Annotated in this window: 58 protein-coding genes (2 of these 58 only partly in view); 32 read left to right on the forward strand and 26 right to left on the reverse strand. The window is 69.2% G+C overall.

Annotated elements, in window-relative coordinates:
* The 6 genes from BLV01_RS25610 to tssI form a co-directional block, all read right to left on the reverse strand.
* Positions 1-199, reverse strand: the 5' portion of a protein-coding gene (locus BLV01_RS25610) for a hypothetical protein (protein ID WP_139178811.1). The gene continues 44 nt to the left of window position 1, outside the view; 199 of the gene's 243 nt are visible here — the first part of the coding sequence; its start codon is at positions 197-199; its stop codon lies beyond the left edge, outside the window.
* Complete coding sequence (locus BLV01_RS16920; protein ID WP_217633527.1) at positions 174-899, reverse strand: SMI1/KNR4 family protein; 726 nt, start codon at positions 897-899, stop codon at positions 174-176. Before BLV01_RS16920 ends, BLV01_RS25610 begins: the two co-directional genes overlap by 26 nt.
* A 386-nt stretch (positions 900-1285) precedes the next feature.
* A complete protein-coding gene (locus BLV01_RS16925) occupies positions 1286-1765 on the reverse strand; it encodes a DUF6985 domain-containing protein (RefSeq protein ID WP_091802300.1) in 480 nt (159 codons plus the stop codon).
* A gap of 14 nt (positions 1766-1779) precedes the next feature.
* Entirely contained in the window at positions 1780-3129 is a 1350-nt protein-coding gene (locus BLV01_RS16930; RefSeq protein WP_139178813.1) for an HNH endonuclease, read from the reverse strand.
* Positions 3126-3959, reverse strand: a complete 834-nt coding sequence (locus tag BLV01_RS16935; protein WP_091802307.1) for a DcrB-related protein — start codon at positions 3957-3959, stop codon at positions 3126-3128. The genes BLV01_RS16930 and BLV01_RS16935 overlap by 4 nt, the downstream gene beginning before the upstream one ends.
* Before the next feature lie 12 nt (positions 3960-3971).
* Positions 3972-6521: a type VI secretion system tip protein TssI/VgrG gene (gene tssI, locus BLV01_RS16940; RefSeq protein WP_091802310.1), complete on the reverse strand. Its 2550-nt coding sequence runs from the start codon at positions 6519-6521 to the stop codon at positions 3972-3974.
* A 796-nt stretch (positions 6522-7317) separates the two neighbouring features.
* Here tssI and BLV01_RS16945 point away from each other — a divergent pair.
* Positions 7318-8040, forward strand: coding sequence for a hypothetical protein (locus BLV01_RS16945; protein ID WP_091802313.1), 723 nt, complete (start codon positions 7318-7320; stop codon positions 8038-8040).
* Entirely contained in the window at positions 8037-8447 is a 411-nt protein-coding gene (locus BLV01_RS16950) for a hypothetical protein (protein ID WP_091802316.1), read from the forward strand. Before BLV01_RS16945 ends, BLV01_RS16950 begins: the two co-directional genes overlap by 4 nt.
* A 159-nt stretch (positions 8448-8606) precedes the next feature.
* Here BLV01_RS16950 and BLV01_RS16955 read toward each other — a convergent pair whose 3' ends face one another.
* Together BLV01_RS16955 and BLV01_RS16960 are read right to left on the reverse strand one after the other, a co-directional pair.
* Positions 8607-9188, reverse strand: a complete 582-nt coding sequence (locus BLV01_RS16955) for a hypothetical protein (protein ID WP_091802319.1) — start codon at positions 9186-9188, stop codon at positions 8607-8609.
* Positions 9189-9403: 215 nt separating this feature from the next.
* On the reverse strand, positions 9404-11011 hold the full coding sequence (locus tag BLV01_RS16960; protein WP_217633528.1) for an alkaline phosphatase: 1608 nt from the start codon (positions 11009-11011) through the stop codon (positions 9404-9406).
* Positions 11012-11373: 362 nt separating this feature from the next.
* Between BLV01_RS16960 and BLV01_RS16965 the strand changes: the two genes are divergently transcribed.
* The 3 genes from BLV01_RS16965 (at position 11374) to BLV01_RS16975 (ending at position 13583) form a co-directional block, all read left to right on the forward strand.
* The gene (locus tag BLV01_RS16965; protein WP_091802326.1) at positions 11374-12366 is read left to right on the forward strand and encodes a hypothetical protein; all 993 of its coding nucleotides are present in this window, start codon (positions 11374-11376) and stop codon (positions 12364-12366) included.
* A 339-nt stretch (positions 12367-12705) separates the two neighbouring features.
* Entirely contained in the window at positions 12706-13200 is a 495-nt protein-coding gene (locus BLV01_RS16970; RefSeq protein WP_175486045.1) for a DUF3916 domain-containing protein, read from the forward strand.
* Positions 13197-13583, forward strand: coding sequence for a hypothetical protein (locus BLV01_RS16975; protein ID WP_091802332.1), 387 nt, complete (start codon positions 13197-13199; stop codon positions 13581-13583). The genes BLV01_RS16970 and BLV01_RS16975 overlap by 4 nt, the downstream gene beginning before the upstream one ends.
* A 168-nt stretch (positions 13584-13751) precedes the next feature.
* On the opposite strand, the gene BLV01_RS16980 is transcribed toward BLV01_RS16975, so the two are convergent.
* The 3 genes from BLV01_RS16980 to BLV01_RS16990 are packed head-to-tail and all read right to left on the reverse strand — an operon-like array spanning position 13752 to position 15278.
* Positions 13752-14225, reverse strand: coding sequence for an SRPBCC family protein (locus tag BLV01_RS16980; RefSeq protein WP_091802334.1), 474 nt, complete (start codon positions 14223-14225; stop codon positions 13752-13754).
* Positions 14222-14596 (reverse strand): ArsR/SmtB family transcription factor, encoded by a 375-nt coding sequence (locus tag BLV01_RS16985; protein WP_091802337.1) that lies wholly within the window; start codon positions 14594-14596, stop codon positions 14222-14224. The genes BLV01_RS16980 and BLV01_RS16985 overlap by 4 nt, the downstream gene beginning before the upstream one ends.
* Before the next feature lie 4 nt (positions 14597-14600).
* Positions 14601-15278, reverse strand: a complete 678-nt coding sequence (locus tag BLV01_RS16990) for a glutathione S-transferase family protein (protein WP_091802340.1) — start codon at positions 15276-15278, stop codon at positions 14601-14603.
* A gap of 175 nt (positions 15279-15453) precedes the next feature.
* On the opposite strand from BLV01_RS16990, the gene BLV01_RS16995 reads away from it, so the two are divergent.
* The 4 genes from BLV01_RS16995 (at position 15454) to BLV01_RS17010 (ending at position 17968) form a co-directional block, all read left to right on the forward strand.
* Complete coding sequence (locus BLV01_RS16995) at positions 15454-15963, forward strand: STM3941 family protein (protein WP_091802343.1); 510 nt, start codon at positions 15454-15456, stop codon at positions 15961-15963.
* Between the two features lie 150 nt (positions 15964-16113).
* Positions 16114-16950 (forward strand): ATP-grasp domain-containing protein, encoded by an 837-nt coding sequence (locus BLV01_RS17000; RefSeq protein WP_091802346.1) that lies wholly within the window; start codon positions 16114-16116, stop codon positions 16948-16950.
* A 23-nt stretch (positions 16951-16973) separates the two neighbouring features.
* A complete protein-coding gene (locus BLV01_RS17005) occupies positions 16974-17369 on the forward strand; it encodes a hypothetical protein (protein WP_091802349.1) in 396 nt (131 codons plus the stop codon).
* 98 nt (positions 17370-17467) lie between these two features.
* Positions 17468-17968, forward strand: a complete 501-nt coding sequence (locus tag BLV01_RS17010; protein ID WP_091802352.1) for a hypothetical protein — start codon at positions 17468-17470, stop codon at positions 17966-17968.
* 60 nt (positions 17969-18028) lie between these two features.
* On the opposite strand, the gene fabR is transcribed toward BLV01_RS17010, so the two are convergent.
* The gene (fabR, locus tag BLV01_RS17015; RefSeq protein WP_091802527.1) at positions 18029-18700 is read right to left on the reverse strand and encodes an HTH-type transcriptional repressor FabR; all 672 of its coding nucleotides are present in this window, start codon (positions 18698-18700) and stop codon (positions 18029-18031) included.
* 115 nt (positions 18701-18815) lie between these two features.
* Between fabR and BLV01_RS17020 the strand changes: the two genes are divergently transcribed.
* Both BLV01_RS17020 and BLV01_RS17025 read left to right on the forward strand, forming a co-directional pair.
* Positions 18816-19922, forward strand: a complete 1107-nt coding sequence (locus BLV01_RS17020; RefSeq protein WP_091802355.1) for a ferredoxin reductase — start codon at positions 18816-18818, stop codon at positions 19920-19922.
* 25 nt (positions 19923-19947) lie between these two features.
* Complete coding sequence (locus BLV01_RS17025; protein WP_091802358.1) at positions 19948-21093, forward strand: fatty acid desaturase family protein; 1146 nt, start codon at positions 19948-19950, stop codon at positions 21091-21093.
* Positions 21094-21186: 93 nt separating this feature from the next.
* On the opposite strand, the gene BLV01_RS17030 is transcribed toward BLV01_RS17025, so the two are convergent.
* Complete coding sequence (locus BLV01_RS17030; RefSeq protein WP_091802361.1) at positions 21187-21897, reverse strand: glutathione S-transferase family protein; 711 nt, start codon at positions 21895-21897, stop codon at positions 21187-21189.
* 126 nt (positions 21898-22023) lie between these two features.
* Between BLV01_RS17030 and BLV01_RS17035 the strand changes: the two genes are divergently transcribed.
* Positions 22024-22911, forward strand: a complete 888-nt coding sequence (locus BLV01_RS17035; protein WP_091802364.1) for a LysR substrate-binding domain-containing protein — start codon at positions 22024-22026, stop codon at positions 22909-22911.
* Between the two features lie 170 nt (positions 22912-23081).
* Here the strand turns inward: BLV01_RS17035 and BLV01_RS17040 are convergent, their stop codons facing one another.
* Entirely contained in the window at positions 23082-23558 is a 477-nt protein-coding gene (locus BLV01_RS17040) for an Lrp/AsnC family transcriptional regulator (RefSeq protein ID WP_091802530.1), read from the reverse strand.
* Positions 23559-23705: 147 nt separating this feature from the next.
* Between BLV01_RS17040 and BLV01_RS17045 the strand changes: the two genes are divergently transcribed.
* Positions 23706-24323, forward strand: coding sequence for a glutathione S-transferase (locus BLV01_RS17045; RefSeq protein WP_091802367.1), 618 nt, complete (start codon positions 23706-23708; stop codon positions 24321-24323).
* A 231-nt stretch (positions 24324-24554) separates the two neighbouring features.
* On the opposite strand, the gene BLV01_RS17050 is transcribed toward BLV01_RS17045, so the two are convergent.
* The 3 genes from BLV01_RS17050 to BLV01_RS17060 form a co-directional block, all read right to left on the reverse strand.
* Positions 24555-25400 (reverse strand): sterol desaturase family protein, encoded by an 846-nt coding sequence (locus BLV01_RS17050; RefSeq protein ID WP_091802369.1) that lies wholly within the window; start codon positions 25398-25400, stop codon positions 24555-24557.
* Positions 25400-25897 carry an SRPBCC family protein gene (locus BLV01_RS17055; RefSeq protein ID WP_091802372.1) on the reverse strand — a complete coding sequence of 166 codons (498 nt, stop codon included), beginning with the start codon at positions 25895-25897 and terminating at the stop codon, positions 25400-25402. The genes BLV01_RS17050 and BLV01_RS17055 overlap by 1 nt, the downstream gene beginning before the upstream one ends.
* 163 nt (positions 25898-26060) lie before the next feature.
* A complete protein-coding gene (locus BLV01_RS17060; protein WP_091802373.1) occupies positions 26061-26747 on the reverse strand; it encodes an SIR2 family NAD-dependent protein deacylase in 687 nt (228 codons plus the stop codon).
* A gap of 153 nt (positions 26748-26900) precedes the next feature.
* On the opposite strand from BLV01_RS17060, the gene BLV01_RS17065 reads away from it, so the two are divergent.
* Positions 26901-28421 carry an amidohydrolase family protein gene (locus BLV01_RS17065; protein ID WP_175486047.1) on the forward strand — a complete coding sequence of 507 codons (1521 nt, stop codon included), beginning with the start codon at positions 26901-26903 and terminating at the stop codon, positions 28419-28421.
* A 52-nt stretch (positions 28422-28473) separates the two neighbouring features.
* On the opposite strand, the gene BLV01_RS17070 is transcribed toward BLV01_RS17065, so the two are convergent.
* On the reverse strand, positions 28474-29400 hold the full coding sequence (locus tag BLV01_RS17070) for a hypothetical protein (protein ID WP_139178815.1): 927 nt from the start codon (positions 29398-29400) through the stop codon (positions 28474-28476).
* A gap of 208 nt (positions 29401-29608) precedes the next feature.
* Between BLV01_RS17070 and BLV01_RS17075 the strand changes: the two genes are divergently transcribed.
* Entirely contained in the window at positions 29609-30154 is a 546-nt protein-coding gene (locus tag BLV01_RS17075) for an HD domain-containing protein (RefSeq protein WP_091802382.1), read from the forward strand.
* 245 nt (positions 30155-30399) lie between these two features.
* A complete protein-coding gene (locus tag BLV01_RS17080) occupies positions 30400-31287 on the forward strand; it encodes an aldo/keto reductase (RefSeq protein WP_091802385.1) in 888 nt (295 codons plus the stop codon).
* 113 nt (positions 31288-31400) lie between these two features.
* Here BLV01_RS17080 and BLV01_RS17085 read toward each other — a convergent pair whose 3' ends face one another.
* A complete protein-coding gene (locus BLV01_RS17085) occupies positions 31401-31808 on the reverse strand; it encodes a YciI family protein (protein WP_091802388.1) in 408 nt (135 codons plus the stop codon).
* A gap of 312 nt (positions 31809-32120) precedes the next feature.
* On the opposite strand from BLV01_RS17085, the gene BLV01_RS17090 reads away from it, so the two are divergent.
* The 4 genes from BLV01_RS17090 (at position 32121) to BLV01_RS17105 (ending at position 36907) form a co-directional block, all read left to right on the forward strand.
* On the forward strand, positions 32121-33125 hold the full coding sequence (locus BLV01_RS17090) for an alpha/beta fold hydrolase (protein ID WP_254782675.1): 1005 nt from the start codon (positions 32121-32123) through the stop codon (positions 33123-33125).
* Between the two features lie 312 nt (positions 33126-33437).
* The gene (gene gnd, locus BLV01_RS17095) at positions 33438-34340 is read left to right on the forward strand and encodes a phosphogluconate dehydrogenase (NAD(+)-dependent, decarboxylating) (protein WP_091802395.1); all 903 of its coding nucleotides are present in this window, start codon (positions 33438-33440) and stop codon (positions 34338-34340) included.
* A gap of 502 nt (positions 34341-34842) precedes the next feature.
* Positions 34843-36087, forward strand: a complete 1245-nt coding sequence (locus BLV01_RS17100; RefSeq protein ID WP_091802400.1) for a glycosyl hydrolase family 8 — start codon at positions 34843-34845, stop codon at positions 36085-36087.
* Between the two features lie 286 nt (positions 36088-36373).
* Complete coding sequence (locus BLV01_RS17105) at positions 36374-36907, forward strand: hypothetical protein (protein WP_091802403.1); 534 nt, start codon at positions 36374-36376, stop codon at positions 36905-36907.
* Positions 36908-37018: 111 nt separating this feature from the next.
* Here BLV01_RS17105 and BLV01_RS17110 read toward each other — a convergent pair whose 3' ends face one another.
* Entirely contained in the window at positions 37019-37225 is a 207-nt protein-coding gene (locus BLV01_RS17110) for a hypothetical protein (protein WP_091802406.1), read from the reverse strand.
* A gap of 238 nt (positions 37226-37463) precedes the next feature.
* Between BLV01_RS17110 and BLV01_RS17115 the strand changes: the two genes are divergently transcribed.
* Positions 37464-38252, forward strand: coding sequence for an N-acetylmuramoyl-L-alanine amidase (locus tag BLV01_RS17115; RefSeq protein WP_091802409.1), 789 nt, complete (start codon positions 37464-37466; stop codon positions 38250-38252).
* Positions 38253-38403: 151 nt separating this feature from the next.
* On the opposite strand, the gene BLV01_RS17120 is transcribed toward BLV01_RS17115, so the two are convergent.
* The 3 genes from BLV01_RS17120 to BLV01_RS17130 all read right to left on the reverse strand — a co-directional run bounded on the left by BLV01_RS17120 (position 38404) and on the right by BLV01_RS17130 (position 40928).
* Positions 38404-38901: a RidA family protein gene (locus tag BLV01_RS17120; RefSeq protein ID WP_091802412.1), complete on the reverse strand. Its 498-nt coding sequence runs from the start codon at positions 38899-38901 to the stop codon at positions 38404-38406.
* Positions 38898-39485, reverse strand: coding sequence for an NADPH-dependent FMN reductase (locus BLV01_RS17125; RefSeq protein WP_091802415.1), 588 nt, complete (start codon positions 39483-39485; stop codon positions 38898-38900). Before BLV01_RS17125 ends, BLV01_RS17120 begins: the two co-directional genes overlap by 4 nt.
* Positions 39486-39662: 177 nt before the next feature.
* Entirely contained in the window at positions 39663-40928 is a 1266-nt protein-coding gene (locus tag BLV01_RS17130; protein ID WP_254782671.1) for an APC family permease, read from the reverse strand.
* Positions 40929-41535: 607 nt separating this feature from the next.
* Between BLV01_RS17130 and BLV01_RS17135 the strand changes: the two genes are divergently transcribed.
* Entirely contained in the window at positions 41536-41718 is a 183-nt protein-coding gene (locus BLV01_RS17135) for a hypothetical protein (protein WP_057948996.1), read from the forward strand.
* Between the two features lie 481 nt (positions 41719-42199).
* The gene (locus tag BLV01_RS17140) at positions 42200-43003 is read left to right on the forward strand and encodes a lytic transglycosylase domain-containing protein (RefSeq protein ID WP_091802425.1); all 804 of its coding nucleotides are present in this window, start codon (positions 42200-42202) and stop codon (positions 43001-43003) included.
* A gap of 502 nt (positions 43004-43505) precedes the next feature.
* Here BLV01_RS17140 and BLV01_RS17145 read toward each other — a convergent pair.
* Both BLV01_RS17145 and BLV01_RS17150 read right to left on the reverse strand, forming a co-directional pair.
* Positions 43506-44651, reverse strand: coding sequence for a PQQ-dependent sugar dehydrogenase (locus BLV01_RS17145; protein WP_091802428.1), 1146 nt, complete (start codon positions 44649-44651; stop codon positions 43506-43508).
* Positions 44652-45018: 367 nt separating this feature from the next.
* On the reverse strand, positions 45019-45522 hold the full coding sequence (locus BLV01_RS17150; RefSeq protein ID WP_091802431.1) for a hypothetical protein: 504 nt from the start codon (positions 45520-45522) through the stop codon (positions 45019-45021).
* 324 nt (positions 45523-45846) lie between these two features.
* On the opposite strand from BLV01_RS17150, the gene BLV01_RS17155 reads away from it, so the two are divergent.
* The 9 genes from BLV01_RS17155 (at position 45847) to BLV01_RS17195 (ending at position 52658) form a co-directional block, all read left to right on the forward strand.
* On the forward strand, positions 45847-46035 hold the full coding sequence (locus BLV01_RS17155; protein WP_091802434.1) for a CPXCG motif-containing cysteine-rich protein: 189 nt from the start codon (positions 45847-45849) through the stop codon (positions 46033-46035).
* On the forward strand, positions 46032-46958 hold the full coding sequence (locus tag BLV01_RS17160) for a TolB family protein (RefSeq protein WP_217633529.1): 927 nt from the start codon (positions 46032-46034) through the stop codon (positions 46956-46958). Before BLV01_RS17155 ends, BLV01_RS17160 begins: the two co-directional genes overlap by 4 nt.
* Complete coding sequence (locus BLV01_RS17165) at positions 46955-48082, forward strand: winged helix DNA-binding domain-containing protein (protein ID WP_217633530.1); 1128 nt, start codon at positions 46955-46957, stop codon at positions 48080-48082. The genes BLV01_RS17160 and BLV01_RS17165 overlap by 4 nt, the downstream gene beginning before the upstream one ends.
* A gap of 463 nt (positions 48083-48545) precedes the next feature.
* Positions 48546-48926, forward strand: a complete 381-nt coding sequence (locus tag BLV01_RS17170) for an EF-hand domain-containing protein (RefSeq protein WP_091802437.1) — start codon at positions 48546-48548, stop codon at positions 48924-48926.
* 199 nt (positions 48927-49125) lie between these two features.
* Positions 49126-49854 (forward strand): HAD family hydrolase, encoded by a 729-nt coding sequence (locus BLV01_RS17175; protein WP_254782672.1) that lies wholly within the window; start codon positions 49126-49128, stop codon positions 49852-49854.
* A gap of 151 nt (positions 49855-50005) precedes the next feature.
* The gene (locus BLV01_RS17180; protein ID WP_091802443.1) at positions 50006-50464 is read left to right on the forward strand and encodes a hypothetical protein; all 459 of its coding nucleotides are present in this window, start codon (positions 50006-50008) and stop codon (positions 50462-50464) included.
* 207 nt (positions 50465-50671) lie between these two features.
* Positions 50672-51139, forward strand: coding sequence for a hypothetical protein (locus tag BLV01_RS17185; RefSeq protein WP_091802446.1), 468 nt, complete (start codon positions 50672-50674; stop codon positions 51137-51139).
* Positions 51140-51388: 249 nt separating this feature from the next.
* Positions 51389-52030 (forward strand): hypothetical protein, encoded by a 642-nt coding sequence (locus tag BLV01_RS17190; RefSeq protein WP_091802449.1) that lies wholly within the window; start codon positions 51389-51391, stop codon positions 52028-52030.
* 115 nt (positions 52031-52145) lie between these two features.
* The gene (locus BLV01_RS17195) at positions 52146-52658 is read left to right on the forward strand and encodes a GNAT family N-acetyltransferase (RefSeq protein ID WP_091802454.1); all 513 of its coding nucleotides are present in this window, start codon (positions 52146-52148) and stop codon (positions 52656-52658) included.
* Positions 52659-52832: 174 nt separating this feature from the next.
* Here BLV01_RS17195 and BLV01_RS17200 read toward each other — a convergent pair whose 3' ends face one another.
* On the reverse strand, positions 52833-54154 hold the 3' portion of the coding sequence (locus BLV01_RS17200; RefSeq protein ID WP_091802457.1) for an ABCB family ABC transporter ATP-binding protein/permease. It continues 520 nt past the right edge of the window; only the last 1322 of its 1842 coding nucleotides appear in the window; its start codon lies off the right edge, out of view; its stop codon occupies positions 52833-52835.

The raw sequence follows: 54154 nt of genomic DNA on the forward strand, positions 1-54154 counted from the left end.
CAGCGGCCCACAGTCGATCTGCATCAGTGCGTGTGCTTCGCACGGACACTGTATCGAATTTTTTGGGCGAGGCATTCGCGCAAAGGGCGAGGTCGGCGGTATGGCGAGTCGGTACGTCCAGCCCGGCAAAACTGATTGGAACGCTTACATCGAATGTCTCAACCGGCGACGTATCAAGTCCGCCGATCAGCTTCTTCAAGAAATATTCCGATCCAGGCATCCATGACGCCCCAGAAATCTACAACTTCCAGCTCGACCGGGTTTTCATGCCACCAAATCAAACCGGCAGCGGCGCCGTCTCCCTGGCTCCTGGAAAGGTCGAGACACAAATAATCGCCCGCTCCATTATGAAAGACCGGCAACACTTGCTCCGGATCGATGGGCATTTGTCGAAGCTCATCTTCCTCAAAGTCCAGCTTTTTCGAAAGAAGCTCGAAATCTCCAATGGGCAAAGGCCCCATCGAGTTCGCCGGAAAGAAGGTCCAGCCGTTATGAATCCGCTGATAAAAGTACTGAAGATCGCCCGGAAGAATATTCCAAAGTGGCATGTCGCTCGGGATGATCGATCCTTCCAGTGGTAAATGTCCCCGAAAGAAACTGAGGTCGTCTCCATCGTCAATGGTGTAGGGATACAGCAGAAGAACGTCGCCGCCGTCCTCATTGAGAATGGCGGGTTGCTGCAAGTTCACGGTGAGGAAGCTTTCTACATTCGGAAGACGTTTGAGCAACGGCCCCCAAAGGTCGAGCAAGGCCTGGCCCCGGCCAGCATCGGCCACTGCATCACGCCACTCATTCGGGACATCGAAAGCGCTATCGATCTCGCTCTCGGTGATGGCGATGTTCCCAGTGGAGCGAAATCGAACAAGTTCCGACGCATACGCTTCTCTCGATAAATGCATTGTGCTTACCTCGACTTGCTGGGCTATCCCCATCCTCAAAGGGACCTGGTTTCATATCTAGCTAAAGCCTGGGCGCAAAGCCACGCAGAAGATCAAATCCCGCTTTTTCAGTGCATCCCCTTGGTGGCATGGGTTCGATCTCTGCGTGTCCGTAATGCCTCGGGTTATTAGCTTGGCCAAGCGTTCCTGCAGCGTCGTCAAGGTCACACTCGTTTGCACTGCGCAAAGGAAAAAGCGCAAGCGTTGCTTGGGCCCTCCTGCCGCGAATGACAATGCAAGGAGGTGGCTAGGAATATGGCTAGGGACATTTTCTTGTTGCAGACGCCGCTACGCGGTTGACAGAAATTGATCAGGCGAACGGTTCTTGCGATTGAGATGCTTTGCCGCTACAGAACTATATCTTGTGGGCCAACTTCATCGATCATCTCATTTACGAACTTGACAGCCAAGCCCAGGCTTGGATCCCATCTGCAATCATAGAGAAGCCCAATGATTCGGTCGTCCGAGGTCAGGGGCTGTTTTACGAGTATGGAAGTTGGTGTCACTAATTCAGCAATATTTGCTTTTTCGGAGATGGCGGGAGCGTACTCGTCGGCACTTTCCCCGAACTGCTCTCTCAGATCCGGCAAGAGTTCGCTGTAGTAATTAAAGATGGCTTCTTCGGCGTCAGCGAGAAGTTCATTCTTTCTTTCGTCAAATCGGATGAATGCAGTCCTTTGGATGGGATCGATTTCTTCGCCATCATAGCCGCCAAGCTCCATGGGGACCGTTACATTGCGCCCGCAGAAACGGTATGTGTAGGAGCCGACCCAGCCGCTTTCGTCGCTAAATGATACTTCCCCTAAAACAGGATCCCGGGTCATCATTGCTCTGCTCCAATTTATGGCTTGACTTTGCCGGCTTTGATTTCGCCAACGCCGCCAAGATGTCCGAGCTTTCCGTTTACCTTCGACGGCATTAGCTGCATCGTGACGAGATCTGGCTGTTCATGCCAAGTATAACTATTCTGATCGCGCCACTTCGCAACTTCCTTAGGGCTTACTCCCCATTCCTTCGCGAGAGCCTCATCTGCCGCGCGGAAGTTTTTAGATCGATTGGTTGTCATGTTGGGAATTTCAACTTGCCCTTTGGCGACGGGCGCAAAGTCAGGTTGTGCATTGCTGTAGTTGATCCCATCGACACCCGAATCTTTCAGGTAAGGGGTCACCTCCGGATCATTTGGCTTCCATTTCGATTCACCGCGCTTCCCAGACCATTGCCCATTCTTGACGGGAGTTTGGTCAAGTCTTGCTTTGTAAGTAGATCCACCTTGAGGTGAAACGCCTTCCGAGGCGCCGGGTTTGGGTGTGAGCTTGACACGGACATTCCCGCCGTTCATGCCCAAGGTGCCCGGCCGAACCTCTATTTTCGTGCGGTTAAGTACATCGATGGCATTTCGACCCGCAGGGGTTCTTGCCCCTCTAGCGCCTAGGCCGAGAAGGCCGAGCCCTGCGATTCCCGCGAAGATGTCGCCGTAGCCGGGGCCAAGCGACTCGCCCCATGTATGAAGCTCCCCTAGTGCAAGGTTGAGCCCTCCCGTTACCCCGAGGAACAGGATGGTCGCGCCGGCACCTGCCGCCAGTGCTCCAAGCAAACCAGCCCCAAGAGACACCCAGCCCAGTATCTCCAGTGCGTTCTCGAACATCTCCTCGTTATCGTTAACCGCCACTACCCTGATCGTAGGGCCGCCTACGGTTACGTCGTTGCTTCCATTTTTTATCTTCGCGCCACAGACCAGTTTCATGCTGGTCCTGGCCATGGGTCTTCCATTAATAGTTACCGTTTCGGAGCCTTCCGCGATGAGTAGCGGGCCCGGTATGGCGAAGTGATTGAATGGCGCTCCGCTACAACCAGAGGAGAAATCCAGGCCTGCCCGTAATGCGAGGCGGTTATTGACCGTTACCCGACTCGGTGGGGCTGCAGCGGCAAGGAAGCCTGTGGTCGGACCAGGTAGGTCTGCTACCTTGGAAATGCCTCGTACCAGCGCCCCCATTGCCAAGCCTCCGCCGGCGATGCAGCCGCCGACGATTGCGACGATGGCCAGGCCACCGGTGGCGATGCCAGCCGCCACAATCGCAACGCCGATTGCTGCACCCACGATTGCGCCGGCCACCATTCCCAGTAGACCGAATCCATGTACGGTCTCGTCGCCCAAGCGTGCTGCCCGCAGTCCCGCTTCGGCCCCGGTCACGACGCGGGCCCTCGTACTCCCTGACTCAGTCCTGCCGCGGCCAATTGAACTTCGACACTATTCATTGTTTCCAGCGGCGCTAGCGGTTTGACGAGCGTCGCACCGCGAAGCCGTTGCTGCAGCGGCAGTGCGACGCCCGCGATATCGGGCGACAGCATGTACTTCCCGCTCTCTTGGCTAAACATGCCCCGACGGTTCTTGGCGAGAAAGCTGACGGTTAACGGGCGCCCCGTAGATGAGAAAAATACCCAGCCACCGTCCTCGACCTCGAAAGCATCGACCTGCCGGCAGGCATCTGCTTCATCCTCATAGACGTGGAGGTGACGCTCTGCGGTTGATAGGGCGAACACGAACGGCAGTGAGAGCGCAGCTGAAGGCGGCGCCACGTCAGGCTCGTCATTACGGTCCAAGAGTTGAAACGAGGCCATCACCTGTTCCCATGCCGGTTCCAGGTTCTGGAATTCGGACACCACGCCCGACAAGGTCACCGTCAGCATCGCCCCCTGATGCCGGACATAGACTTGGCGCTGGCGCAACATGACGGTGCCGTTAGCGCGCCATTGATAGTCGACCACGGCGGCTGGCTGGCCTCCAAGGACCGCCTCGCTTCGGCCCAATGGCTTGAAGCCTGCAAACGCCTTCCTGGCCGCTTCCTGCTGCGCATCGGCATACTCCAGCGGAGATTCGAGCGCTGTCTCGTAGTCACGGGTGATGATGATGGCCGCCTCTTTGCCTCCATTCTTGCCCGGCAGGCGGAACACGTTCATCGTTTGATCGCGCCATCCGTCTGGAATGACAACGGTGCCCTCGTGAAGATGATAGGTCTTCATGCGCGACACTCCTTACGGATTCAGATCGATAGAGGTGCTTCCCACGATCTGGACGATCGTCCCGTTGAGGAGGACCGTACCGTCCTCGCGTAACTCCAGACTGGCTCCTCCCGCTTCCAATCTGACTGCAGTCTTACCCTTGATCAGGACGTGCTCAGTCTGCGACTGGACGTAGACCCGTTTCTTGGCCTGCGCCGCCAAGCCCTCCGTCTCGGCAGTCAGGCCGATGGCGGTCTTGGCGGTGGCCGAGAAGTATTGCGTTTCGGCGACGAGTTGCATGTAGGTGTGTGCAGTCGTTGCGACGTGCGCGGCCTCGGCCTTGGTGGCGATGTATTGCTTGACGGTGTTGGTCTGGAAGCCTTTCGTGACTGTATTGGTCTGTTTCGGGCCTCGAACGATTGTGTCCTGATTGCGGAGGGTCTCGACCGCCATGTCGCGTTGCGAAAACAGATCGATCAGTTCCTGGCCGGCGGCATCTTTGATCAACATGCGGCACTGACCGCCACCGCCCGGTGTGGAGTTGCTAATGAATCCCATCGTGTGGGCCGAGTCAGGCAGACCCCGTGGCGGCGTTTGTTCTGCGTTGAACAATCTGCCGATGCATACCGGCCGGTCCGGGTCGCCCTCGAGGAAGCTGATGATGACTTCTTGGCCAATACGGGGGATTGCGATGGTGCCCCACCCTCGACCCGCCCAGGGCTGGGATACCCTGATCCAGCACGAACTGGCGTCATCGAACTTACCGTATCGATCCCATGGGAACTGGACTTTGATCCGTCCGAACTTGTCGGTATGGATCTCTTCCCCTTTCGGGCCGACGACGCTCGCGGACTGCGGGCCGGGCATGATGGGCTTGGTGTGATGTCGGACGGGCCGATAAGGGATTTTGCGTCGGATAAGGGTCAGGGTGTTGCTGAAGACATCGCCCTGTTCCTGACCGAAGTTGTTCCGCGCATCGATTTGCGCGCCGACCAGCAGGAAATCGCTGCTTTGCTCGTCAGAAGGATCGAACCAATGGTGATCCGCGATCTTGAACGTATGCCCAACCACCATGCTGCGACAGTGGGATTGCCCCATGAACAGCTTGGATTGCCACTCGTAGGCTTCCATGCGCAGCTTCGCTTCGCGATTGCCGTCCTCGATGTCGCGGTACGCAAACGCAGGCATGCCGTCGTAATCCTGGAGAGTCGGAACCGCTCCTTGCTGGGTAACCGTCGTCTGCTCGACGGCGCGGCGCCCGATAGGGTCCTTGAAGTCGTAGGTGTTCATTGCGACCGAGCCGATCTGGACGGTACGCACGGCTGACAGTGCGGTCAGTTCATCCTGCTCGGAGGGATGGCCGCCGTCGTTGAAATGCACTAATGGCTGGTGTGTCTGCGCTGGGCAGGCTTGCGCATGCGTGGAGTCGTCGCAGATGATGAGTTTGTGACCATCGGGGCGATGCTCGAAGTAATAGAACAGGCCGAACTGCTCGAGCAGGCGGCTGACGAAATTTAGGTCGCTCTCGTTGTACTGAACGATGTAGTTCTGCGGCGGGGGCTTCTTGAAGACGCGAAGCTCGTAGTCGGGGAGGCTGCCATAGTCTCTAAAGATCTGCTCGGCAACATCGATGACGTTGACGTCCTGGAAGATTCGGCTATTGCGGCGCTTGCCGAGATACCACAACCAAGGAACCAATTCAGCGGAATAGACCGCTAGCCCCCCATCGGTACGAGAGAAACCGAAGCTGGCCACATAACCGTTGAGAGGATGCTCGGTCCCGTCATCCAGCTTGAACATAACGGTCAGATTCTGCGAAATGACGTCCTTCAGATCGATCGCAGCGTTCAGAGAGAGAAGCTGAAGCTGATAGCTGCTCAGGTCCGAGAGCGCGGCGCTGCCGCTGAGGGAGGAGATGTAAAGCCGCTTGTCGCCCGACAGCGGCGATACCAGACGCATGAGACGGGTAGCGTCCTCCAACTGGCCCGAGATCGCCTGGCCAGCTTCTTCCAACAACTGGCGGGCGACGGGTGGGGCGTAGTTGAGGCTCGGAGAGGTGGCATCGGCTAGCGTGCTGCCAGTCAATGGATGGTCGTCCACGAACCTAGGCATCTCCCCATTCGGATTGAACCCTGGTGTGGGTCCCAGGCCTGACGACGGCTGGAACTTCTCCAGCAATGCCGTGGCCTGCGGTAGCGATTTCGCCGCCTGGGCAAACTGTCCGATGCGAGGATCGGACATGCCCGCCAATTGCACTCCATCGGTGAATGCGGAGCCGAGATCGTCACTGGCTACGGATTGAGCAATCTGCGTGGCGGACTGGACGCCCCTTGCGATCTTGGCGATGTCCTCACCGCCGGTGGCCTGAGCCAACTGAGCGGTCATGTCGAGAGCGTCGTCGACGTCTGGGATGGACGGCGATGCGCGCGCAAGTCCCTCCAACTCACGTGCGAGCGATGTCTTGCTGTCGTGGATAGTGTTGTCGAGTTCCTTGAAAAGGGCGGTCTGCCCATCGGAAGGCGTTATGCCGCTATCGATAAGCGGCGAGCCGCCCGGATCGGTCGGGCCAGTCTTGACTGACATACGAAGTCCTCATCCTTGAAATCGAACTGGGTTGCCGAGAAGTTGAAACAGCGAAGGCATTGCCATGCCAAGGATCAGCGCGGATGTACTTACTGTGGGGCTGAGGGGTTTGTCTACAAAGCGCGCGGTTATAAGTAGCTTCCTCCCCATCTTCCATCGTCAGGGGGACTAAAATAAAAAAATGTGAAATGCCTCCAGAAACAAATTTTTGTCAAGGTGGTCCATGCGGCGCTGAATGAACAAAGTCACACTTATTGCGCGAAAATGCTGCGTGTAACTGCCACGGCCTTTCTTTTCGGCGAATAGCGAGGGTGGCTCGAATCGTATCGCCCAGGTTTTTCAGGCCGCCGCCAGCAGTTCAGGGTGTATCGTTTTTCGCTTGAAAGGGATTTCAACAGTTGTAGCAGCGTGCTTGATGTAATCGCGATTCAGGGAGATTCGTTGATCGCCGGCTGGACGTTACTGCCGATGTTCCGGGTTGCCGGGGCTTGGTTGCCGCCAGGTTGCGTTGGGAAATGGTGGGTGGGCGCCAGCTGACAGCGATAGGGCCAGGACCGCGGCAAAGGCGGTAGGTGCGGTAGGCCTGCTCGGTGTTGGAGGGGCGTTCTTGGCGCCGTACAGAGGCGGTACGGGACGTTGTAACTCAATACCTGCGCGGCGCAAATTTCATTTGCGCTCGCTGGAATGCGCGATATAAGTGCCGTCAGCATCAGTGATGACGCCGGCAGTCAGAAAAATGGGATCTATGGAGCCTACCTCGGAAACCAGTTCGCAGCCCGATGACCCTAAGCGGGCCTTGCTGGACGAGTACTTTTCGGAGGCCGGCTTCGTCCCGCGCCTGCACGACCAAGTGTGGGATAAGGCTGCGTTGCAACGCCTGCTCGCCGCGCAGCGGCGCTATCTGCAGTCGCCGCGCGACCGCGAGCGGTTCCCGCGCGAGATCGGGGAGGCGTTCTGGTTGCCCGAGCGCGAGGCGCGGCGGTGCGGCCGGCGCGCTGGGTTTGGGCTCCAGCATGCGGTGTCGGTGTATGAGCAAGGCTGCGAGCAACTGCACGACATGGCCTATCGGTTGTTTGCCGGCGAGTCGGTGCATTTGACTGACTCGAACGCGGAGCAGGTAGCTGCGGTGCAAGCGCCGGCGTGTTCGCCGGCCGAGGCGCGGACGCGTCAGGCGTTGCTCGATGAGTCGCTGGCCGACGATGGTTTCGTGCTGCGCCTGCGCTGCGATCTGCAATGGGATCGTCCGGCGTTCGGGCGCCTGCGGCGGGCGATGCGGGCGTATCTGGCGGCACGTGCGAATGCGCCGTGGCTGGATCGCGAGACCGCGGAGCTGTTCTGGCGCCTGGAATGGTTCGTGCCGGCGTGGTCGTCGCATGCGAACTTTCCGCGCGAGCATGCGGCCGGACATTACGACGAGGTGTTCGCCGTGTTGGGCGATCTGGCGATCCCGTTGTTCGTGGAGGGCGATCTGGACGCCAACGGCGACGCGGAAGCGGCCGCCATGTGGGCAGCGCCATGATCGTCTACCGGTTCGGTCCCCACAGCGCCGACGAACTGACCTTGTGGTTCGATCGGATCGGCGCCGAGGCGATGCTGGCGGCGTTGCGTGCGTTGGCTTCGGCCGAATCGGACGCGGCTAGCGAAGAGCTTCGTGCGACGGGCTTGCGCAAGGCGTCGGCGTCCGCGGCCTGTATCGTCCTGGCGCGGGCGGAACAGGACGAGATGATCGAGTCCGCTGCCGCGGTGAGCCTGGGAATGGCCGATGAAACCGTCGATTACGCACAGCACAAGCTGCGCGAGTTCCTGGTCGCCGATGATTTCGCGCCGGCGGAGTTCGCGGCGTTCGAGCGCGAGGGGCGCAGGTACGATACGCAGGTTTACTTCTGCCGGTTGGATGCGCAGATTGAGGCGCTGGCTGGTGTTTGAGCGTTGGGGCGCGTGGCGATCTGAGCGGAAAGCGTCGGGGCTGAAGCCCCTCCCACAAAAGCCGCTCCTCCGTAGGAGGGGCTTCAGCCCCGAAGCTTTTCGGTCCGATGCGGCGAAGCGATCCGGGCGGAAGGCATCGGGACTGAAGTCCCTCCCACGTCAATGCGCGTGGCCGTTGCGCTTGAGATAGGCGGCGGCGAACGGGTCGAGTTCCATGTCGCCGAGGTCGGCGTAGTCGGTCTCGCGGTAGTCGCCGGTGGCGGTGAACGCGGTTTGCGCGCCGACGCGTTCGAGCTTGACCAGCTTGAGTTCGTAGAAACCGGTGTCGCCCGTCTTCGGTTTCGCCGGGCCGGTGCGGTAGTACGCCGGCAGGCCTTCGGCGGACAGCCATTCCAGCGCGATCGGTTGGCCTTCGGCGCTTTCGCCGCGATAACGCTCGGCGCTCAGTCCCAATACCTTGGCCGAGCCGTCGCGTTTGAGTTTGTCGCGCAGTTGCGGGTTGATCGGGCTGGCGAGTTGTTGCCACTGCGGCATGCGGCCGGTGGTGCGCAAGTCGCCGGGCGCCCAGGCGATGCTGCGTTTTTCTTCGGCGAACAGTTCCAGCCGGGCGATGCCGTCGGGCGTTTGCCGCCACAGTTCGGCCGGTTCGCCGGGCTGGCGATATTCGATGCGGTCGGCGCTGCGCACCAGGGTCAGGCTGCGTTCGCCGCGGGCGTCGCGCACGGTGTATTGGGCGATCAAGGCTTGCGCGTCCGGGGCGACGGCCGCGGGCGTCGCCGAGTCGACGACGGCGGCAGGCGCCGCGTTCGCCGCGGCCGCGTCGCCGGCCCACGCGGGGCCGGCGAGCGCGAACGCCAGGGCGAGCGCGAGGCCGCCTGTCGCGACCCGCCGCGCAACGGCGGCGGGTCGCTCGCTTGCAAGACGCGCTGCAGCTCGATCCGTCACGGCACGACCGATCACAGCGTGGCCTGGTTGCGCGCCATGCCGGCGCGCAGGTCCTCTTCCATCAGCGGCGCGGCCAGCGCGCCGCGGCCGCGCGGGAAGCCGTTGTTGCAATAGCCGAACAGGGCGCACAGGAACACGCTGGTGTTGCGCTGCGATTGCGCCATCACGTGGAAGATCGTGTTCTGCTCGACCACCCCCTGGAACGCGTGCGCGCCGGGGCCGCGCGCGTAGATGCCGACGTCTTCGGCGGCGTGGGTTTCATCGCCCAGCGGCACGGTCGCTTCCTGCAGGAAGTCCGGGTGCGCGGTGTCGATGCCGGTCAGGTCCGGGCGCGCGTTCGGGCCGCGGTAGCCGGGGCCGTTGACGTAGCCCAGCGTGGTGTAGGGCTTGCCGTTCTTGTCCAGGGCCAACTGGCCGTTGGTGACGACCTTGCCGAGGATGTCGTTGCCGCGGTCCGGGTAGCCGGCGACGGTGAAGGTGTGGCTGTGGTCGGCGGTGACGATGATGAGGGTGTCGCGTTCGTCGGTCTTCTTCAGCGCGGCGCGCACGGCGTCGGACAGGGCGATGGCGTCGGTCAGCGCGCGGCTGGCGTTGCCGGCGTGGTGGGCGTGGTCGACGCGGCCGCCTTCGACCATCAGGAAGTAGCCCTTGCGGCTGTTGTTGCCGAGCACGTCGATGGCCTTCGACGTCATCTCGGCCAGGCTCGGTTCCTTGCCGGTGTCGTTGGCGCGGTCCTGCTCGTATTCCATGTGCGAGCGCTCGAACAGGCCGAGCAGGTGGCGGGTGCGGCGCGGGTCGATGGCGTCGAACTGGGCCTTGTTCCAGACGTAGTTCGCGCCCGGGCGCTTGGCCCATTCCTGCGGCAGGTTGCGGCCGTCCTTGCGCCGGCCGGCGGCGCCGGCGTCTTCCGGGTCGCTCACGGTGCTGGGCAGGAAGTAGCTGCGGCCGCCGCCGAGCGCGACTTCCAGGCCGTCGCCGTAGGGGAATTCGATCAGCTGGCGGGCGATGTCCTTGCAGCCGTTGGCCTTGGCCTCGGCGCTGAGTTCGGCGTCGCTTTCCCAGTCGCGGTTGGGCGTGTGCGCATAGGTCGCGGCCGGCGTGGCGTGGGTGATGCGCGCGGTGCTGACGATGCCGGTGGCCAGGCCCAGCGCCTCGGACAGTTCCAGCATGGTGACCACGCCCTGGCCGCGCGCGGAGGCGCAGTCGCCGTACTTGGCCTTCTGGGTGACGCTGAGCACGCCCTGGTTGGTCTTGATGCCGGTGACCATCGCGGTCATGGTCGGCGCCGAGTCCGGGGTCTGGCCGTCGACCGAGTAGGTCTTGGACAGGCTCACGTAGGGCAGCTTTTCGAACGAGAGGAAGTTCTCTTCGCCGCTGCCGCCCTTGAGCTGGCCTTCGCGGATGCGCGCGGCGGCGACGGTGGAAATGCCCATGCCGTCGCCGACGAACAGGATCACGTTCTTGGCCTTGAATGGCAGCGGGCGCAGGTTGGCGCCGGCGCGCGCGGTTTGCGCGCCTTCCTCGAACCAGCGTTGCGCGCTCTCGGCGCGCGCCGGCGCCTTCGGCGCGGCCTGCTTCGGCGCGGCGAGAACCGGCAAGGCGATGAGGGCGGTGCACACGGCGGCGCCCAGGACGGTACGGACGGGCAGGGCGGAGCGATGCGAGGAGGCGCGCATGAGGGCAGGACTCGGTGGTTCGGGGGAGCGGCCACTGTCCGGCGGCTTGGTTGCAGTCGCATGACTGACTGGGAAGCGCATCGCAGAAGCGTGACCGGGATCGTGACTGCGAACGTTGCCTGCTCCGTCGTGTGACGTACGGTCCGATTCGACTGTCCGGGTTCGCGTTCGCGCACCGATAACTTGGCGGCTTGTAACCGCAAATGTCCTTGTTGCGTCGCTTCGTCCGGCATGCGCGGACGCAGAACGCATTCGACCAGGACGCTGGGGCGCACAAGCAATCCGTCATTTATCAAGGAAGCGAAATGAACAAGAAGTTGCTGCCTGTCGTGCTGTGTGGATTGATCGCCGCGCCGTTGTCGGCCTGGGCCGAGGATTCGGAGAAGGAAAGCCCGCCGGAGGAATGGGAACTCGCCGAGCGCAGCGATCCGATGACCGAGCCGGTCAAGAAGTTCCTCAAGGTGCTGGAGGATCTGGACCGTCGTTATCCGGACAGCGCCAAGATCGATGTCGCCCGCTTCATGGAAACCGAAGGCGAGGCGGTGGCGCAGGCGTACTGCAACGTATTGGGCTTCGACGGCCCTTGCGTACCCGAGGACCGCAAGGGCGACGAGGTGTTCGTCGCCTACTCGCCGGAACGCAGCGCGGCCAAGCGTGCGTTGAGCTGGTGGGACTGGCTGACGACGCGTTTCACCAATGTGGGCATCATTCCTCACAACAACGCGTGCCCGGCGGGCTATGCCTGGACGGAAATCCGCATGGACGACGAGGATCGCCGAAACGCCAACCGCCGCGAGGGCTGGATCGGCGCGACGGTGTCGAATGCCAACACGTCCTGGCGTTTTTGCAAGGTCAACTCGTTGAAGTCGATGCAGTACCGGCCGCTGCCCCAGGCCGGAAACCGCTATGACTATGCGGTGCTGAACATGGGCTTGTTCTGCCCGTCCGGCGCGCGTCGCTACACGCGCCAGCAGACCAACGAAGTTTGGAATAATCAGAACGGTTCCTACGGCGGAGTGTTCCCGAATTTCCGCATTTACAACACTTGGTTCACGCTTTATTGCCACTTCGACGGGGGAGCTTCGTCTGCTCTGGGCCACATGACGACCTTCCCGAAGCACGGTTTCGCGCACGGTGTGTTTGCCCCGCTGTCGATGCCGACGCATCCGTTGGGCGCCGGCTATGTGCACCAGGACGACGAGGACCTTGTCAACTTGAATTGGTGGTTGTTCGGCAGCCCCGACGAGATCATGGGCGGCGGGCGCAACACCTTGCGTTACCTGATGCGCGTCGAGTGAGCGTAAGGGCGCGGACCTGAGGTCCGTAGTCCAAATCCGAAGTGTGCGTCGCGCCGTGGCCTCCGTCGTTCCTTTGTGAGCGGCGGAGGTTCGCGGCGCGATTTTTCGTTCGGCCTCGCGTCGATGCGCGAGGTCCGGTGACGGGAGCCGCGCCAGTTGCGACCGCGACAACGCGCTTGCGGCGCAGGCGGCTACCCCGCATTCGCAACTGCCGTAGCTGCTGTATCGAACATCGCGCGGTGGCTTGGCCGAACGATTGCTAGACTGCCGCCATCCCCGTTCCGATATCGCCTCATGGCCCGATCTCTTCCGCGCAAGCCGCTGCCTTACCGCCTGCACGTGTTGCGCGAACTCGAGCGCTGGGCCGCGGGTTTCGCCGGCCGTTTCCCGTCCGCGCGCGAGCTGAGCGAGCACCCGAGATACTGGAACTGGAAGCTGCCGTTCGATGCGCGCTTGTTGCGAGGCGGGGACGCCGCGACGCGCGCGACCCAGCGCGAGTGTGCGCAGCGCCTCATCGATGCCTGCGCCGCGCTGCTGCGGGCCAAGCCGGATTGGGCGGCGGGCGCGCGGGTGACGTGCACGATCTGCGTGCCGGAGGTTTGGGCCAGCGAGCTGTGCATCTATCTGGATGAGGACTATTTCCGCAGCCACGTCGAAGGCGGCGCGGCGGGCGGGACGGCGCCGATCCGGGGGCGTTCGCTGGCGGCGCAGTGGGGATTGCGTTTGCCGCCGGGACTGCACGAGCGCGGAACCCTGTACGAATACGCGGCGAGCGGCGAGGCGAGCGAGCGCGGCGAGCAATGGCGCTATGGCGACGTCGAGCGGAGCGCATGAATCGCGCGCCGGTCGAGACCGCAACCCACGAGCCGTTTCCGAACTACTACGTCTACGCTTACTGCGACCCCTGGCCGAGCAAGCAGCGGATGCTGGAGATCCTGCGCGCGCACGGCCTGGAGGTGGAAGAGCGTCATTACGCGGTGCAGGCCTGGATCGACGGCCGCGCGTTCGCCTTCGAGGTCTATGGCGGCGATCTGGGCGATCCGGAGGCCGAGGCGGACGATCACGACCTGGCGCGGCTGACCGATCACGCGCGGCGGATCTCCGCGGCGCTGGCGGCCGCGGGGGTGCGCCATCGGCTGGAAATCCTGGAGAAGTTGGACGACACCTTGATGGCCTGCGTGCATCACGGCATGCCGCGGTCGCCCGACGAGGGGTGAGCGAGGGCCGGATTGGGGCGCGGCGAACTGAGCGGAAGGCATCGGGCCTGAAGGCCCTCCCACAAGAGCGAGGAAGATCAGGCCTGACGGCCGTCTCGCACCGACGCTCCTGGCTGTTGTGGCAGGGCCTTCAGGCCCGATGCCCTTCGTTCCGGTCGCAGTGTCGATTCATTGAGGCAACATCGCCTCGTGCAGATACAGCGCGATGTTGTCGAACAACACCGCCGTCCCCTCGCGCCGCTCTTCCAGCGTCTGCAATCCATCGAAGAACGCCAGTTGCTCGGTGAACACCATCCGCGTCCCCGCGTCGCCCGGCAGGAACTGCACGGTCGCCAGCGACGCGGTCAGCCGCCGTTCGTCCATGTCCATCGAAAAGCCGTAGACGATGCGGTGGTCCTCGACGATGTCGAGGTAGTGGCCGTGGAAGCGGTGGATCGCGCCGCCCGGGCCGCGGTTGACGATGACTTCCTCGCCGCCGGGGCGGAAGTCCATGCGGTGCTCGATCACCGCCATGCTGTCCTGGCACACGCTCCAGGCGCGCTTGGCCTGCGGATCGGCCCAGGCGCGGAACAGCTTGCGCGCGGACGCCGCATAGGTGCGCTCGATGGTGAACTCGCCGTGCAGCACGCTGCGTGCGTTCATGCCTCGTCCTCGTCGGGTTGGCTGGCCAGGTAGCGTTCCAGCGCGTCGAACTGGGATTGGTAGCGCGCCTTGCGTTCGGCGATCCAGCCTTCGATTAAGGCCAAGGCGTCGGGCGCGATGCGGTAGGTACGCACGCGGCCGCGTTTTTCCGACAGCACGATCCCGCCGGATTCGAGCACGGCCAGGTGCTTGACCACCGACGGCAACGCCATCTCCAGCGGTTGGGCCAGCTCCGACACCGAAGCCGGGCCGGCGCTGAGGCGGTCTATCATCTGCCGGCGGCTGGCGTCGGCGAGGGCCTGGAACAGGCGGTCGAGCCGCGCGCTGTGTTGTACGGCGTCGCGGGCGCGCGAAGCAGAGCGGATGGGCATGCGCTCAATCCTGCAGGAACCGCGCCGGGATGCGTTCGCGGAACGGGAAATAGGGGAAGTACGGGCGCGCTTCGGCGAGCGTGCGGCGCACGCTGGCCCGGTCCATCAGCCGTTCGTAGTACGCGCGCAGGCGCGGATGCGCGTCCGGCAGCGGCGCGATGATGGCGGCGTAGAACAGCGCCGGCGCGGCCGCGCAGTCGGCCAGGGTGAAGTCGTCGCCGCAGATCCACTCGCGCTGCGCCTGGCGTTCGATCATGGCGTAGGCCGTGGCCAGGGCGGCGTGCGCGTCGGCGACGCCGCGCGGGTCTTTCTCGTGCGCGCCGCGCAGCTCTTCCAGCACGATGCGCTGCATCGGCGCCTGCACGTACAGGTCGAAGAAGCGGTCCCACAGGCGCACGTCCAGGCGCGCGTCCGCGTCGGCCGGCAGCAGCGCGCGCGGGCCGGGATGGTGCTGCTGCAGGTACTCGACGATGATCGAGGTCTCCGGCACGGTGCGCCCGCGCGCTTCGTCGCGCAGCACCGGCATCTTGCCGACCGGCCACAGCTCGAGGAAATCGGCCTTGCCCGCGGGATCGGCGAGATCGACCAGATGGGCCTGGAACGGCGTGTCGTTCTCGTACAGCGCGATCAGCACCTTGTGGCAGAACGAAGCCAGCGGATGCGAATACAGGTGCAGGGACATGGCGGGCTCGGGTGGCGGAATCAAAAGTTTCCTTCGTGGATAAGTATTGCCGTGCCCGCGAGGCGATTGCAAGGACTGTTTCCCGGTCGGCTAAGTATTGGCGGCCGTCGCGGCCGACCGGCTAGAGTCCGCAGGCGCGGCGCGGCCGCGGGTTTCCGGCGCACACGGAGCGGGCATGCAGACGGATCGGCTGGTGGTGGCGAACGCGCGCGGCAGGTACCTGGCGCTGCTGCTCGGCGCGCTGGCGTTCGTGGCGATCGGCGCGGCCATCGTGCTGCGCCATCCGAGCCTGGAGGGCTTCCTCATCGGCGGCGCGTCGATCGTGTTCTTCGGCGGCGGCGCGGTGCTGTTCGCGTTCCAGCTGCTCGACCGGCGGCCGCGGCTGGTCCTCGACGACGAGGGCTTGACCGACCGCACCCTCGGCGTCGGCACCATTCCCTGGCGCGACATCGCCGGCGCGCAATTGCGCACGGTGCGCGGCCACGCGTTCGTCTGCCTGCACCTGCGCAACCCCGAGCAGTGGTCGGCCAGGCTCTCGGCCCGCCAGCGGCGCCTGGCCGCGCTCAACCAGCGCATGGGCTACGCGATGCTCAACGTGAACCTGTCGGGCGTCGCGGCCGATCCGCAGGCGGTGCTGAAGCGGATCCTGCGGTACTCGGCGATGTACGAGCCGGGCCGGGGCTGAGCGCGGACGCATCGGCCGGGGCGCGGTTGCCGGCGCCGACGTCGAGCAACTGGAGCGACGCTGGATCTCGCGGGCCGTCGCGCCGGCCGGCCGCGCCGCCTCTCCGGTTTTGGCACACTGGGCGCCGCACCGGCCACGCACCCCTTGCGAATGGACATCGCCCTGCTGGAAGACACCCTGGCCATCGTCAGCCGCCGCGTCGGCGTGGCGGTGTACGACTTCGATTTCTCCCTGTACTTCCGCTGCCGCCACCCTTCGTCCTTCGCCGCGGACACGCCGTGCGCGCTGCGCATCGGCGCGGTCGAGGACTACGGCGCACGCTACGCCGAATTGACGGAACTGGGCCTGCGGCCGGTCAATTCGCCGGCCGAGCACGACCGCGCCAGCGAGCTGGAGCACTGGTATCCCTTGCTGGGCGAACTGACCCCGCGCACGCGCGTGTTCGACGCGTTGCCGCCGGCGCAGCGCATCGAAGCCGAGTTCGCCTGGCCGATCTTCCTCAAAGGCTCGCGCCAGACCAGCAAGCACAACGCCAAGCTGTCGGTGATCGGCGATCGCGAGCATTACGCCTGGGCGGTGGAGCAGTATCGCCGCGACCCGGTGCTGCACTGGCAACGGCCGGCGGTGCGCGAGTTCGTGCCGCTGGCGCCGGTCGCCGGCGGTATCGCCGGCAAGGTGCCGGCCTCGCTGGAGTTCCGCAGTTTCTGGTGGCGCGGGCAGTGCGTGGGGTGGGGGCGCTATTGGTATCAGGCCGCGCCCTACGCCTGCGCCGACATCGAGGCCGGGCTGGCGCTGGCGACGGAAGCGGCGCGCCGGTTGCAGGTGCCGTTTCTGGTGGTGGACTTCGCCAAGGCCGCGGACGGACGCTGGATCGTGATCGAATGCAACGACGGGCAAGAGTCGGGCTACGCCGCCGCGCCGCCGCGCGCGATCTGGGAGGCGATCCTGGCCTACGAAGCCGGCGCCGACGCCGGCCGCGCGCGATGAGGCGGCAGCGCCCCGCTGCGGCAATGGCGTTGGCGCTCGCGCTGGGCGGCTGCGGCCTGCTGGACTCGGGCGAGCTGTGGTCGTCGGGTCGCTACACGATCCTCTGGATCGACGCGCCCGACCAAGCGCACCTGGCCTATCGCATCGACGGCACCACGACGATGGGCCTGTCCGATCCGTGCGTGTCGGCCGTGGCCGAAAACGCGGACTACATCGCGATCGAGCAACGGCCGCCGCAGTCGGCCCGGCGCCCGCGCTACCGGCTCTTCGCCAAGCGCGCGCTGGCGTCGCGGATGCCGCTGGCGACGCCGCTCGGCGAGCCGATGCCCGAACCGATCTACCGCCCGCTGGCGCAGCGCCTCGGCCTGCCGCCGATGCGCGCGGTGGGTGGGGCGGGGGCCTGCGGTCGGGCGAATTGAGCGGCCGGTCCGACCGCGCCGTGCGCTGATCGACAGTGCGTCGCGAACCCGGTCACAATGCGCTGGCGTCGCGATTGCGCGGCGAAAGGGGACACCGCATGGCCGGCTCCAAGCGCGCGCATCCGATGCAGGCGAAGTACCTGTTGGCGCGGACCGCGCTGCAGGACACGGCCTGGTTCTTCGACACCTTCGGCGGCGCCGACGGCAGCGGTTGCCTGGCGCGTTTCTGGGACATCGTCGGCAGCGAGTTGCCCGAGCCCGAGCGGGTCGCGGCGCAGGGGCTGGCGGTGCAGGGCCTGGCCCTGGACGACGGCTCGCCGGCGCTGCTGCTGAGCCTGCCCGCGCCGGAACGCAACGACGCCCACTTCGTCGCCGCGGTCGCCGGCCGCGCCGGCGTGCGGGTGTTCTGCCTGGAGCGTTCGTTGAGCTTCCCCGAGCAGCGCGAGTGCACCGTCATCGCCGAGTTGGCCGCGGACCATCGCGCCAACTGGGGCAACGGCCCCGCGGCGGACGCCTGCGCGTTCCTGGCGGCGGTGGACGCGATCGTCTCCGGCGCGCGGCCGGGGCCGCTGGCGACGGTGCCGATGCAGTTGGCGTAAGCACGGGCGCAACGCCCGCGCAGCGCGGCGAAGTCGTCGCCGCGGGCCGTCGCGCGCGGCCTAGCGCGCCCGGTTGCGCTCGGCGCGGCCGCGCGCGGCCTTGCTGCGCTCGGCCATGGCGCGCGAGCCGGCCAGGATCATCCGCACCATCGCGCTCATCTGCTCGATCAGCTCGGGGTCTTTCTCGCGCGGCATGTCCATCGCGGTGGCGCCCATCGCGAACACCAGCCGGGTGATCGAGCGCGCCACCAGGGCCGGTTCGTACAGTTCGACCTGGTCGGTCGCGGCCAGCCGGATCAGGTCGACGCGCAGCTCTTCCTCGAAGAACGACAGCTCGCGGTCGACCGCGCGCTTGAACGCGTCCGAGCCGACCGTGCCCTCGCGCAGCAGCACGTGCAGCAGGCGGTCATCGGCGCGCAACTGTTCCATGAAAGCCTCGATGGAACTGCGCACGATGCTGCGCCGGGTGGTCAGCCGATGGCGGGCCTCGCCGACGATCTTGCGCAGCGATTGCCCGGCCAGGTCGATCAGCGCCACCGCCAGTTCGTCGGTGTCGCGGAACTGGCGGTAGAAGCTGTTCGGGGCGATGCCGGCCTCGCGCGCGACCTCGCGCAGGCTCAGCGAGGACACGCTGCGGTGCGGGCCGACCAGCTTCAGCGCGGCGTAAATGATGTCCTCGCGCGAAATCGTCGCCTTGCGGCCCGGATGGCTGTCGACGTCGATGTCGGTGATAAGGCGTTGGCTCACGGGGCGGCGGCGCGTGGACGGGCAGCCGACATGATACTCCCGTTGCTGAATTAATATACGGTTGTGCACACATCTGTGCGGATATCTGTATAGTGCCCCCATGAACGCTGCCGTCCGCCCCGCCGCCGCCCGTCCGCGCAGCCGCCTGCGCCGTCTGGTTTCGCCCTTCGTTTCGCCGCAAGTCTTTGATTTCTGGGCATCCCGCTTCCATCCGACCTGGTCCTGGGAGCGCCCGCTGGCGCGCATCGTCGGCCGCAGCGAGGCCTCGGCGGACGCGGTGACCCTGCTGCTGGCGCCGAACCGGCACTGGCGCGGCGGCGTCGCCGGCCAGCACCTGCTGGTCGGCGCGCGCATCGACGGCGTGCTGGTGACGCGCAGCTACAGCCTGTCCGCCGCCCCGCGCGCGGACGGCCGCATCGAGATCACGGTCAAGGCGATCGAAGGCGGCAAGCTCAGCGCCTACCTGCACCAGCGCGCGCGCATCGGCGAAGTGCTCGAGCTCGGCGCCGCGTTCGGCGAGATGGTCCTGCCGCAGCGCGGCGACGGCGCGCGCCTGTTCCTCGCCGCCGGCAGCGGCATCACCCCGCTGATGGCGATGGTGCGGGCGCAGGCCGCGCGCGAAATGCCGCAGCCGCTGACCCTGCTGTACTGGGCGCGCCGCCGCGAAGAGTTGTGCTTCGTCGAGGAACTGCGCGCGCTGGCCGCCGCGCATGCGAATTTCCAGGTGCGGTTCCTGCTGACCCGGCAGGAGCCGCAGGCCGCCGACGAAGACGCCGGCCGCATCGACGCCGAACTGCTCGCGCGCCACGCCGGCGACCTGCGCGAACGCGCGGTGTTCGCCTGCGGCCCCGGCGGTTTCGCCGAAAGCGCGCGCGCGCTGGCCGAAACCGGCGCGCGTTCGTTCGCCAGCGAAGCCTTCACCCCGCCGCCGCGCGAGCATCGCGAGGACGGCTTCGCCCAGGTCACGCTCGCGCGCAGCGGCCGCAGCTTCCAGCTGCCGCGTGGCGAATCGCTGCTGACCGCGCTGGAAGCGCAGGGCCTGAAGCTGCCTTCGGGCTGCCGCATGGGCCTGTGCAACACCTGCGCCTGCGGCAAGTCCGCCGGCGCCACCCGTCACCTGCATACCGGCGACGTGCACGCCGAGCCGGCCTCGGCGCTGCGCCTGTGCGTGAGCGCGCCGGCCGGCGACCTCGTCCTCGACCTCTGACGCCCTTCCTTCCTCCGAGCCCCGCATGAGCAAGCAACGCAATCGCGCGCTGAGCGCGCAGGAACTGGACCGCTTCGGCGAAGAACTCGACGCGCTGCGCGCGCGCACCCTGGCCCAGGTGGGCAAGGTCGACGCCGACTACATCCGCCGCGTGGTCGCCGCGGTGCGCTGGACCGGCCTGGCCGGGCGCGCGCTGCTGTACCTGGGCGCGATCGGCGGCGCCTTCGTGTCGTGGCTGCTGTGGCCGGCCTGCGTGCTCGGCGCGCTGCTGCTGGCGGCGTCGAAGATCATGGAGAACATGGAAGTCGGCCACAACGTCATGCACGGCCAGTACGACTGGATGCGCGACCCGCACCTGGACGGGCGCAGCTACGAATGGGACATCGTCGCCACCGGCGACAACTGGCGCAAGACGCACAACTACCAGCACCACACCTGGACCAACGTGCGCGGCATGGACGACGACATCGGCTACGGCCTGCTGCGGATCTTCCCGGAGCAGCGCTGGCGCCCGTTCTACCTGCTGCAGCCGCCGATCGCGGTGGTGTTCGCGCTGCTGTTCCAGTGGGGCGTGGCGATCCAGGAACTGCGGGTGGGCCGCTGGCTCGCCGGCAAGACCACGCACCGGGCGATGTGGCGCAAGTTCGCGCCGGTCGGGCGCAAGATGGGCAAGCAGTTGCTCAAGGACTACCTGCTGTTCCCGCTGCTGGCCGGCCCGTTCTTCCTGCCGGTGCTGCTGGGCAACATGGTCGCCAACGGCATCCGCAACGTGTGGACCTACGTGGTGATCTTCTGCGGCCACTTCACCCACGACGTGGAAGTGTTCCCGAAGGAATCGGTGCGCAACGAGTCGCGCGGGCACTGGTACCTGCGCCAGCTGCGCGGTTCGGCCAACCTGACCGGCGGCAAGGCCATGAACCTGATGACCGGCAACCTCAGCCACCAGATCGAGCACCACTTCTATCCCGACATCCCGGCCTGGCGCTACGCGACGATGGCGGTGGAAGTGCGCGAGATCTGCGCGCGCTACGGCCAGCACTACGACACCGGCTCGCTGCCGCGGCAGTTCGCCGAGGTCAGCTGGCGGATCGTGCGCCACGCGTTCCCGAGCCGCCCGCGCAAGCGCCGGCCGCTGGTGCGCGCCGAGGCCATGGCCGAAGCGCAAGGCTGAGCGCGGCGCTGCGCGCGCGGCTTCGTTCGCATCGGTTCGCGAATCCCCGGCACCGCGAGGCGCCGGGGATTCTTCGTTTGGGCGCCGCCGCGCTTATGCGGCGCGCCGCGCCGCCAGCGACTCGGCGATGCCGATTTCGCCTTCGAACCGCCCCGCGCTGGTCGTCGGCCGCTGCTGCTCGATGGCGTGGGCGAAGCTCACCGCCGGGTCGGCTTCGAGTTGGTCGAACAGGCGCTGCAGGTTGGGATAGTCGCGGCGGTCGACCACGCTGTGGTACTTGGTCCAGCGCGCGATGCCGATGAAGTACGCGTCGGCCAGGGTGCGCCGCTGGCCCAGCAGCCAAGGCTTGTCGCCGAGCATGCGCTCGAGTTCCTGGTGGGCGCGGACCACGCGCGCGCGGCCGTACTCGGTCAGCGCGCGCCGGGTGTCGTCGTCGGACTCGTGTTCCAGCAGCCACCACAGCGACGCGAACGAATTGAAGAAGGTGGTGTTGAGGAAGGCCAGCATGCGGTTGAGCTGGTCGAACTCGCGCGTGCCCTGGGCGAACGAGAGGCCGGCCTCCAGCGTGCCCGGCAGGGCGCCGATGTGGTTGAGGATGGCGATGCTCTCGGCGAGGACGTCGCCGCGCGCGGTCGCCAGCGCCGGGGTCTCGCGGACCGGATTGATCGCGGCGAAGGCGTCGGTCTGCATGTCGTCGGGCATGTTCACCCGCGCCAGCCGGTAGGGCTGGCCGGACCATTCCAGCGCGACGATGGCGCCGAACGAGCAACCGGACGGGACGCCGTAATAGAGGATCGGGGACATGCTGGGCTCCTGGTGGCTTGAAGGCCGCGGTGTTCGCGGCGGGTGTGGCCACAGTAGGAGCGTGGACTTTGGTCGTGTAGTCGGCGGAAAGTAGACGCAAAGTCCACGCATGTGTACTTTCGGCGCATGTTGAACCTCAACGACCTCGTCCTGTTCGCCACCGCGGTGGAGAGCGGCGGTTTCGCCGCGGCCTCGCGCCGGCTCGGCGTGCCCAAGTCCACGATCAGCAAGCGCGTGGCCGCGCTCGAGGACGAGTTGGGCGTGCGCCTGATCCACCGCACCTCGCGCAGCTTCGTGCTGACCGACACCGGCCGCGATTTCCACGAACACGCGCGCGCGGCGCTGATCGAGACCGAGGCGGCCGAGAACGCGGTGCGCACGCGCGTCGCCGAACCCAGCGGCAAGGTCCGCATCACCTGCGGCGTGCCGACCGCGCAGGACTACCTGGCGCCGCACCTGCCGGCGCTGGCGCGCGCGTATCCGCGCCTGCAGGTCGAGATCGACGTCAGCGACCGCTTCGTCGACCTGGTCCAGGAGGGTTACGACATCGGCGTGCGCAGCCACTTCGCGCCGTTGCCGGATTCGGGCCTGATCCAGCGCCAGGCGGCGGTGGAGACGATCGTGCTGGTGGCGGCGCCGGCGTACCTGCAGGCGCGCGGCGCGCCGCAGTCGGCGCGGGAACTGGACGGGCACGACGGCCTGCTGACCGGGCCGGGCAACACGGCCTGGACGCTGCGCGAGGACGGCGGCGACAGCCTCGTGGCGACGCCGCGCGCGCGCATGGTCGCCAACGAAGGCCGCGTGCTCGCCGCGGCGGCGGTCGCGGGGCTCGGGATCGCCGTGTTGCCCGAGCGCTTGTGCGCGGCCGAACTCGGCGACGGGCGCCTGCTGCGGGTATTGCCGACGTGGAACGCGGGCAGGGTGACCACGAGCCTGTTGATGCCGCACCGGCGCGGGCAGTTGCCGGGCGTGCGGGCGACGGTCGAATTCCTGGTCGAGTGCTTGTCGCGGTAACGGCGGGACGCTTGAGCCGCGATGCTTTTCCGTGCGGGGCTGCGCAGCGATCTGGAACAAAAGCAGTCGGGCCTGAAGGCCCTCCCACAAGGGCGGCCGATGCAAGGCGGCTGTTGTGGGAGGGCCTTCAGGCCCGACGCTCTGCGCCCAACTCGCCGCGATGCGCCGCCTCAGTCGTCCGCATCCTCCGCCACCGCGATCGCCAGCCCGCGCTTGACCAGGCTCAGCGCGACGTTGGTGGTGAACCGGCGCACGTTCGGATTCTCCGCCACCAGCCGCAGCATCAACGCGTCGAAGGCCTCGGTGTCGGGCGTGGCCACCACCAGCACGAAGTCGGCCTCGCCGGTGACGTAGAACGCCTGCTGCACCTGCGTGCAGTCGGCCAGCCAGCGGCGCAGTTGCGCCAGCAGTTCCGGCCGCTCGCGCTCGACCTGCAGCGAGACCAGGAAGAAGGTCGGCTTGCCGACCTGCCTGGGATCGAGCACCGCCGCGTGGCGCTGGATCACCCCGGCCTCGCGCAGCCGCCGCAGCCGGCGCTGGATCGCCGACGGCGACAAGGCCACCTGCTCGGCCAGGCGCTCGGCGGTCTGGTCGGCGTCGTCCTGCACCAGGTTGAGCAATCGGCGGTCGAAGCGGTCGAGTTTCATGGCCGCCATCTTAGGGCCGCCGTGGTTGCCGGGGCGCGGCGCTTAGCGCGGATCGGCGCCGGAAAACCGCGCGCAGGCGGCGGCGGACGCGGCGCAAACGCGCGGCCGCGCCGTTAGCCTGATGCGCCCGCCATCGCCGGAGGCGCCATGCGCCTGCTATACCAGACCCACTCGCCGTTCGCCCGCAAAGCCCTGGTGTTCGCCCTGGAGGCCGGCTTGGGCGAGCGCATCGAGGTCGTCCACCACGAGACCAGCCCGACCCTGCGCAACGAGGCGGTGTATGCGCAGAACCCGCTCGGCAAGGTGCCGGTGCTGCTGCGCCCGGGACAGGCGCCGATCTTCGACTCCGATGTGATCTGCGCCTATCTGGACACCCTGCACGCCGGTGCGCCGTTGATTCCGGCCGACGGCGAAGCGCGCTGGCAGGCGCTGAAGTTGCAGGCGATCGGGCAGGGCCTGGCCGACACCGGGATCAAGCTACGCTGGGAAACCGTGCGCCGGCCCGAGGCATTGCGTTATGAAGCCTTGGGCATCGGCTACGCGCACAAGCTGGTCGAGAGCTACGACTGGCTGGAGCGCGAGCTCGATACCGAGTCGCCGCTGCATGTCGGCCATATCGCGGTAGCGACCGCGTTGAGCTGGCTGGCGTTTCGTGAGCTGCCCGACTTCCGCGCCGGCCGGCCGCGGTTGGCGGCGTGGCAGGACGCGTTCGAGCGACGCGCCTCGATGCGCGCGACGCCGCTGTCGGGACAAACCCACGACTGAGCGGCGCGAAAGCCCAGGTTCCAGGCCCTGTGCGAGGGCCGTCAGGCCCGAGGCTTTGCGCTCCGACGCGGCACAGCGACCTGAGCCAAAAGCGTCGGGGCTGAAGCCCCTCCCACAAGAGCCGGCCGGCGCATCGGTAATGCTTTTGTGGGAGGGCCTTCAGGCCCGACGCTTTCCGCTCCGACGCGACACAGCGCCCCGAGCCGACAACCGCGGGACCGAACGCCGCGCCTATTCGCGCGCCCGATCCAGATGCGCGAGCGAGCGCTCCGGCGGCCCGAACAACTGCCCCAGCGCGCCGCGCAGCCCGCGCGCGCGCCAGGCGTCGGCGAACATCGCGATCCATTCGTGGAAGGTCAGCCGGATCGGGTTGTGGCTGCGGATCTGGCCGACGATGCCGTACTCGCACGGCGTCGTCGCGTCCTCTTCGACGTAGCTGCCGAACAGCTTGTCCCAGACGATCAGCACGCCGGCGTAGTTGCGGTCGATGTACTGCGGATTGCGCGCGTGGTGGACGCGGTGGTGCGAGGGCGTGTTGAAGACCTTTTCCAGCCAGCCCAGCTTGCCCACCGCTTCGGTGTGGACGAAGAACTGGAAGGCGAGGTTGATCGCCACCACCGCCACGATGTGCTTGGGCGCAAAGCCGATCCACGCCAGCGGCAGCCAGAACACCCACATGCCCGAGATCGGATAGGTCAGGCTCTGACGGAACGCGGTGGACAGGTTCAAGCGTTCCGACGAGTGATGGGTGACGTGCGAGGCCCACAGCCAGCGCACGCGGTGGCTGGCGCGGTGGAACCAGTAGTAGAAGAAGTCCTGCGCCACGAACAGCGCGGCGATGGTCCACAGCGAGGCCGGCAGGTCGAACAGGCGGTGGGCGTAGACCGCGTAGTACAGGCCGATCACCAGCAGCCAGGCGATCGCGTCGCTGGCCTGGTGCATCAGCGCCAGCGCCGCGTTCGACATGGTGTCGCGCAGGCTGTACTGGCCGGGACGGCGCTTGCGCCAGTACCACGCCTCCAGCCCGATCAGGCCCAGGAACACCGGCGCCAGCGCCAGCAGGATCCACTCTTCCATCAGCTGCGCTCCTTGCGCCAGGCGCCTTCCAGGGCCTGCGCCATGCGTTCCAGGCAGCGCCGCATCGCCGCGCGCATGCAGCCGCGCAGCAGCGGCGCGGCCAGCGGCCAGGCCAGCGGCGAGGTCAGTTCGAAGTCGTAGCGCCAGGCGACGCGGGTGGCGTCGGCGCCGTCGCCGCGGTCGGCCTGGAATTCCCAGCGCGCGTGGCCCGCGCGCGCCAGCCAGGCCAGCGGCGGGCGCAGCCCGTCGAGGGTGTAGGCGTGCAGGTGCGGCGGCTCCAGCGCGGTGATGCGCTCCATCAGCCGCGAGCCGTCGCTGCTTTCCAGCGAACGCAGCGCGCCGACCGCGGGCGGCGCCAGCGGGGTGATGCGGGTGAGCGCCGGGATCGGGCCGTAGCCGGGGAACAGGGCGGGGAAGCGTTCGCTGTCGAGCGCCAACGCGAACACCGCCTCGGGCGGCGCGTCGATGCGGCGTTCGGCGGTCAGGGACAGGCGCATGGGGCGAGTCTAGGAGCGGTCCCGGAGGCTGTCCACACGCCTGCGTACGTTTTGTCGGGCAGGCAGGTTTCCGCCCTTGTCCGTATCCACCCGACGCGCCCGCCAAATCGCATTACCCGCGGCGCGGCGGCTCACGGCGCCCGTGGCGCCGAAACCGCCGGCCTCACGCCTGCGCCAGCCACGCCTGCGCCAACTCCGGCACCGTCGCCACCGCGGTGCCGCGCAGGAAGCGGTACGCGTCCGGCACCTCCTGCTGATCCGGCGAGACGAACACGCGTTCGGCCCCGGCCGGCGCGTAGTCGACCAGCCCGGCCGCCGGCCACACGGTCAGCGAGGTGCCGATCGCCAGGACCTTGTCGGCCTCGGCGAAGTGCTGCGCCGACTCGCGCAGGTGGCGCACGTTCTCGCCGAACCAGACCACGTCCGGACGCAGCTGGCTGCCCAGTTCGCACAGGTCGCCGATCTCGATCAGCGCGCCGGTCATCGGGTAGATGCGCGAGTCGTCGGCGCTGCTGCGCGCCTTGAGGATCTCGCCGTGCACGTGCAGCACCTGGCTGGAACCGGCGCGTTCGTGCAGGTCGTCGATGTTCTGGGTGATCACCACCACCCGGTACTTGTCTTCGAGCCGGGCGATGGCCGCGTGCGCGGCATTGGGCTGCGCGGCCAACACGCCGAGTCGGCGCTCGTTGTAGAAGCGCAGCACGGTGGCCGGATCGCGCCGCCAGCCCTCGGGCGAGGCCACGTCCTGAAGCCGGTGCTCGTGCCACAGGCCGCCCATGTCGCGGAAGGTCTTGAGCCCGCTCTCGGCGCTGACCCCGGCGCCGGTGAACACTACGATCTTGGGTTTCATGCGGTGGCCGTCCCTGCAAGCGAAAAACGCGACCGTGGGGGGCGCGTTTCAACCATAGCGCGGCATGGCGCATCTGCCCATGCCGCCGGTCCGCGATCGATGGCCGGCGCGCGAAGCGATGCCTATGATCGAACCGGACCGCAGGAGAGCCGCATGAATTTCCGTTGCTGGACGCTGGGCGTGGGCCTGGGATTGACGGCGCTGGCGCCGGCCTGGGCCGGGTCGGCCGACGCACCGGCGGGGCGCTATCTGGTTCGCGACGTCACCGTCGTCCCGGTCGATACCGACGAAGTGCTGGCCCATCGCAACGTATTGATCGAGGGCGGGCGGATCGCGCGGATCGCGCCGGCCGGCCGGCGCCTGCGCGCGGGGACGGCGGTGGTGGTGGACGGGCGCGGCAAGTACCTGGTTCCCGGCTTCGTCGACGCGCACGTGCATATCGCCACCGAAGGCGCGATCCGCGACAGCAAGGACCCGGCGATCAGCGGCCTGGACCTCGGCGGCGGGCACGACTACGACCGCCAGGCGATGCTGGTCTTGCTCAAGGCCGGGGTGACCGGCGCGGCCAACCTCGGCGGCAGTGCCGGCGGCGACGAAGACCTGCTGCGCCTGCGCGGCGAGATCGACGCCGGCCGCGAGATCGGCCCCAAGCTCTACGTCGGCAAGCGCATCAACGGCCCGCGCGCGGCGGTCGCCGCGCAGCCCGGCGGCCAGCCGGTGCCGGCGTCCAGGCCGGAGGCGCCGACCACCGCCGCCGACGGCATCGCCGCGGTGCGGCGCGCGCGCGAACGCGGCTACGACTTCATCAAGCCCTACCAGTTCCTCAATCGGCAGACGTATCTGGCCGTGGTCGAAGAGGCCAGGCGCCAGGGCTTCATCACCACCGGCCACCTGCCCGAACTGGGCTGCGCGAGCTGCGCCGACCGCGCCTTCGCCTTCGCCCACCCGATGACCAACATCGCCCACAGCGAAGAACTGGCGCGCTTCGCCCGCATCGGCAGCGACCTCGCCCCGGCCGATATCGAGACCCTGGCGCAGGCGGTGGCCGACAGCGGCGCGTCGGTGACGCCGACCCTGGTCACCCTGCGGACCATCGTCGCGATGTACGTGCAGCGCGAAGTGCCGGCGGTGCCGGACGGCTGGCAGGACACGGTCGATCCGGTGACGAAACTGGACTGGGCGGCGCCGGCCAACCGATACCTGAGCCAGGCGTTCCGCGGTCAGGAGGGCGCCGACCGTTTCTCCGCCGGCTACGACTTCGCCCGCGTGCTGACGCGTGCGCTGTGGAAGCGCGGGGTGCCGCTGACCGTCGGCACCGACGCGGCGCTGCCGGGGCTGGCGTTCGGCGTGTCGGTGCGGCAGGAGATGGTCGAATTGCGCGAGATCGGCCTGAGCCCGCTGGAAGTATTGCGCGCGGCGTCGCTCAACGCCCACCGGCTGTTCGATCCGCAGGCCGGCAGCGGCGCGGTGCGCGAAGGCGAGCGCGCCGACCTGGTGCTGCTCGATGCCGATCCGCTGGCCGACATCCACAACGTGGGCAAGGTCGCCGGCGTGTTCGCGCAGGGACGCTGGCTGTCGATCGGCGAGATCGACCGGCGGCTGGCCGAAGGCGAGGCGTTCGAGCGCGGCTTGCAGCGCCAGATCGAGCGAGGCAAGGCCGCCGGGACGAAGTGACGCGGCAGGCGGACGGTCGCGGCGGTTCGGTGCCGGCGCGTCCGGCCGGGCTTCACAACGCCGCCGCCAGCGCCTGCTCGACGTCGACCGCCCAGGCGCAGCCGTCCGCATACGCGTACAGCGTGTCGCCGCGCCCGTCGACGCGTTCCGGGCGCAGCGGCGCGCCGTCCTCGCGTTGCAGCTCGAAGCGCGCGAGTTCGCTGCACCGGCCGTCGCCGTCGAGGCGGAACAGCGCGGCTTCGCGGCCGCGCCTGGGATTGCGGTACATCAGCGCATGGCGTCGCTGCACCGCCACCGCGCAGGCGCCGTCGAACGGCGGCCGCCACTGGCCGGCGATGCGCCGCTCGCGCAGCAGCACCAGGGCGAACTCGGTGTAGTAGTACAGCCAGGTTTGGCGTTCGTCGGCGACGTTGAGCGCGTAACAGTCGCAGATCGTGTCGAGCCCGTCCTGCGGCTGGAACTGGAAGGTGTTCGCGCCGTGCGCGTCCCACGCGGCCAGGCCGCAGGCCGAGACCGGGTCGTCGCCGAACACGCCCTCGTCGAAGTAGCCGGTCCAGATCGCGCCGCGCGCGGTGGTCTGCAGGTGCCCGATGCCATCGCCCAGGGCGAACTCGCGCAGGCGTCGTCCATCGCGCGAATACACCCGGCCGTTGGCGCGGCCGGCGCTGCCGCCGGAACGCGCGCAGGCCAGCAACAGGTCGTCGCCGAGCGGCTGCAGCGCGTGCACGTTGTAGCGTTCGCCGACGATGCGCAGGTCGAGCACGCACCGGCCGTCGAGCCAGGCGCGGGCGCGGTAGTCCTGCGGCTGGGCCGGATTGATCTTCGGATAGCTCGGGCCGGGTCGCGTGGTGCGGTACTCCAGCGGCTTGAGCGCGTGCAGCGCGTACAGCGCGCGATCGGGACCGGCGCCGAAGGCGACCAGGGCGCCCGGGCCGGCGTCGAGGTCGGCGAGCAGGCGGGCGGGCAAGGGGCGGATCATGCGGCGGCTCGGTGCCTGGGGCGCGGCCATGGTACCCGCGGCGGCGGCCGTCCGCGGCGGCGCTGCGCTACAATGGCCGCGCAGCCGCAACGGCTGCGTCCCGCGGCGCATCGCCGCACGCCCCCCCCGCATCGTTCGTCTCGCGCCGCCCCTGGCCGCGCGCGGCCGGCGGCTGGGCGGGCCTGCAGGGGCCTCATCAGGAGCACGCATGAACCACGATCACGGACTCGTCCTGCGCGCCGCGGCCTTCGCCGCGCAGCGCCACCGCCGCCAGCGCCGCAACGACGCGGAAAGCAGCCCCTACATCAACCATCCGCTGGCGCTGGCCGACACCCTGGCCAACCTCGGCGGCATCGCCGATCCGGTGGTGCTGTGCGCGGCCTTGCTGCACGACACCGTCGAGGACACCGCGACCACGCTGGAGGAGATCGAGCTGGCGTTCGGCGCGCGCGTCGCCGCGGTGGTGGCGCAGGTCAGCGACGACAAGTCGCTGCCCAAGGCCGAGCGCAAGCGCTTGCAGATCGAGCACGCGCGGCATATCTCGCGCGAGGCCCAGCTGGTCAAGCTGGCCGACAAGATCTGCAACCTGCGCGACCTGCTGCAGGCGCCGCCGCCGTGGACGCAGCAGCGCAAGCGCGAGTACTTCGATTGGGCGGCGCAGGTGGTGGCGGGTGTGCGCGGCGTGCATCCGGCGCTGGAGGCGGAGTTCGATGCGGTGCATGCGCGGATCGACGAGTTGGGCGAGGGAAGCTGAGGCGCGGGTTTCCGGATTTTTGTCGGTTGCGGGCGGCGATCCGAGCGCAAGGCGTCGGGGCTGAAGCCCCTCCCACAGAAGCGGCCGAGAGGGCGCGACGAGAATCGCGAAGGGCCGCCTGTGTGGGAGGGCCTTCAGGCCCGACGCTTTTGAGTCCGACGCAACGCGGCGACCCGGACGCAAGGCGGCCTGGGCGCGCGCCCTCCCAAGGTAGACTGCGGCTCCCCCCGTTGCCGGCCTGCCGCATGAGCGCCTCCGAATCGCTGACCCTGTCTCCCGTCGTCGCCGGTTGCTGGCGCATGGCCGAATGGAAGCTCGACGCCGCCGGGCGCCTGGGCTGGATCGAACGGGCGCTGGAGCTGGGCATCGACAGCTTCGACCACGCCGACATCTACGGCGACTACTCGGTCGAGGCGCTGTTCGGCGAAGCGCTGGCATTGCAGCCGGGCCTGCGCCAGCGCATCCGCCTGGTGAGCAAGTGCGGGATCAGGCTGACCTCGGCGCAGCGGCCGCAGCATGCGATCAAGTCCTACGACAGCTCGCGCGCGCACGTGCTGGCCAGCGTCGAGCAGTCGCTGCGCGCGCTGCGTACCGACTATCTCGACCTGTTGCTGATCCACCGCCCCGACCTGCTGATGGACGCCGACGAACTGGCCGCGACCTTCGTCGAGCTCAAGGCCGCGGGCAAGGTGCTGCACGTGGGCGTGTCCAACCACACGCCGGCGCAATTGGCGCTGCTGCACGCGCGCCATGCGCTGGCGACGCACCAAGTCGAGCTGTCGCCGCTGCACCTGCCGCCGCTCGACGACGGCACCCTGGAGCAATGCCAGGCGCTGCGGCTGCGGCCGATGCTGTGGTCGCCGCTGGCCGGCGGCCGTTTGTTCGGCGGCGGCGACGAGCGCGCCGAACGCGTGCGCGCGGTGCTGGCCGACCTCGGCCGCCGCCACGGCGGTGCATCGGTCGCGACGATGGCCTACGCCTGGCTGCTGCGGCACCCGACCCGGCCGTGGCCGATCACCGGCAGCGGCCGCGAGCAGGGGCTGCGCGATGCGGTGGACGCGCTGCGGATCGAACTGTCGGCGCAGGAGTGGTACGAGGTGTGGCAGTCCAGCGCCGGCCGCGAAGTCGCGTAAGCGCGAGATCGCGGCTGCGCGTTGGCGCCGCAGGGGTGGGGCTTCGCGCTTGCCTCGCAAGCCCCTGTGTCGCGGTCGCGGCTTGCGCCGCTCCTGCAGGCAGCGAGCGGGCCTCAACGCTGCTGGGTTGTCTCGAACGCCTGCACTTCTTCGCGTACCTCGTCGGGAAACGCGTCCATCTCCATCACCTGGCGCACCTCGATGGTCTCGTTGTCCGCGCCGGGGCAGCGCTTGGCCCACTCGATCGCTTCCTCGCGCGAGCCGACCTCGATCACCCAGTAGCCGCCGAGCACTTCCTTGGCCTCCGGGAACGGCCCGTCGGTCACCCGCGGCTTGCCGTCGCGGAAGCTCACCCGCGCGCCCATCGACGGCGGATGCAGGCCTTCCAGCGTGCGCAGCACGCCGGCCTCCTGCAGCGCGTAGTTGTATTGCATCATCGCCTTGATCTGCTCGGCGCCGGGCAGGGTGCCGGGTTCGGCCGATTCGTAGCCCTGGGGAATCATCAGCATCATGAAACGCATGGTCGGTCTCCTGGAGGGGATGGCGCGGGTCGAGGGGCGGCTTGCGGTCGGTTGCGAGCGTTGCCGGCCGCTCTTGCTACAGCGACGAAGCGCGGCGGCCCGGATCGACACGGGGTCGGCGCTTTTCTCCGGGACGGCGGTTCGGCGGCGTCGCAGAACTGAATCGAATCTGTCTCGCACGTGCCGGCCGGTGCCGGCAACCGCACCGGCCTTGCTTACCATCGCCGCTTCATTGACCTGAGGCGGGCGGCGATGGGCGCGGCGCATGCACACTTCGGCCGGACGTCCGGCGCGATCCTGGGATTGACGTTGATGCTCGTGGCCGGCGGCGCCGGCGCCGCGGCCAAGCCGGGCGCGCGCAAGCCGCCCAAGCCGGTGGCGGACACCCGCCTGGACGTCTACGCCGAGCCCGGCGAGCGCATCGACATCGGCGGCGGGCGCAAGCTCAACCTGCGTTGCAGCGGCCAGGGCCGGCCGACGGTGCTGCTCGAGGCCGGCTTCGGTTCCGATTCGCTGGCCTGGGCGCGGTCGCAGCCGCAGATCGCCGAGCGCAACCGGGTCTGCGCCTACGACCGCGCCGGCCTGGGCTTCAGCGACGGCGGCCCGCTGCCGCGCGACCTCAAGGCCGACGTCGCCGACCTGCACGCGCTGATCGAGGCCGCCGACCTGGACACGCCGCTGATCCTGGTCGGCCACTCCTACGGCAGCCAGGTGGTGCGCCGCTACGACGAACTGCACCCGAAGAAGGTCGCCGCGCTGGTGCTGGTCGACCCGCCCGAGCAGAACGTCGGCGAATTCTCCGCGTCCTACGCCAAGACCGAGGCCGAGATGGCGCCGCGCATGCTGGCGATGTACCGCGCCTGCGAGCAGGGCGCGCGCGAGGGCCGGCTCGGCGCGGCGCGGCCGCCGGCCGAGCTGCGCAACTGCCTGCGTCCGCCGAACCCGAACTACAGCGACAAGTTGAACGCCTCGATCCGCGCCTGGCGGTCCAAGCCGGCGTTCTGGGAGACGGTGATCACCGGCTCGCAGGACCGGCTGTCGCTGTACGGCAGCGCGGTGGCCAAGAGCGAGCGCCACGACGGCAAGCCGGTGATCGTGCTCAGCGCCGACCAGCCCTACGCCGGCGCGCCGGCCGACGACCTCAAGGCGCTGACCGCCGCGCGCGAGCAGACCCATATGGCGTTGATCGGCACCTCGCGTTACGCCAAGCGGGTGACCATCGCCGACAGCTCGCACGACATCCCCAACGACCAACCGGCGGCGCCGGCGATCGCCGTGTTCGAGGCGATGCAGATGCGCAAGCAGATGGGGCGCTGAGGCGGCAGGGCCGATGCCCCGGCGCATTTGTGGGAAGGCCGGCAGGCCCGGTGCGCCGCCGCTGTTGTGGGAGGGCCTTCAGGCCCGATGCGTTCGTATCCGATCGCGGCGTCCCGAGCGAAAAGCATCGGGCCTGAAGGCCCTCGCACAACAGCGGATGCGGTTCCCACCCGATGCGGAACGCTCCGGCCCCTTTAATTCCGCCCGGATCGCTCACACTTCCTTACCGCGGCGGGCACCAAGATCGCCTGTCCCGCGGCGCCGGCGCACGTCGCCGCGGCTCACATCGAACACGAAACATCGGGAGACGGCATGGAACTGGGCATGGTCGGCCTCGGGCGCATGGGCGCCAACATGGCCGAACGGTTGGTACGCGGCGGGCACACGGTGGTGGGCTTCGACCCCGGCGCCGCGGCGCGCGAACAGGCCGCCGCGCGCGGCATCGGCGCGGCCGCGTCGCTGGCCGAACTGGTCGCGGCATTGCCGGCGCCGCGCACGCTGTGGCTGATGGTGCCGGCTGGCGCGGTCGATGCGACCCTGGCCGAACTGCGGCCGCTGCTGGCCGCGGGCGACACCGTCGTCGACGGCGGCAACTCCAACTACAAGGACACCGTGCGCCGCGCCGGCGAGCTGCTCGCGCACGATCTGCACTATGTCGATTCCGGCACCAGCGGCGGCGTGTGGGGCCTGCAGGAGGGCTACAGCCTGATGATCGGCGGCGAAGAGGCCGCGGTCGAACGCCTGCGGCCGATCTTCGAGACCCTGGCGCCGGCGGCCGAGCGCGGCTGGGGCCGGGTCGGTCCCAGCGGCGCGGGCCATTTCACCAAGATGATCCACAACGGCATCGAGTACGGAATGATGCAGGCCTACGCCGAGGGCTTCGCCATCCTCGGGCGCAAGGCCGAATTCGGCCTGGACCTGCACCAGATCGCGCAGATCTGGCGCCACGGCAGCGTGGTGCGTTCCTGGCTGCTCGACCTCAGCGCCGACGCGCTGGGCAAGAACCCGGGCCTGCAGGGCATCGCCCCGTTCGTGGAAGACTCCGGCGAAGGCCGCTGGACCGTGGCCGAGGCCATCGACCTCGACGTTTCCGCGCCGGTGATCACCGCCTCGCTGATGGAGCGCCTGCGTTCGCGCGAGAAGGACTCCTTCGCCGACAAGCTGCTGGCGGCGATGCGCAACGAGTTCGGTGGACACGCGATCCGCAAGGAATAAGTCGGGCCGGGTCGTGGCGACCCGAGCCTGAAGCGTCGGGACTGAAGTCCCTCCCACAAAAGCATTCGCGGGCGCCGGTGTGGAAGGGCCTTCAGGCCCGACGCTCTTCGATCCGACCCGACGATCCGCATCGAAACCGCGCGCCAACGCGAGCCGGCGCGCGACACCCCACCGGCGAATGCAACCGCGGGCACGCGTATACCGCGACTGCGCGCACCCGCCGCGCTAAGACGAAAGTCGATCTGCGAACCCGCGCATACGCGTTCATGCGCGCGATGACGGCGGTCGCGCTTTGCCGCGTCCGCCCGCGCTAGCCTGCTTGCGCCCGCGGCGGCGCTGCATGCGCGCTGCCGCGGTTCCCATCGACCGCGCGAGCGGCGCCGTCCGCGTCTGCTGCGCTCCTCTCTCCCGCTGCCGTCGCGGCGCGGGCGCGCCGCGCCCGCGTGCGGCGCCGCCTGCGCGGTCGCCCTTCGATGTTCCGTTCCGTTACCGGAGACCTCCCATGCAGCAAGCCCACGTCCGCCCGCGCCGCGGCGGCAAGCGCCTCGCCCTGGTCCTGGCCGCCGCCGCCGTCCTCGGCGTCTCGCTCGCCGCCCAGGCCGCGCCGAACTATCCCTTCGCCAGCCATCGCCAGGCCTATGTCGCCGGCACCCTGAGCCCCAGCGTCGGCCGCGCCGCCGCCGACCAGTCCACCGCCTCGTTCTACCGCACCTGGAAGCAGCGCTACCTGGTGGCGGGCTGCAAGGCCGGCGAATACCGGGTCAAGGCCTCCACCTCCGACGCCTACGTGGTCTCGGAAGGGCAGGGCTACGGCATGCTGATCACGGTGATGATGGCCGGCAACGATCCCGACGCGCAGGCGCTGTTCGACGGACTGCATCGCTACAACCGCGGCCACCCGAGCAACCAGAACCCCGCCTTGCTGGCCTGGGCCCAGGACGTCAACTGCAAGAACGTCTCCGGCGCCGACTCGGCCACCGACGGCGATCTCGACATCGCCTACGCGCTGCTGCTGGCCGACCTGCAGTGGGGCTCGGCCGGTTCGATCAACTACCTGGCCGAAGCGCGCAAGGTGATCGCCGCGATCCGCAGCAGCAACGTCAACGCCAACACCAAGCTGGTCACGCTCGGCGACTGGGTCAGCAGCAGCGAGCCGAACTATTACAACGCCACCCGCAGCTCGGACTGGATGCTCGGCCACTTCCGCGGCTTCGCCAGCAAGCTCGGCGACAGCTACTGGACCGGCGTGCTCGACGCCCACCAGAACTTGATCGTGAAGATGCAGGGCAGTTACGCGCCCAACACCGGCCTGCTGCCGGACTTCATCGTCAACACCAACACCACCGCCAAGCCGGCGCCGGCGAACTTCCTGGAAGCCGACACCGACGGCTGGTACTCGTGGAACGCCGGCCGGGTGCCGTGGCGCATCGGCATCGACGCCGCGGTCAGCGGCGACAGCCGTTCGCGCAACGCCGCGCGCAAGCTCAGCCAGTGGGTCAAGGTCAAGGCCGGCAACAACGCCAACAACATCCGCAGCGGCTACAAGCTCGACGGCACGGTGACCGAGAACTACAACAGCACCTTCTTCACCGCGCCGTTCGCGGTCGCCGCCACCGTCGACAGCGACCAGGCCTGGCTCGACAAGCTGTGGACCTACCTCGCCAACGGCAGCACCAGCGATTACTACGGCGACAGCGTCAAGCTGCTGTCGATGCTGGCGGTGTCGAACAACTGGCTCAAGCCCTGAGCGAATCCCCGGGGTGGATAGCGGCCGGCGGGTCCGCGCGCAGCGCGGGCCCGCCGGCATGGCGGACCCCAGCGGCCCGATTCGGCAAGCAGCCGGTCGGGCTTCTAGGTCGAAAGGCTATGGAATTGTGTCGACGATCTCCTTTAGGATCGGCTGCCGATCGCGTTGGGGAACGCATCGCAACCCGGTTCCCGGTGGGGCCGGGCACACCAACCATGGAAAGGCGGGCGGCGCATTCGCCGCCGCCGCGGCGTCCGCGCCGCCATCGACCGAAGCAAAGGGAGCCATGCGCAAGATGAAGTCGAATCGCTTTTCGTTGAGCCGCTGCGTAGCGGCTCTGGTCCTGGCCGGCGCATGTGCGGCCGCGTCCGCGGCCGGCGAACCCCAGCCCTTCGATGCGGCGGCGGTGCTCGCCCAGCAGAAGCAGATCCGCAGCGACGTCGAGGCCGGCCGCGGCGACTACGCCAGGCTCGACCCGGCCCAGCGCGAGGAACTGCGCACGCGCCAGGATCGCCTCGACCTGGTGCTGCAAGGCCGCGGTTACGACCAGCTCAGCGCGGCCGAGCGCGAGCAGGCGCAGCAGGACCTGCAATGGATCCGCCAGGCCGGTGGTACGGCTTCGGTCCCTACGGCTTCGGTCCCTGCGGCCCCAGCGGCCCCTGTCGCCGCGGCGGCGCAACCGGAAGAAAAGGTCCGCTGCGAGCGCGTGCGCGCGATCGGTTCCAACCGGACCGAGCGCGTGTGCACCACGGCTTCGCAACGCCACGAGGCGCAGAAGAACCGCGTCGAACCCCAACTCGACCGCGCCGGCGCGCGCTGAGCGCAGCGCATGCGCGCGGCCGGTGTGCGGCGGCGCGCCGGGGGCGTCGCCGCCGCGCCGTGCAGGCCGTGCGGTCTCGCTGTCGTACTGCGTTCGCCCGAACCGGTCGGTTCAGTCGCAGCACCGGCACGGCTGGCCGTTGCCGGGGTTCCACCCCGGCAGGCCGCCGCAGCGGTCCTGGCAGACCTTGAGGCTGCACAAGGCGCGGTTCGGCGGCGCCGACGAGGCGGCCTGGACGGCGAATCCGAATCCGAACGCGGCCACGGCGAAGGCGCCGAGCCAGAGGCGGGCGATGCGGCGGGTGCGGGAAAGATCCATGGCGTGGCTCCGTTGCGGCACGATGGCGCGGCAGGTCCGCGCGTGGCGACTGTAGGCCCGCGCATCGCCGGCAACCGGCGATCGCGTCACCGAATGCCGGCGCGATGACACTTGTAAGGCGCAGGCCCTGCACACCTGCGGCCTCGACGGACCGGGTCGCAACCGGCGCAGCGCGGCCGCGCCGGCACCGCGCCCGGCATGTTCTACACTCGGGTTTTCGCCGCCGCCCGCCTGCCGCATGACACTGCGCTGCCTTCCGTTGACCGCCGTCCTCGCCGCCGCGTTCGCGCTCGCCGGTTGCGCCAGCGCGCCGCCGCACAATCCGTTGGCGCAGTGGCGCGGTTCGCCGAACCACAACGAGCGGCGCGCGCAGTCGATCGTGCTGCACCACACCCAGATGGATAGCGCGCAGGAAGCGCTGCGCACGCTGCAGACGGCGAATTCGCAGGGGCGGGTCAGCGCGCACTACCTGGTCGGCGAGGACGGACGCATCTATCAGCTGGTGGCCGAGGATCGGCGCGCGTGGCACGCCGGCGCCGGACGCTGGGGCGAGATCGGCGATCTGAACTCGGTCTCGATCGGCATCGAACTGGACAACGACGGCAGCGAGCCGTTCGCCGAAGCGCAGCTGCAAAGCCTGTTGCGCCTGCTCGACGACCTGACCCGGCGCCTGGGCATCCCGCGCCAGGCGATCCTCGCCCACGGCGACCTCGCGCCGAGCCGCAAGAGCGACCCCAGCGTGCTGTTTCCCTGGAAGCGCCTGGCCGATGCCGGCTTCGGCCTGTGGCCGCGCGAACCGCTCGCGCCGCCGCCAGCGGGCTTCGATCCGTGGACCGCGCTGCGCCTGGTCGGCTACGACCTGCGCGACCCGGGCGCGGCGCTGGCTTCGTTCCATCGCCGCTTCCGCGGCAACGAAGCGCGCGAGTGGCAGGCCGGCGATGCGGAGGTGTTGTACGACCTGCAGCGGCAACTGGTGGCGCTGCCCGAAGGCGCGCCGCCGCCGCTGCCTGCGCCGCCGTTGCGGTGAGTTGCGGCGGCGCGGCGACCTGAGCGGAGAGCGTCGGGGCTGAAGCCCGTCCCACACGGCTTGAGCGCGCAACACGGCTTTTGTGGGAGCGGCTTCAGCCCCGACGCCTTTCGACTCGCCCAGATGGATCGGCCATCGCAGCCCGCGCCGCTCAAGCGACCGCCACCGCCTCGATCTCCACCAACCACCCGGGATTGACCAATCCCGCCACCTGCACCCGCGTACGCGCCACCAGCTGCGGTTGCTCCGGCGTGCCGAACCAGCGCGCATACGCGCGCGAGAAGCCTTCGTTGTCCATGCGCCCGCCCAGCGCCGGGTCGCCGACCACATACACGCGCAGTTGCACCAACTCGCCCATCGTCAGTCCGAGCCTGTGCAAAGTGCTTTGCAGTTCGCGCAAGGTCCCGTCGGTCTGGGCGAAGGTATCGCCGTAGGCGGCGGTGCTGTCGGCCGGCGCCGAGGCGTCGATCAGCGGCGGCGTATGCCCGCTGAGCAATACCAGCTCGCGCCCCGCCGGCACCGTCGCCGCGGCCAGGAACGGCAGCGCGCCGCCACAGGCCAGCAGGCGGTCGCCCGCCTGCGGTCCCTGCGCGTGGCCGTCGCCGCCGTCGAAGCGGTGCCGGCGCACCGTCGCGCCCGCGCCGCTCATGCCGCCGCCTCGGTCGCGCGCTCGTACGGCATCGTCTCGCGCGCGTTGCGCAGGGCCAGCGCCCACCAGCGCATCCGCGCCAGGGCGATGTCCATCGCCGCGTGCGCGGCCTGCGGCTCGCGCAGTTCGCCGTCGGGGCCGAACTGGCGCCAGGCGTGGACCAGGCTGACGCCGTCGCGCAAGGTCGCCGCATGCAGTTCGCCGAACACCTGGCGCAACTGCTCGATCGCGCGCAGCCCGCCGGAACTGGCGCCGTAACTGACGAAGGCCACCGGCTTGGCCCGCCACGGTTCGTAGCAGGCGTCGATCAGCGCCTTCAGCGCGGCCGGATAGCCGTGGTTGTATTCGGGCGTGACGATCAAGAACGCATCGGCCGCGTGCAAGCGTTCGCGCAGCCGCTGCAGCTGCGCCTCGTCGGCGCGGCTGGGGCGGCCCGACAGCGGCCATTCGGCCGGATCGATGCGATCGCTGTCGAAGCCGCCGTGGCGGGCGATGCGGCGCTGCGCCCACTCGCCGACCACGTCGCAGAAACGGCCTTCGCGCGCGCTGCCGTAGACCAGCGCGAGGCGGAGATTGGAAACCATGGCGGAAGCACCCTTGGGGGAAGTGCTTGGCAGGCTAAGACCTCAACCAAGCTTCAGGTCAAGCGCGTTCGACCCGAAGCCCCTGCAGGCGCTGCGCAAGCTGCGGCCGCGGCGCCGCACGTGCGTCGCAGGCGCCGTTTCGCGGTCGCAGTTGCCGCAACGCGCGCCCCGTCGCGATCACACCGCCGCTTCCGGCGCGCGCCGTAGCTTGTAGATCACCGCGCCCACCACCAGCGCGATCGCCGCGGCGATCAGGTTCTGCGCGCTGGCGCTGGCCAGCAGCCCCAGCGACAGCACGATCGCCGCGATCGGGATCAACGGCCCGCCCGGCAGGTGCAGCGCGCCCTCGCGGCCGCGGTGGCGCTTCTGCAATACCAGCACCGACACCGCGGTGCCGATGTAGGTGCACAGCCGCGCGACCACCGACAGCAGCGCCAACTGCTGGAACGAGCCGGTCAGCGCCAGCGCCAGCGCGACCGCGCCGAGCAGCAGCACCGCCCGCGCCGGGGTGTGGAAGCGCGGATGGATCGCGCCGAGCGCGCGCGGGCCGTAGCCGTCGCGCGACAGCGCCAGCAGGTAGCGCGGGCCCATCATCACCGTGTTGCTGTTGGTGCCCAGGATCGAGATCGCCGCGCCGATGGTCAGCACCAGGGCCAGGCCGGTGCCGCTGAAATGCGCGGCCGCTTCGGCCAGCGGGCTGGACGAGGCGGCGATGCCGGGCAGGGTGCCCAGGGCGACCAACTGCACGGCGAAGTAGATGATCGTCACCAGCACGATCATGGTCAGCAGCGCGAACGGCACGTCGCGGCGCGGGTTGCGGTATTCGCCGGCCGCCGCGGGCAGGTTCTCGAAACCGGCGTAGGCGAACAGCAGCAACAGCGCCGCTTCGCCGAGGTGGTCCATCGGCAGCGGCGCATCGGAATGCAGCAAGGTGGGGTCGAAGTAGAACGCGCCGATCGCCACGAACAGCACCAGCGGCACCAGCTTGCCGATCGCCAGGGCCACGCCGGCGCGCGCGGCGGTGCGCACGCCGAGCACGTTGATCAGCACCAGCAGGCCGAGCGAACCGGCGACCACGAACACCCGCGCCGGCCCGGCCTTGGCCGCCGGCCAGAACAGCGCCACCGCCTCGGCCAGGCCGTTGCTGAGCGAGGCGGCGGTGGAGATGCGGGTGACCAGCAGCATCCAGCCGACTTCGAAGCCGGCGAACGGGCCGAACGCCTCGCGCGCATACAGGTAGCCGCCGCCGGGCTGGTCGAAATAGCTCGCCGCCTGCGCGTAGCACAGCACCAGCAGGGTCACCGCGAAGCCGGCCAGCAGCACCGCCCACAGGCTGGCCGGCCCGAGCAGCATCGCCGCGGTCGCCGGCAGCAGGTAGATGCCGCTGCCGATCACGTCATTGATCGACAGGCCGACGATCTGCCAGCGGCTGACCGCGCGCACGGTGCCGGACGGGCCGGATTCTGGGAGGGACGGGGAAGCCGCGGGTACGCGGACGGAAGTCGGCTCGCTCGACGGCTGGCTCAAAACGGGATTCCCCTCGCTCGGTGGCGGGCGGCGCGCGCGCGGCGGCCGCGATCGGGCCACCTTAGTGCCAGCGCGGCCGCCACTGCAATGCGCACTGCGGCATGTGCCGCGTGCGCATCGCCATGAGCGCGCCGCGGCCGGCGCCGACCGCCGCGCCGCCGGGCGCCGCCGCCGCGTTCGTAAACGTTTTGTTGCGTTCAGGCAGGCGGCGGGCGCGGCGCGCGCGATTAGCGATTACCCGATCACGGTTTGCGGCGCGATGACGTCGCGACCTAGCGCAGGCACGGCTGCGACTGGTTAAACAAACGTAGCCGCCGCGTGCGCGTTCGCGTTTGCGTTCATCGCGGTGACAGCAGTGTGCAGCCCGTGCCGTCCCACTTCCCCTGCGGCACGCGCAGCCGGCCGCGGCTGCGGCGGCCCCCTCGGTGTTCCCCCGCACCGCGCCGCAGCCGCGGCCGTAGCCATGAACCGGCCGAGCCGCGGCCCCGCGGGCCGGCCGAACAACCAAGAGGTGCATGCTTCCATGAAGATCGATCTCCGCACTGCCGCCTACGCTTCGATCGTGCTGGGCGCGCTGTCGCTCGCCGCGTGCGCGAGCAAGGGCGAAACCACGCCGGACGCGCCGGCCTCGTCTTCGAGCACGCCGTCCAGCGCCCCGGCCGACGCCGCGACCGCGCCGCCGCCGACCAGCGGCGACGGCGGCTGATCCGCGCGCCCGGCCGCCGGCACAGGCGGCCGGGCCCTGTTTTCGCGGGCGTGGTGCGGCCGGGCGAGTCGGCGGCATCGCGCCCGTTTTTTCCGATCGCGGCGGCGGCGAGAACGCCGCGGCTCAAGCCCCTCCCGCGTAGCGCCGTCCTCGACAAGCGGGCAACGACAACGACGGTGGCGGGAGGGGCTTGAGCCCCGGCGTTCTTGGTCGGATCGCTCGGCCGGATCGCGGCGTCCGATCGAAGGGCGTCGGGCCTGAAGGCCCTCCCACAAGAGCGGCTCCGCCGGCCGATCGCGCGACCGGCGCGGGCTGTTGTGGAGGGGCTTCAGCCCCGACGCTTTTGGCCCAGGTCGCCGCGCGCCAACGGATCGGGACGCATCGGGCCGCAACGCCGTCCGACAAACCTGAATGAACGTTTCCCCCGGCCCCTGACTTCCGGCGCTGTCCGGGCCGGCGCGCGGCCCTAGAATCGCGCCCCATGACCGCCCCCGCGCGCGCCCGTGCCGTTGCCCTGCGCCTGACCGCCGCCTTCGCCCTGCTGGCGCTGGCGAGCACGGCCGTGCAGGCGCGCACCGTGTACCGCTGCGTGCGCGACGGCACCGTCAGCCTCGCCACCGCGCCCGAGCCCGGCTCGCGCTGCGAGGCCCGGCAGATCGACGACAACGCGGTCAAGCTGCCCAACCTGTGGGGCGAGCTCGGCGTCATCAACGGCAACCTCTACGAGCGCCAGCAGGACGGCAAGACCGTCTACAGCACGCGCAACCTGCCCGGTTCGGTGCGGGTGATGGGCTTCACCGTGGAAACGCCGCCGGGCGAGCCGGCGCATCCGGGCCTGGGCAAGGTCGGCAAGCCGCAACTGGACAAGTTCGCCGCGCAGTTCCGCAGCGCCGCCAAGGCCAACGGCCTCGACGACGCCTGGCTGCGCGCGATCGCCCACGCCGAAAGCGGCTTCGACGCCAAGGCGGTGTCGAGCAAGGGCGCGCAGGGCGTGATGCAGCTGATGCCGGAAACCGCGAAGGAATACGGCGTGAGCGACCCGTTCTCGTCGGACGAATCGATCAAGGCCGGCGCGCGCCACCTCAAGTCGCTGCTGCGGCGCTACAACAACGACCTGACTCTGGCGACCGCGGCCTACAACGCCGGCATCGGCACGGTGACGCGCTACCGCGGCGTGCCGCCGTATCGCGAAACCCAGGAATACATCGCCAAGGTCGAGGCGCTGGTGCAGCGCTACCAACTGGCGCTGGACACGCGCAAGCCGGCGCTGCGCGCGGCGCAGTAGGGCGGCGTTCGACCCGGCCGCGTCGCGGTCGAGCCCTGGATGCCCGCGTTCGCGGGCATCACGGTAGGTGGGGTGCGTTGGCTGGGTGGTGCCGGGTCTGTGCCCGGCGGCGGCTGGCTTTTCGGCCGGACCTTGCCGCGTCTTTACCGGACGGCAAGCGGGTTTCGTCAGGCCGGTCTCGCCGCGTCTGCGTCAGAAGGTGTGTGGTTTCGGTCGGGCCGATTTCGCCTCTCCACGCAAGCGCATGGCTTTCGTCGAACGCGCCAAGCCCTGCACGCGCGAAGGCGCGTGGGTTTCGTCGAGCCGGTTTCGCCGCGCCGCCCGCAACCGTCATCCCCGCGAAGGCGGGGATCCAGAGACTTCAGCGCGAGGCCGCGATCCTTCGCGAGCCCGCAGCGCAAGCACGATCCGGGCCGGATTCCAGCCCATCGTCCCCAAAGGCCACAAACGAAAAGAGCGGGCCGAAGCCCGCTCCGTCCGTGCACCGCGCCGCGTCGCCGCGTCAGATCGGCGTCAGCCGCAGCAAGCGCGCGTTGGTGCCGTCTTCCAGCAGCCACACATCGCCGTTCGGCCCTTGCTCGACTTCGCGGATGCGCTTGCCCATCGGATAGCGCTCGGCTTCGGCCGCGGTGTTGCCGTTGAACTTGACCCGCACCAGCGCCTGCGAGGCGAGGCCGCCGATCAGGCCGCTGCCGGCCCAGTTCGGGAAGCGCGTGCCCGAATAGATCACGAAGCCGGCCGGCGCGATGACCGGGTTCCACCACGCTTCCGGCGCGTTGAGGTCGGGGCGGGTGTTGTGGCGCGGGATCGGGGTGCCGTCGTAGTGGTCGCCCTGCGAGACCAGCGGCCAGCCGTAGTTGGAGCCGCGTTCGATCAGGTTGAGTTCGTCGCCGCCCATCGGGCCCATCTCGTGGATCCACAGCTTGTTCTGCGCATCGAAGGCGATGCCGAGCAGGTTGCGGTGGCCGTAGGACCACACCGTCGCGGCCACGCCGCCGCGGTTGTAGAAGGGATTGTCGGTCGGCACGCTGCCGTCGTCGTTGAGCCGGATCACCTTGCCCAGCGGCGAGTTGAGGTCCTGCGCGGGATCGAACTTCTGCCGCTCGCTGGAGGTGATCCACAGCTTGTGGTCCGGGCCGAACGCGAGGCGGTGGCCGTAGTGGTTGCTGCCGGTGACCTTGGGCTGGCGCCACAGCACCTGAAGGTTGCTCAGCGAGCCGCCCGAGCTGGTGAGGTTGAGCTTGGCGCGCGCGACGGCGGCGCCGGCGGTGCCGCTGGTCGTGCCTTTCTCGGCGTAGCTGATGTAGATCAGGCCGTTGCTGGCGAACTGCGGATGCAGGATGACGTCGCCGAAACCGCCCTGGCCGCCGTAAGCGACGGTCGGCACGCCGGTGATGGTCTGCGCGCTGCCGCCGATGGTCAGCACCTTGAGCACGCCGCGCTTCTCGGTGACCAGCAGGCGGCCGTTGGGCAGGAAGGTCATCGCCCAGGGTTCGTTGAAGCGCGCCACTTCGGTGGCGGTGAACGGATTGGCCTTGGCCGCGCCCGCGTCGCCGGCCGGCGCATCGTGCGCCCAAGCGGTAGTGGCGGCGGCCGCGGACAGGGCCAGCACGGCAACGCACGACAGGCATAGCGTCTTGAGTTTCATCGGAGGTCTCCGGCGTGGGGCGTGAGGGGAGGCCGGCCGAGAGTGCCACCCGCTGCGCGCGCGATCTTGCGACCGCCTCGGCAGTTCATCGCCGCCGTGCAGGCATGGCGAACGATCTTCAACCGCGATCACGCGCGCAATGTGGCTTGCGCGCTAGGAAATCGTAAGCGCGCGAGATGGCCGCGCGCAGGCGCCCGCATCGGCGCTGTACGCAGGTCACGCGATTGCTGCAGGTGCGCGAAACCCGGATCGCACCACAGCGGCGAACGCGCGTTCGCTTGCGCAGCGGCGGGTGCGCGGACGCCGACGGCGCCCGCGTGCGCTCGCGCGTCCGCGGCCCGGCCCGCGTGCCGGCCCGGCCCGGTTTTCAGGCCAGGGCCTTGGGCGCGTCGAACGGCAGCAGCTCGACCCCGGCCGCGCGCGCCAGCACCCGCGCTTCGGCCTGGCCGAGCAGGTCGCGGTCGCCGTCGATCGCCACCAGGATGCGGCCGCTGCGGATGTGCGCATCGAACTTGCGCCGGATCGGATCGGGCAGCGCCGAACCCATCAGCGCCGAGGCCCAGCAACCGACCATGGCGCCGGCGGCGAGCGCCGCGGCGGTGCCGGCGAGGGTCAGGCCGATCGGCGTGACCACCACCGCCAGCAAACCGGCGAGCAGGCCGGCGGCGCCGCCGTAGCCGGCGCCGCGCAGCGCCGCAGGCATCAGGTCGGTATCGGCTTCCTTGCGCTCGTCGGGAATCGATTCCAGCTCGATGTCCGAGCGCGCGATCAGCAGGATGTCGTCGTCGCGCACGCCGGCCTCGCGCGCGGCGTCCATCGCCGCCTGCGCGCTGGCCAGGTCGGGAGCACTGAACACATGACGGGTCTTCATGTCGCCCTCCGCGCGCGCCGTCGCCGTCGCTGGCGTTCGCGAACGAACGCCGGTCGCATCCCCGGCCGGGCACGGCGGCGATGCCTGCACGGCCGTGGCGGTGCCAGCGTCCGCCGCGGCGGGTTAAAGCGCGGTGAGCCGCGCGGCGCCGTTCATCGGCCGGTTCGCGGCCGCGGCCCGGCGCACGAACCCGCCGCGGCCATGCTGCGCCGCGGCGTCCGGCCAGCGCCGCCCGGGATGAGGATCGTCACTGGACGCGACCGCGCCGGCCTCGCATCCTGCGGCCGCTGTCGCTTCGTTCCTCTTCTCTCATGGAGCCGCCGCATGTTGCCGAGCGTGGAAGTGCACTGTCCGTATTGCGGCGAACCGATCGAGCTGCTGGTCGACGATTCCGCCGGCGAGCAACGCTACATCGAGGATTGCCAGGTCTGCTGCCGGCCGATCGTGGTCGCGGTCAGCGTGGACGAGGACGGCGAGCCGCGGGTGGACGTGTTCGCGGAGAACGAGGCTTGAAGCAGGCCCTCGGCCTGTGCGCGGCGGGCCTGTGCCTGGCCGGCGCGGCCGCCGCCGCCGCCGCCGCGAGCGTGCCCGGCTACGGCGCGCGCGGCGAAAGCGTCGAACCGTGGGCGCCGGCGCGCATTTCCAGCCCGCGCTTCGAGTCGCACCCGGCGTTCGATCCGCGCACCGGCGACCTCTACTTCGTGCGCAGCGCGCCGGACTTCACCGGCTGGCGCATCCTCATGAGCCGTTGCGGGCCCGACGGCTGGAGCGAACCGGTGCAACCGCCGTTCGCCGGCGACGGGGTCGAGGCCGATCCCTGGTTCACTGCGGACGGCGCCACGCTCTACTTCATTTCCTCGCGCAGTCCCGACGGCGCGGCGGCGCCGCCCGGCCGCCCGCGCAAGGATCTCGACCTGTGGCGGGTCGACCGCGACGCGCAGGGGCGCTGGGGCCGGCCGCAGCGGCTGCCCGAGCCGGTCAACTCGCCCGGCGCGGAATGGTTCCCGCGGCTGGCGCCCGACGGCTGGCTGTATTTCGGATCGACCGGCCGTCCCGGCGGCCTGGGCAAGACCGACCTGTGGCGCGCGCGGCAGGGCCGCGACGGCGCGTGGACGGTCGAGAACCTCGGCCCCGACCTCAACACCGCCGACGACGAATACGAGCCGCTGGTTTCGGCCGACGGCCGGCGCATGGTGCTGATGGCGGCCGACGGCCTGTACCGCAGCGAACGCGGCGCGCATGGCTGGTCGAAGCGGGTCAGGTTCGGCCCGCGCATCGACGCCAACGGCAGCGAGATCGGCGCGCTGCTGTCGCCGGACGGGCATTCGATGCTGTTCGCGCGCGACCTCAAGGGCGAACGCTCCGGCGAACTGTTGCTGTGGCGCGACGGCCGCGGCGATCCGAACTGGCCGCCGCGCTGCCCGGTGCCGCGTTGAGCCCGCCGCTGTTGTCGGTGCGCGCGCTCAACCGCGCGCTGCTGGCGCGGCAATCGCTGCTCGAGCGCAGCGCGCAGTCGCCGCTGGCGATGGTCGAGCGCGTGCTCGGGCTGCAGGCGCAGGCGCCGAATCCGCCGTACCTGGGCCTGTGGACGCGGTTGCAAGGCTTCGCCCTCGACGAGCTGACGCAGGCGATGGTCGAGCGCCGCATCGTCCGCGCGACGATGATGCGCGGCACCCTGCACCTGGTCAGCGCCGCGGACTACCGCGCCCTGCGTCCGGTGCTGCAGCCGGTGCTGCAACGGCTGTCGCTGGCCAGCGGCCACGCCCGCGCGCTCAAGGGCGAGGCCCTGGCGACGCTGCGCCGCGCCGGCGTCGAGGCCTTGCGCGCCGCGCCGCTGAGCGCGACCGCGCTCGGCGAGGCCCTGCGCGCGCAGTGGCCCGGGCACGATTGCGACGAACTGGCGCGGCTGGTGCGCAATCTGGAGCCGCTGGTGCACGTGCCGCCGGCCGGCACCTGGGACTGGCACAAGCCGGCGGCGTTCGCGACCGCGCTGGACTGGCTCGGCGCCGCGGTCGCCGACGCGCCGGACGAGGACGCCATCGACGCGATGGCGCTGCGCTACCTCGGCGCGTTCGGGCCGGCCAGCGCGCGCGACCTCGCGGCGTGGTCGGGCCTGGCCGCGCCGGGCCAGCGGCTGCAGCGCCTGCGTTCGCGCCTGTGCGTGTTCCGCGACGAAGACGGCACCGAACTGTTCGACCTGCCCGACGCGTCGCGCCCGCCGCCGGAACTCGCGGCGCCGCCGCGGCTGCTGCCGGAATTCGACAACGTCCTGCTCGCCCACGCGCGGCGCGCGCGCATCCTCGACGAAGCGCTGCGGCCGGCGGTGTTCAGCCGCAACGGATTGGTCGCGGCGACCGTGCTGGTGGACGGTTTCGTCGCCGGGGTGTGGAAGCTGCAGCGCGATGCGCGCACCGCGACCTTGACGATCTCGCCGTTCCGCCGCCTGGCCGCGGCCGAGCGCGCCGAACTGCAGGCGCAGGCGGCCGATTGCCTGCGCGTGGCGGCGGCGGATCGCGAGACGCACGACGTGCGCTTCGCGCGCGTGCAGCGGCCCGCATAGCCGGATCGCCGCTCGATCGCCGCTTGCCTCGCGGCCGGGCCGGGAGCGTCGCGGCTGAAGTAGCTCCCGCAAAAGCAAAACATCGGCGCTGCATCGCTTCGCTTTCGTGGGAGCGACTTCAGCCCCGATGCTTTCCTCTGCGCGGCGAAACGCCCACCCGCCACCCCGCGACTTCGTAAAGGTTGTGTTGCATTCAGCCAATGCCGCCGAACGAAGCGCTAACGATTTGCCGCTGCGAGTCACGTTTCGCCGTGCCGCGTCGCCTCGATCGAGGCCGCGCCTAACCGCTGCGCGCGGCGCTGTGGTTAAGCCAACGTAGCTTTAACTCCCGCGTCCGGTGATCGGTTCAGAACCGGATCGGCAAGGTGGCCCCGTGCTTCGCAGCACCACATGCCGAGCGGTCGCCGACAGACGAGGCGGTGATCGCGCAACACCGGCCCACCCATACGAGGAGAACCGACGGATGAACATCAAGTCCCGCAAGCCGCTGATCGCCGCCCTGGCCCTGACCGCCGCGCTGGCCGCACCGATGGCGTTCGCCCAGTCGGCCACCGAGCAGGCGCCGCCGGCCGGCGACGCCGCCGCCCAGGCGACGACCGCCCAGGATCCGGCGGCGACCACCGCCGCGCCGGCGCCGACCGCGCAGAAGAAGAGCTGGGCCGACGTCGACACCGACAAGAGCGGCAACCTCAGCAAGAACGAAGCCGCGGCCGTGCCCGCGCTGAGCCAGGTGTTCGAGCAGGCCGACAGCGACAGCAACGGCCAGCTGACCCCGGACGAGTACAAGAACTACGTCGCCAAGGCCCAGTCGGGCGGCGGCGCCAACAGCAGCGGCGGCAAGTAAGCGCGGCTGCTGCCACAGTCAGGGCGGCCGAACTCTCTCTCCGGCCGCCCCCTTGGGGTGCAGGATCTTCCTGCGTTGTGCGAAGGGCGGCCTCGGCCGCCCTTCTTTTTGCGCGCGCGCCGCCGCCGGCGCCGGTTTCGCGCGCCCGGGCGCGCCGCCGGCGCAGGTGCGCGCAAGCCAAATGCGGGATAATCCGCGCATGAGCGCACCCCTTCGCATGATCGGCTTCGACGCCGACGACACCCTCTGGCGCAGCCAGGATTATTTCGACCAGGCCCAGCTCGACTTCGAGCGCATCGTCGGCCGCTACGTCGACCTCGGCGACGCGCGCGTGCACGATCGCCTGTACGCGATCGAGACGAACAACATCGGCGTGTTCGGCTACGGCGTCAAAGGCATGACCCTGTCGATGATCGAGGCGGCGGTGGCGATCACCGGCGAGCGCATCGTCGCGGCCGACCTGCACCGCATCGTCGAACTCGGCAAGGACCTGTTGCGCCACCCGGTGGAGATGCTGCCGGGCATCCCCGAGGCGGTCGCGGCGATCGCCGCGGACTTCGAGATCGTGCTGATCACCAAGGGCGACCTGTTCCACCAGGAAGCCAAGGTCAAGCAGTGCGGCCTGGCCGACCTGTTCCGGCGCATCGAGATCGTCAGCGAGAAGGACGCCGGCACCTATGCCCGGCTGCTGCGCGAGTTCGGCCTGCCGGCGGCGCAGTTCGCGATGATCGGCAATTCGCTGCGCTCGGACATCGCGCCGGTGCTGGACCTGGGCGGCTGGGGCATCCACATGCCGTACCACACCACCTGGGCGCACGAGAACGAGGCCGAGGTCGCGGCCGACGCGCCGCGCCTGCGCCGGGTCGCGGGTGCGGCCGAGCTGCCGCAGGCGGTGCGCGAGCTGGCGCGCGCGGCGCAGGGCGCGTGAAAACGTTATCGGCCCGGCGCGCCGCCGGCGCGGACGGCAACCGCGACTGAGCCGCCGTGAAGGCGGCGCGAACGGTTAAAAACCGGTTCACCGAGGCGGCGGCAAAGTCGCCTTGCCCGCCGACGATGCGGGCATCCCCCAGGAGACCGCCATGACCGCTTTTTCCCGCTGGTTCGCTCCCGTCGCCCTCGCCGCCGGTCTCGGTGCGGCGGCCGTCGCGCTGCCCGCACCGGCGCGCGCCGACGACCTGACCCGGGTCATCGTCGATATCGCCGACGTGATCGTGCGCAACAACACGCCGTACTGGCGCTACGGCAACTACGGCTACAACGACCGCCTGATCGTGGTCCGCGACCGCTGGGGCCGGCCGACGTACTACCGCAACGCCCCGCGCTACGCCGATTACCGCTATCGCCCGGCGCCGCCGCCGCGCTATTACGCCAACGACCGGCGCTACTACGACCGCGACTGCAATCGCCACGGCAAGTGCCGCACCACGTACTACGACGCCCGCTACGACCGCCGTCACGACAATCGCTGGGACAACCGCTACTACGACCGCGGCCGCGGGCATGGCCACGGCCGCTGGCGCGATCGCGACGACGACTGAGCCGGCGTCTCCGCCTCGCCGAGGCGCCCGCGACGGTCCGCGACGACGGCGCCCTGGCGGCGCCGTCGTCGCATCCGGGCCGCGTCCGGCGCCGCCGGCGCCTTGATCGGGCCGCCGGCGCGCGCACCGACGTCGGCGGACGGTGATAGCCTGCCTTCCCCGCGGCCGCGCACCCGGCGCCCGCGTCCCGTCCGCACGAGGCCCGCCATGTCCCACGCTTCCGTCCACGCTCCCGCCTCCACGCGCCTGCGCGGCGCCGCGCTCGCAGCGGCGCTGCTGGCCGCGTTCGCGCTGCCGGGCACGGCCGCGGCAGGCACCCTGACCTGCAAGCTCAAGTTCTCGATGTCGGGCTGGTCGGTGTTCTACAAGACCTCCAGCGGCTCGGGCACGATCCATTGCAGCAACGGCCAGAGCATGAACGTGCAGATCCGCGCCAAGGGCGGCGGCCTGACCGTCGGCAAGTCGCGGATCGACCATGGCACCGGCGAGTTCGCCGGCGTGCACCGCATCGCCGACGTGCTCGGCAGCTACGCCACCGCCGAGGCGCATGCCGGCGCGGCGCGTTCGAGCAAGGCCCAGGTGATGACCAAGGGCGAGGTCTCGCTGGCCCTGGCCGGCACCGGCCAGGGCTGGGACCTGGGCGTGGCCTTCGGCAAGTTCACGATCTCGCGCTGATCGCAGCGCTTGAGCCGCGGCCGCGTCATCGTCGCAGCCGACCGGGCCGGCGCCCGTCGCGGCGGATCGCGCGGCTGCGAGCGTGCCGTCGCGGCGGTGCTGACTGGATCGCGAACGCGCCGTGGCTGCCGGCTGAACTGGCCGCGCGCGCTGCGTTGATCCGCGCGCCGCAGGCCCGACTTAGCAAAGACGCGCAGCGCACACGACCGCGCCCACGACGAAACGCGCCGCCGCCGCGAGGAGCCCGCCATGCCGCATTCGCTGAAACGAAAATTCTTCGCCCTGACCGCCTCGCTGGCGGCGCTGCTCGGCACTTCGGTGCAAGCGCAGGACCTCACGCCGGCCTGGCAGCCGCGCAGCGGCGACGGCTGGGTGGACGCGTGGCTGGGCGACATCAACCGCTACGGCGTGCGCTACCGCGAGCCGTTCGTCGACGAGATGGTGCGTTACTACGGCGCGCCGCGCGAGTTGGTCGGCGAACTGCTCGACCGCCGCCGCTGGACGCCGGGCGATGTCTACTACGCCTGCGCCATCGCCCAGGTGCTGGGCCGGCCGTGCCGCTATGTGGTCGACGAATGGGACCGCGACCATGTCGAAGGTTGGGGCGCGGTCGCGCAGCGGCTCGGGATCAAGCCCGGTTCGGCCGATTTCCACAAGCTCAAGCGCGGCTTCGTGCCGACCTACGACCGCTGGGGCCGGCCGATCCTGATCGACAGCGAGTTGCGCCGCGATTTTCCCAACCGCCCGTTCCGCGACATCCAGGCGCCGGCCAAGCCGAAAGACGCGAAAGCCGGCGACGCGGGCAAGCCCGGCAAGGGCCCGGCCAAGCCGCACGGCGGCAAGGACGCTCCCGGCAAGGGCGCGTCCGGCAAGGGCGCGGGCAAGGGCTGAGCGCGCGCCACGCGGCCCGCGCGACGGCGGCTTCAGGCCGCCGTTTTCGTTCCTGCGCGGCACATGCGGCTTTGGTCGAGGCGCCGCGTCGCGACGGCGCGGCTATGATCGCGGCATGAGCGATCCTTCCTTCCCCACCGTCGCGGTCGAGCCCGTCCGCATCGTCGGCTACGACCCGCGCTGGCGCGCGGATTTCGCCCGCCTCAACATCGAATGGCTGGAGCGCTGGTTCGTGGTCGAGCCGATCGACCGCGAAGTGCTCGGCGATCCGGAAACCCACTTGCTGGCCGGCGGCGGCCGCATCCTGTTCGCGGTCGGCGCGGACGAGCGCGCGCTGGGCACGGTGGCCTTGCTGCCGTACCCGGACGGCACGGTCGAGCTGACCAAGATGGCGGTGGCGCCGGGACTGCGCGGCGGCGGCATCGGCCGGCGCCTGATGGGCGGGGCGATCGACGCGTTCGCGCAGATGGGCGGGCGCGAGTTGTTCCTGGAATCGAGCACCAAGCTGGCGCCGGCGTTGAAGCTGTACGAGAGCGTCGGCTTCCGCCATCGGCAGGCGCCGCGGCCGGGCTCGCATTACCAGCGCGCGGACGTGTACATGGTGTGGGAGGCGGTGCCTGCCGGTTGAGGGAGCGGGGTGCCGGGCGTTGCGCCGCGATCGTGCGATTGCGCGGTCGCGGCTTGCGCCGCTCCTACATGAGGCGGCCGCAACCGCGAACCGGCACGGAGCGACGGTAGGAGCGGCGCAAGCGGCGACCGCGAATGCCGGTCGACGCCGCCGCTGCGAGGCCGCGCATAAGGCTCAGGCCGGAACCTCCTCGCCCTGCCGCCGCTGCAGATCCCACATCTGCGCGTACACGCCATTGGTCGCCAACAGCTGCGCATGCGTCCCGCGTTCGAGGATGCGCCCGGCGTCCATGACCAGAATCTGGTCCGCATCCATCACCGTCGACAAACGGTGCGCGATCACCAGCGTGGTGCGGCCCACCGCCAATCGATCCAGCTCGGCCTGGATCGCGCGTTCGGACTTGGAATCCAGGGCCGAAGTGGCTTCGTCGAAGATCAGGATCGACGGGTTCTTGAGCAGCGCGCGGGCGATCGCCACGCGCTGTTTCTCGCCGCCCGACAATTTCAGGCCGCGTTCGCCGACCGGGGTGTCGTAACCGTCGGGCAGGCCGACGATGAACTCGTGGATGTGGGCCGCGCGCGCGGCCGCCTCGACGTCGGCCTCGCTGGCCTCGGGCCGGCCGTAGCGGATGTTGTAGCCGATGGTGTCGTTGAACAGCACCGTGTCCTGCGGGACGATGCCGATCGCGCCGCGCAGCGAGGACTGGCTCAGCGCGCGCAGGTCGGTGCCGTCGATCTCGATCGCGCCGGCGTCGACGTCGTAGAAGTGGTACAGCAGCCGCGCCAGGGTCGACTTGCCCGAGCCGGAGTGGCCGACCACGGCCACGGTGGCGCCGGCGGGGATTTCGAAATCGACGCCGCGCAGGATCTCGCGGCGCGGGTCGTAGCCGAAGCGGACCTCGCGGAAACGCACCGCGGGCCGGGCCGAGGCCAGCGCTGCGGCGCCGTCGCTGTCGCGCACGTCCTGGCGCTCGTCGAGCAGGCCGAACAAACGCTCCATGTTGGTCAGCGCCTGCTTCACTTCGCGGTACATCATGCCGAGCATGAACAACGGCGCCGACAGCTGCAGCAGGTAGGCGTTGACCAGGACCAGGTCGCCGACGGTCATGCGGCCCTCGACCACGCCCAGCGCGGCCAGCCACATCATCGCGGTCACGCCCAGCGCCACGGTCAGGCTTTGGCCGAGGTTGAGCACGGCCAGGGTCTTGATCGACATCACCTGCGCGTTCTCCAGGTGGCGCAGGTTGTCGTCGTAGCGCAGCGCTTCGTGTTCCTCGTTGTTGAAGTACTTGACCGTCTCGTAGTTGAGCAGCGAGTCGACCGCGCGTTCGTTGGCGCGGGTGTCGGCCTCGACCGCGGCGCGGTAGTAGCGCGTGCGCCACTCGGTCACCGCCACCGTCCACAGGCCGTAGAGCAACAAGGTGCCGATCGCGATCGCGGCGAAGCGCCAGTCGTAGATCCACACCAGCACCGCGGTCACCAGCGCCACTTCGATCA

Source organism: Lysobacter sp. yr284 (assembly GCF_900107375.1).
Lineage (GTDB): Bacteria > Pseudomonadota > Gammaproteobacteria > Xanthomonadales > Xanthomonadaceae > Lysobacter.

What these genes read in the sequence shown, in the direction of transcription:
- BLV01_RS17075 (WP_091802382.1), top strand. Translation starts at nt 29,609, where the DNA reads ATGAACCACGATCACGGACTCGTCCTGCGCGCCGCGGCCTTCGCCGCG.
- BLV01_RS17045 (WP_091802367.1), top strand. Translation starts at nt 23,706, where the DNA reads ATGCGCCTGCTATACCAGACCCACTCGCCGTTCGCCCGCAAAGCCCTG.
- BLV01_RS17125 (WP_091802415.1), bottom strand. Translation starts at nt 39,485, where the DNA reads ATGGTTTCCAATCTCCGCCTCGCGCTGGTCTACGGCAGCGCGCGCGAA.
- BLV01_RS16920 (WP_217633527.1), bottom strand. Translation starts at nt 899, where the DNA reads ATGCATTTATCGAGAGAAGCGTATGCGTCGGAACTTGTTCGATTTCGC.
- BLV01_RS17090 (WP_254782675.1), top strand. Translation starts at nt 32,121, where the DNA reads ATGCTCGTGGCCGGCGGCGCCGGCGCCGCGGCCAAGCCGGGCGCGCGC.
- BLV01_RS17020 (WP_091802355.1), top strand. Translation starts at nt 18,816, where the DNA reads ATGAACGCTGCCGTCCGCCCCGCCGCCGCCCGTCCGCGCAGCCGCCTG.
- BLV01_RS17050 (WP_091802369.1), bottom strand. Translation starts at nt 25,400, where the DNA reads ATGGAAGAGTGGATCCTGCTGGCGCTGGCGCCGGTGTTCCTGGGCCTG.
- BLV01_RS17105 (WP_091802403.1), top strand. Translation starts at nt 36,374, where the DNA reads ATGCGCAAGATGAAGTCGAATCGCTTTTCGTTGAGCCGCTGCGTAGCG.
- BLV01_RS17190 (WP_091802449.1), top strand. Translation starts at nt 51,389, where the DNA reads ATGCCGCATTCGCTGAAACGAAAATTCTTCGCCCTGACCGCCTCGCTG.
- BLV01_RS16995 (WP_091802343.1), top strand. Translation starts at nt 15,454, where the DNA reads ATGCAGACGGATCGGCTGGTGGTGGCGAACGCGCGCGGCAGGTACCTG.
- BLV01_RS16985 (WP_091802337.1), bottom strand. Translation starts at nt 14,596, where the DNA reads ATGCCCATCCGCTCTGCTTCGCGCGCCCGCGACGCCGTACAACACAGC.
- BLV01_RS17120 (WP_091802412.1), bottom strand. Translation starts at nt 38,901, where the DNA reads ATGAGCGGCGCGGGCGCGACGGTGCGCCGGCACCGCTTCGACGGCGGC.
- BLV01_RS17150 (WP_091802431.1), bottom strand. Translation starts at nt 45,522, where the DNA reads ATGAAGACCCGTCATGTGTTCAGTGCTCCCGACCTGGCCAGCGCGCAG.
- BLV01_RS17135 (WP_057948996.1), top strand. Translation starts at nt 41,536, where the DNA reads ATGAAGATCGATCTCCGCACTGCCGCCTACGCTTCGATCGTGCTGGGC.
- BLV01_RS17110 (WP_091802406.1), bottom strand. Translation starts at nt 37,225, where the DNA reads ATGGATCTTTCCCGCACCCGCCGCATCGCCCGCCTCTGGCTCGGCGCC.
- tssI (WP_091802310.1), bottom strand. Translation starts at nt 6,521, where the DNA reads ATGTCAGTCAAGACTGGCCCGACCGATCCGGGCGGCTCGCCGCTTATC.
- BLV01_RS16975 (WP_091802332.1), top strand. Translation starts at nt 13,197, where the DNA reads ATGAATCGCGCGCCGGTCGAGACCGCAACCCACGAGCCGTTTCCGAAC.
- BLV01_RS17170 (WP_091802437.1), top strand. Translation starts at nt 48,546, where the DNA reads ATGAACATCAAGTCCCGCAAGCCGCTGATCGCCGCCCTGGCCCTGACC.
- BLV01_RS16990 (WP_091802340.1), bottom strand. Translation starts at nt 15,278, where the DNA reads ATGTCCCTGCACCTGTATTCGCATCCGCTGGCTTCGTTCTGCCACAAG.
- BLV01_RS17025 (WP_091802358.1), top strand. Translation starts at nt 19,948, where the DNA reads ATGAGCAAGCAACGCAATCGCGCGCTGAGCGCGCAGGAACTGGACCGC.
- BLV01_RS17035 (WP_091802364.1), top strand. Translation starts at nt 22,024, where the DNA reads ATGTTGAACCTCAACGACCTCGTCCTGTTCGCCACCGCGGTGGAGAGC.
- BLV01_RS16950 (WP_091802316.1), top strand. Translation starts at nt 8,037, where the DNA reads ATGATCGTCTACCGGTTCGGTCCCCACAGCGCCGACGAACTGACCTTG.
- BLV01_RS17010 (WP_091802352.1), top strand. Translation starts at nt 17,468, where the DNA reads ATGGCCGGCTCCAAGCGCGCGCATCCGATGCAGGCGAAGTACCTGTTG.
- BLV01_RS17145 (WP_091802428.1), bottom strand. Translation starts at nt 44,651, where the DNA reads ATGAAACTCAAGACGCTATGCCTGTCGTGCGTTGCCGTGCTGGCCCTG.
- BLV01_RS17070 (WP_139178815.1), bottom strand. Translation starts at nt 29,400, where the DNA reads ATGATCCGCCCCTTGCCCGCCCGCCTGCTCGCCGACCTCGACGCCGGC.
- BLV01_RS16965 (WP_091802326.1), top strand. Translation starts at nt 11,374, where the DNA reads ATGAACAAGAAGTTGCTGCCTGTCGTGCTGTGTGGATTGATCGCCGCG.
- gnd (WP_091802395.1), top strand. Translation starts at nt 33,438, where the DNA reads ATGGAACTGGGCATGGTCGGCCTCGGGCGCATGGGCGCCAACATGGCC.
- BLV01_RS16980 (WP_091802334.1), bottom strand. Translation starts at nt 14,225, where the DNA reads ATGAACGCACGCAGCGTGCTGCACGGCGAGTTCACCATCGAGCGCACC.
- BLV01_RS17115 (WP_091802409.1), top strand. Translation starts at nt 37,464, where the DNA reads ATGACACTGCGCTGCCTTCCGTTGACCGCCGTCCTCGCCGCCGCGTTC.
- BLV01_RS17175 (WP_254782672.1), top strand. Translation starts at nt 49,126, where the DNA reads ATGAGCGCACCCCTTCGCATGATCGGCTTCGACGCCGACGACACCCTC.
- BLV01_RS17005 (WP_091802349.1), top strand. Translation starts at nt 16,974, where the DNA reads ATGGCGTTGGCGCTCGCGCTGGGCGGCTGCGGCCTGCTGGACTCGGGC.
- BLV01_RS17080 (WP_091802385.1), top strand. Translation starts at nt 30,400, where the DNA reads ATGAGCGCCTCCGAATCGCTGACCCTGTCTCCCGTCGTCGCCGGTTGC.
- BLV01_RS17195 (WP_091802454.1), top strand. Translation starts at nt 52,146, where the DNA reads ATGAGCGATCCTTCCTTCCCCACCGTCGCGGTCGAGCCCGTCCGCATC.
- BLV01_RS17185 (WP_091802446.1), top strand. Translation starts at nt 50,672, where the DNA reads ATGTCCCACGCTTCCGTCCACGCTCCCGCCTCCACGCGCCTGCGCGGC.
- BLV01_RS17085 (WP_091802388.1), bottom strand. Translation starts at nt 31,808, where the DNA reads ATGCGTTTCATGATGCTGATGATTCCCCAGGGCTACGAATCGGCCGAA.
- BLV01_RS17180 (WP_091802443.1), top strand. Translation starts at nt 50,006, where the DNA reads ATGACCGCTTTTTCCCGCTGGTTCGCTCCCGTCGCCCTCGCCGCCGGT.
- BLV01_RS17140 (WP_091802425.1), top strand. Translation starts at nt 42,200, where the DNA reads ATGACCGCCCCCGCGCGCGCCCGTGCCGTTGCCCTGCGCCTGACCGCC.
- BLV01_RS17100 (WP_091802400.1), top strand. Translation starts at nt 34,843, where the DNA reads ATGCAGCAAGCCCACGTCCGCCCGCGCCGCGGCGGCAAGCGCCTCGCC.
- BLV01_RS17155 (WP_091802434.1), top strand. Translation starts at nt 45,847, where the DNA reads ATGTTGCCGAGCGTGGAAGTGCACTGTCCGTATTGCGGCGAACCGATC.
- BLV01_RS17040 (WP_091802530.1), bottom strand. Translation starts at nt 23,558, where the DNA reads ATGAAACTCGACCGCTTCGACCGCCGATTGCTCAACCTGGTGCAGGAC.
- BLV01_RS17000 (WP_091802346.1), top strand. Translation starts at nt 16,114, where the DNA reads ATGGACATCGCCCTGCTGGAAGACACCCTGGCCATCGTCAGCCGCCGC.
- BLV01_RS17055 (WP_091802372.1), bottom strand. Translation starts at nt 25,897, where the DNA reads ATGCGCCTGTCCCTGACCGCCGAACGCCGCATCGACGCGCCGCCCGAG.
- BLV01_RS16925 (WP_091802300.1), bottom strand. Translation starts at nt 1,765, where the DNA reads ATGATGACCCGGGATCCTGTTTTAGGGGAAGTATCATTTAGCGACGAA.
- BLV01_RS17030 (WP_091802361.1), bottom strand. Translation starts at nt 21,897, where the DNA reads ATGTCCCCGATCCTCTATTACGGCGTCCCGTCCGGTTGCTCGTTCGGC.
- BLV01_RS16935 (WP_091802307.1), bottom strand. Translation starts at nt 3,959, where the DNA reads ATGAAGACCTATCATCTTCACGAGGGCACCGTTGTCATTCCAGACGGA.
- BLV01_RS17065 (WP_175486047.1), top strand. Translation starts at nt 26,901, where the DNA reads ATGAATTTCCGTTGCTGGACGCTGGGCGTGGGCCTGGGATTGACGGCG.
- BLV01_RS17060 (WP_091802373.1), bottom strand. Translation starts at nt 26,747, where the DNA reads ATGAAACCCAAGATCGTAGTGTTCACCGGCGCCGGGGTCAGCGCCGAG.